The sequence below is a fragment of the Ideonella azotifigens genome (assembly GCF_021043325.1).
Taxonomy (GTDB): Bacteria; Pseudomonadota; Gammaproteobacteria; order Burkholderiales; family Burkholderiaceae_C; genus Ideonella; species Ideonella azotifigens.
The window spans coordinates 1-57671 of sequence record NZ_JAJNKD010000017.1; the positions used below are offsets into that span (position 1 = coordinate 1).

The 57671-nt window shown below is 66.7% G+C and carries 46 protein-coding genes (1 of these 46 running past the window's edge); 19 read left to right on the forward strand and 27 right to left on the reverse strand.

Annotated features, from left to right (window positions below):
- From LRH25_RS25940 to LRH25_RS25950, 3 genes are all read right to left on the reverse strand, one after another.
- A partial coding sequence (locus LRH25_RS25940; RefSeq protein ID WP_231012817.1) for a hypothetical protein occupies positions 1-728 on the reverse strand: 728 nt, incomplete at its 3' end.
- A gap of 793 nt (positions 729-1521) precedes the next feature.
- A complete protein-coding gene (locus LRH25_RS25945; protein WP_141285209.1) occupies positions 1522-2541 on the reverse strand; it encodes a hypothetical protein in 1020 nt (339 codons plus the stop codon).
- Positions 2542-2875: 334 nt separating this feature from the next.
- Complete coding sequence (locus LRH25_RS25950; RefSeq protein ID WP_141285207.1) at positions 2876-3184, reverse strand: DUF6471 domain-containing protein; 309 nt, start codon at positions 3182-3184, stop codon at positions 2876-2878.
- Between the two features lie 360 nt (positions 3185-3544).
- Here LRH25_RS25950 and LRH25_RS25955 point away from each other — a divergent pair, with 360 nt between their 5' ends.
- Genes LRH25_RS25955 through LRH25_RS25965 form a run of 3 tightly spaced genes read left to right on the forward strand, consistent with a single transcriptional unit; the run spans position 3545 to position 8977 of the window.
- The gene (locus LRH25_RS25955; protein ID WP_231012849.1) at positions 3545-6403 is read left to right on the forward strand and encodes a TnsB C-terminal domain-containing protein; all 2859 of its coding nucleotides are present in this window, start codon (positions 3545-3547) and stop codon (positions 6401-6403) included.
- 11 nt (positions 6404-6414) lie between these two features.
- Positions 6415-7536, forward strand: a complete 1122-nt coding sequence (locus LRH25_RS25960; protein WP_141285203.1) for an ATP-binding protein — start codon at positions 6415-6417, stop codon at positions 7534-7536.
- The gene (locus LRH25_RS25965) at positions 7529-8977 is read left to right on the forward strand and encodes a TniQ family protein (protein ID WP_170200734.1); all 1449 of its coding nucleotides are present in this window, start codon (positions 7529-7531) and stop codon (positions 8975-8977) included. Before LRH25_RS25960 ends, LRH25_RS25965 begins: the two co-directional genes overlap by 8 nt.
- 524 nt (positions 8978-9501) lie before the next feature.
- On the opposite strand, the gene LRH25_RS25970 is transcribed toward LRH25_RS25965, so the two are convergent.
- Both LRH25_RS25970 and LRH25_RS25975 read right to left on the reverse strand, forming a co-directional pair.
- Positions 9502-10533, reverse strand: coding sequence for a DEAD/DEAH box helicase family protein (locus tag LRH25_RS25970; RefSeq protein WP_141285199.1), 1032 nt, complete (start codon positions 10531-10533; stop codon positions 9502-9504).
- On the reverse strand, positions 10518-12065 hold the full coding sequence (locus LRH25_RS25975; protein WP_231012818.1) for an ATP-dependent nuclease: 1548 nt from the start codon (positions 12063-12065) through the stop codon (positions 10518-10520). The genes LRH25_RS25970 and LRH25_RS25975 overlap by 16 nt, the downstream gene beginning before the upstream one ends.
- Positions 12066-12364: 299 nt before the next feature.
- Here LRH25_RS25975 and LRH25_RS25980 point away from each other — a divergent pair, with 299 nt between their 5' ends.
- The 7 genes from LRH25_RS25980 to LRH25_RS26010 all read left to right on the forward strand — a co-directional run bounded on the left by LRH25_RS25980 (position 12365) and on the right by LRH25_RS26010 (position 23680).
- A complete protein-coding gene (locus LRH25_RS25980) occupies positions 12365-13237 on the forward strand; it encodes a WYL domain-containing protein (protein ID WP_141285195.1) in 873 nt (290 codons plus the stop codon).
- Complete coding sequence (locus LRH25_RS25985; RefSeq protein WP_141285193.1) at positions 13219-14709, forward strand: Wadjet anti-phage system protein JetA family protein; 1491 nt, start codon at positions 13219-13221, stop codon at positions 14707-14709. The genes LRH25_RS25980 and LRH25_RS25985 overlap by 19 nt, the downstream gene beginning before the upstream one ends.
- Positions 14706-15383: a DUF4194 domain-containing protein gene (locus tag LRH25_RS25990; protein WP_141285192.1), complete on the forward strand. Its 678-nt coding sequence runs from the start codon at positions 14706-14708 to the stop codon at positions 15381-15383. The genes LRH25_RS25985 and LRH25_RS25990 overlap by 4 nt, the downstream gene beginning before the upstream one ends.
- Entirely contained in the window at positions 15376-18840 is a 3465-nt protein-coding gene (locus LRH25_RS25995; protein WP_170200732.1) for an SbcC/MukB-like Walker B domain-containing protein, read from the forward strand. The genes LRH25_RS25990 and LRH25_RS25995 overlap by 8 nt, the downstream gene beginning before the upstream one ends.
- Entirely contained in the window at positions 18837-20000 is a 1164-nt protein-coding gene (locus LRH25_RS26000) for a Wadjet anti-phage system protein JetD domain-containing protein (protein WP_141285190.1), read from the forward strand. Before LRH25_RS25995 ends, LRH25_RS26000 begins: the two co-directional genes overlap by 4 nt.
- 517 nt (positions 20001-20517) lie before the next feature.
- Positions 20518-21510, forward strand: coding sequence for an MBL fold metallo-hydrolase (locus LRH25_RS26005; protein ID WP_141285189.1), 993 nt, complete (start codon positions 20518-20520; stop codon positions 21508-21510).
- A 157-nt stretch (positions 21511-21667) separates the two neighbouring features.
- Positions 21668-23680 carry a serine hydrolase domain-containing protein gene (locus tag LRH25_RS26010; protein WP_231012819.1) on the forward strand — a complete coding sequence of 671 codons (2013 nt, stop codon included), beginning with the start codon at positions 21668-21670 and terminating at the stop codon, positions 23678-23680.
- A gap of 113 nt (positions 23681-23793) precedes the next feature.
- Here LRH25_RS26010 and LRH25_RS26015 read toward each other — a convergent pair whose 3' ends face one another.
- Positions 23794-25029 (reverse strand): hypothetical protein, encoded by a 1236-nt coding sequence (locus LRH25_RS26015; RefSeq protein ID WP_141289895.1) that lies wholly within the window; start codon positions 25027-25029, stop codon positions 23794-23796.
- A 212-nt stretch (positions 25030-25241) separates the two neighbouring features.
- On the opposite strand from LRH25_RS26015, the gene LRH25_RS26020 reads away from it, so the two are divergent.
- Complete coding sequence (locus LRH25_RS26020; protein ID WP_141289894.1) at positions 25242-26240, forward strand: hypothetical protein; 999 nt, start codon at positions 25242-25244, stop codon at positions 26238-26240.
- Between the two features lie 69 nt (positions 26241-26309).
- Here LRH25_RS26020 and LRH25_RS26025 read toward each other — a convergent pair whose 3' ends face one another.
- The 6 genes from LRH25_RS26025 to LRH25_RS26050 all read right to left on the reverse strand — a co-directional run bounded on the left by LRH25_RS26025 (position 26310) and on the right by LRH25_RS26050 (position 35645).
- Positions 26310-27284, reverse strand: coding sequence for an ABC transporter substrate-binding protein (locus tag LRH25_RS26025; RefSeq protein WP_231012820.1), 975 nt, complete (start codon positions 27282-27284; stop codon positions 26310-26312).
- Positions 27281-29305, reverse strand: coding sequence for a diguanylate cyclase domain-containing protein (locus LRH25_RS26030; RefSeq protein ID WP_141289738.1), 2025 nt, complete (start codon positions 29303-29305; stop codon positions 27281-27283). The genes LRH25_RS26025 and LRH25_RS26030 overlap by 4 nt, the downstream gene beginning before the upstream one ends.
- Before the next feature lie 25 nt (positions 29306-29330).
- Positions 29331-30350 (reverse strand): ABC transporter substrate-binding protein, encoded by a 1020-nt coding sequence (locus LRH25_RS26035; protein WP_141289737.1) that lies wholly within the window; start codon positions 30348-30350, stop codon positions 29331-29333.
- Between the two features lie 157 nt (positions 30351-30507).
- On the reverse strand, positions 30508-30753 hold the full coding sequence (locus LRH25_RS26040; protein WP_141289736.1) for a hypothetical protein: 246 nt from the start codon (positions 30751-30753) through the stop codon (positions 30508-30510).
- A gap of 45 nt (positions 30754-30798) precedes the next feature.
- Entirely contained in the window at positions 30799-34332 is a 3534-nt protein-coding gene (locus tag LRH25_RS26045; protein WP_231012821.1) for an AAA family ATPase, read from the reverse strand.
- Positions 34329-35645: a DNA repair exonuclease gene (locus LRH25_RS26050; protein WP_231012822.1), complete on the reverse strand. Its 1317-nt coding sequence runs from the start codon at positions 35643-35645 to the stop codon at positions 34329-34331. Before LRH25_RS26050 ends, LRH25_RS26045 begins: the two co-directional genes overlap by 4 nt.
- 542 nt (positions 35646-36187) lie before the next feature.
- On the opposite strand from LRH25_RS26050, the gene LRH25_RS26055 reads away from it, so the two are divergent.
- Positions 36188-36376 (forward strand): hypothetical protein, encoded by a 189-nt coding sequence (locus LRH25_RS26055; RefSeq protein ID WP_141290087.1) that lies wholly within the window; start codon positions 36188-36190, stop codon positions 36374-36376.
- 5 nt (positions 36377-36381) lie between these two features.
- On the opposite strand, the gene LRH25_RS26060 is transcribed toward LRH25_RS26055, so the two are convergent.
- The 4 genes from LRH25_RS26060 to LRH25_RS26075 all read right to left on the reverse strand — a co-directional run bounded on the left by LRH25_RS26060 (position 36382) and on the right by LRH25_RS26075 (position 40711).
- Positions 36382-37395: an alpha/beta hydrolase family protein gene (locus tag LRH25_RS26060; RefSeq protein ID WP_141290088.1), complete on the reverse strand. Its 1014-nt coding sequence runs from the start codon at positions 37393-37395 to the stop codon at positions 36382-36384.
- 131 nt (positions 37396-37526) lie between these two features.
- A complete protein-coding gene (locus LRH25_RS26065; protein WP_141290089.1) occupies positions 37527-38534 on the reverse strand; it encodes an aliphatic sulfonate ABC transporter substrate-binding protein in 1008 nt (335 codons plus the stop codon).
- Positions 38535-38604: 70 nt separating this feature from the next.
- Entirely contained in the window at positions 38605-39933 is a 1329-nt protein-coding gene (locus tag LRH25_RS26070; protein ID WP_231012823.1) for a sensor histidine kinase, read from the reverse strand.
- Positions 39934-39985: 52 nt separating this feature from the next.
- Positions 39986-40711, reverse strand: coding sequence for a response regulator transcription factor (locus LRH25_RS26075; protein ID WP_231012824.1), 726 nt, complete (start codon positions 40709-40711; stop codon positions 39986-39988).
- 134 nt (positions 40712-40845) lie between these two features.
- Here LRH25_RS26075 and LRH25_RS26080 point away from each other — a divergent pair, with 134 nt between their 5' ends.
- From LRH25_RS26080 to LRH25_RS26095, 4 genes are read left to right on the forward strand one after another with little or no spacing between them, the layout of a single operon-like run.
- Entirely contained in the window at positions 40846-41775 is a 930-nt protein-coding gene (locus tag LRH25_RS26080) for a sterol desaturase family protein (RefSeq protein ID WP_231012825.1), read from the forward strand.
- Positions 41768-42775: a hypothetical protein gene (locus tag LRH25_RS26085; protein WP_231012826.1), complete on the forward strand. Its 1008-nt coding sequence runs from the start codon at positions 41768-41770 to the stop codon at positions 42773-42775. Before LRH25_RS26080 ends, LRH25_RS26085 begins: the two co-directional genes overlap by 8 nt.
- A gap of 43 nt (positions 42776-42818) precedes the next feature.
- Complete coding sequence (locus LRH25_RS26090; RefSeq protein ID WP_231012827.1) at positions 42819-44519, forward strand: ExeA family protein; 1701 nt, start codon at positions 42819-42821, stop codon at positions 44517-44519.
- 10 nt (positions 44520-44529) lie between these two features.
- Complete coding sequence (locus LRH25_RS26095; protein WP_231012828.1) at positions 44530-45270, forward strand: general secretion pathway protein GspB; 741 nt, start codon at positions 44530-44532, stop codon at positions 45268-45270.
- Positions 45271-45294: 24 nt separating this feature from the next.
- On the opposite strand, the gene LRH25_RS26100 is transcribed toward LRH25_RS26095, so the two are convergent.
- The 11 genes from LRH25_RS26100 to LRH25_RS26150 form a co-directional block, all read right to left on the reverse strand.
- Positions 45295-46125 (reverse strand): shikimate dehydrogenase family protein, encoded by an 831-nt coding sequence (locus LRH25_RS26100; RefSeq protein ID WP_231012829.1) that lies wholly within the window; start codon positions 46123-46125, stop codon positions 45295-45297.
- Between the two features lie 14 nt (positions 46126-46139).
- A complete protein-coding gene (locus LRH25_RS26105) occupies positions 46140-47264 on the reverse strand; it encodes a porin (RefSeq protein WP_141287799.1) in 1125 nt (374 codons plus the stop codon).
- 125 nt (positions 47265-47389) lie between these two features.
- On the reverse strand, positions 47390-48397 hold the full coding sequence (locus LRH25_RS26110; RefSeq protein ID WP_141287800.1) for a TRAP transporter substrate-binding protein: 1008 nt from the start codon (positions 48395-48397) through the stop codon (positions 47390-47392).
- A gap of 55 nt (positions 48398-48452) precedes the next feature.
- Entirely contained in the window at positions 48453-49733 is a 1281-nt protein-coding gene (locus tag LRH25_RS26115) for a TRAP transporter large permease subunit (RefSeq protein WP_141287801.1), read from the reverse strand.
- Positions 49734-49751: 18 nt separating this feature from the next.
- Positions 49752-50336, reverse strand: coding sequence for a TRAP transporter small permease (locus LRH25_RS26120; RefSeq protein WP_141287802.1), 585 nt, complete (start codon positions 50334-50336; stop codon positions 49752-49754).
- A 185-nt stretch (positions 50337-50521) separates the two neighbouring features.
- Positions 50522-51871 carry a HipA domain-containing protein gene (locus tag LRH25_RS26125; RefSeq protein WP_170200867.1) on the reverse strand — a complete coding sequence of 450 codons (1350 nt, stop codon included), beginning with the start codon at positions 51869-51871 and terminating at the stop codon, positions 50522-50524.
- Position 51872: 1 nt separating this feature from the next.
- Complete coding sequence (locus LRH25_RS26130; RefSeq protein WP_141287804.1) at positions 51873-52160, reverse strand: helix-turn-helix domain-containing protein; 288 nt, start codon at positions 52158-52160, stop codon at positions 51873-51875.
- A gap of 178 nt (positions 52161-52338) precedes the next feature.
- Positions 52339-53109, reverse strand: coding sequence for a TetR/AcrR family transcriptional regulator (locus tag LRH25_RS26135; RefSeq protein ID WP_141287805.1), 771 nt, complete (start codon positions 53107-53109; stop codon positions 52339-52341).
- A 19-nt stretch (positions 53110-53128) separates the two neighbouring features.
- On the reverse strand, positions 53129-54256 hold the full coding sequence (locus LRH25_RS26140; RefSeq protein ID WP_141287806.1) for a glycosyl transferase family 90: 1128 nt from the start codon (positions 54254-54256) through the stop codon (positions 53129-53131).
- Positions 54257-54384: 128 nt separating this feature from the next.
- A complete protein-coding gene (locus LRH25_RS26145; RefSeq protein WP_231012830.1) occupies positions 54385-55671 on the reverse strand; it encodes an MSMEG_0569 family flavin-dependent oxidoreductase in 1287 nt (428 codons plus the stop codon).
- Between the two features lie 191 nt (positions 55672-55862).
- Positions 55863-56156 (reverse strand): MSMEG_0570 family nitrogen starvation response protein, encoded by a 294-nt coding sequence (locus LRH25_RS26150; protein ID WP_141289358.1) that lies wholly within the window; start codon positions 56154-56156, stop codon positions 55863-55865.
- Between the two features lie 228 nt (positions 56157-56384).
- Here LRH25_RS26150 and LRH25_RS26155 point away from each other — a divergent pair, with 228 nt between their 5' ends.
- The 3 genes from LRH25_RS26155 to LRH25_RS26165 form a co-directional block, all read left to right on the forward strand.
- On the forward strand, positions 56385-56699 hold the full coding sequence (locus tag LRH25_RS26155; RefSeq protein ID WP_141289359.1) for a hypothetical protein: 315 nt from the start codon (positions 56385-56387) through the stop codon (positions 56697-56699).
- Between the two features lie 162 nt (positions 56700-56861).
- Positions 56862-57050 (forward strand): hypothetical protein, encoded by a 189-nt coding sequence (locus LRH25_RS26160; RefSeq protein WP_141289360.1) that lies wholly within the window; start codon positions 56862-56864, stop codon positions 57048-57050.
- Positions 57051-57220: 170 nt separating this feature from the next.
- A protein-coding gene (locus LRH25_RS26165; RefSeq protein ID WP_141289361.1) for a hypothetical protein crosses the window boundary here: on the forward strand, positions 57221-57671 show its beginning. The gene runs 584 nt beyond the window's last position; 451 of the gene's 1035 nt are visible here — the first part of the coding sequence; the start codon lies at positions 57221-57223; the stop codon falls past the right edge of the window.

Genomic DNA, 57671 nt, shown 5'->3' on the forward strand with positions numbered 1-57671 from the left:
AGGCCCGCGTCAAGGTCGACGTCGTAGCTGCTTGAACCGATCAACGGGTAGATCGGGTCTCCCACTCCGAACAGGCTCGCCTTCTTGCCAGGGCACGAGGCGGGCTTGTCGTGCCAGACGTCCCGTTCTGAAATGCACACCCCTTGCCAAAGAATCTTTCCAGCAGGACATGCGCAAACCCGTTGACCAATTCCAGAACTCATTTCCATTCCAGAAGCCCAGGGGCAGACCCAATATCTAACCACATCAACCGGAAACGAATTCGTACACGTCCTTTTCAACCCAAAATGCTGAATATCATAGGAGTACATCTGACTTGTGTCCGCTTGATTCCCCCCCCAACCTCCGGCTAAAGTACCCGGAGTATCCACCATGAGAGCGCTACAGGCCGCCGGATTGGCCAATGCATCCGCATCAATGTATGCTTGTATAGTAACCTCTGGCGTGTCCCCGCCCTGAAACCATGGCCATGTCATGCCCCAGCCAGCGGTAAATCCATCGTATGCAGAAAACATGTAAACGTTGTAGCCTGATTTGCTGACAAATCCAGTAACCTCACTCGACTGGGCATAGAGACAAGCACGGGGGCCATTCGCGGACCGGCAATCAGTGGGAGCAATCGCATGTGCAATACCCACAGCCCAAAACGCTATAAAAATTACTGCTCGCACCATCAAATAGGGTATACCGCAAGGACTACCTTGCCAGCCCAGAGTCATGGGGGTCATCAAGTTCCTCCGCGAGTGATTGTTGGGGCAGTTCATTGCAGGCCTGAGACGCACCGAGGTGCGCGTACCGGTTCAGTGCACCTGAAGTAGATCTCTGTGCGCCGGCTGCCGGCGTTGTCGAAGTCGTAGGGCTCGCTGTTGCCATCCGAGCGGCCCACATCGGCGGGTCGGTGTGCGTCGTCGTAGGTATTAAGCACCCTCACGCCCTCAGGCTGCGTGGCTTGCTTGAGCAAGCCAGTAGCGTAGTGGTCGTACTGAATCATCAACCCGTTGCCGCTGCCTGTCGGGGCCCGGGCGAGCTTGCTCAGCCAGCCTCGCGCGCGGAACGGCCGGCTCCTGGTTCTCTCGCTGGGTGGTACGGCGGGGAAAAGGCGGCCGAACTCTTGCGTTTCAGTAGATTCACAAGGTGACCAAACTTCTGGAAATCTCATTCATGGCTCTTCCCAGAGCCATGGCAGCTTGCACCAAGCGGCTCACAGACCAACCACGCAAATGAAGCTCGCATGCTTGGTCATCGAAGCATCGCTTCGATCTAGTGGATCGCTCAGTCTCCTCCCTGCGAAGACTCTTTTTTGTTTGATTGCTGAATACCTCAGCCTGCAAGCACTTTACAGCAGGGTCACTTGGCGAGTTTCCTTAAGTTTGAGGACGTTCTCATCGGGTTGCGGGTTTGCGACATTGAAGCGCTGGTTCAACGCTGCACCGGTACTGATGGCCGGGCACGCAGCGGCCCTCAACCCACGGCAGGTTGCCGTGAGTACTCACCTCAGCACATGGCGGCGCCGGGATGAACTCAAACCAACCGCGTATTGATAGCTTCGCGCACCGCGTCAGTCGACAAGATCGACGCCAAGACAGCTTGCATCGAGGCCAACTTTCGCGCTGGGCGCGCGTCAAGGAGGCTTGCTGTCCTGATGACTCTGAAGCTCTGGGGGGCTGCGCCTATTTCGAGCATGCCAACGCTCACCCGGGAAGCTGCCTCGGCCTCTGCCTCCCTGCCACTTGCCTCGGGCCGGAACAGCCACACAAAGTCAAAGTACTCGCAGGCTCGCGCCAAGCGCCCGACGGCATGGTCGGAGGGGCCGCCACCGAGCTCCAAAAACCCGTGTAGCTGCAGCGGGCTGTCCAATGCCTCCTGAACAACGACGACGCGGTCCGCGAGCTCGACACGTTCATTGCGGGTCTCAACGGTAATGGAAGCACCGTCGAACTCGCAACACAGGCGAGGCCAGCGCGAGTCTCCAAGGAGAATTGGCAGCACGCTAGCGAAGGCGCCGGGACCAAGCACGTGTTTGGGCGCAACCTCTTCGACCCCAGGCTGCACGGGCGTGACTTCAGGCGTCAATGACGCGTGCGCGGGTCGAGCCCCCGATGCGGACCGACTTTCACGGCAATCCGCCCAGATCTTTCGCAATTCCAAGCGGGAGATTTCACCGCGAACCAATTTGCGGAAGACGCCCAGAACCTCCTCGGCAGAGCCAAAGCGGCGGATCTTGCAGGCCAATTCGATCGATTCGGGGCTGACCCTGTCCTGCAGCTGGACGATGTCAGGACAAGGGTAGCCTGCCCTGACCAAGTCAAAGTGGATGGCGTCCAAGCTACGCACCGCGGTCATGTAACGCCAGAGGCTCGCATCCCCCAAGCCAAGCCGGCGCCCTTGTGCCGCCAGCCATGCAGTGAAACTGGGCGCTGACGCGCGCCATGTTTCGTCCAGCGAGGCAAAAATCAACCAAAGCCCGATGGAAAACCAGGACGCGTTGGCGGAGATGCGTTCCTCAGATGCCAGTTTTCTTAAGTCGGCGCGAAAGTGCATTGGGTACAAGCGGACCATCCGAGATGGCTAGAGTACTCCAATTCTGCCCCTGATGCGCTAGAGCAACAAGATGCACATGTGCACAAATTGCGCTTGCCAATGATTCGACTGGGTCGCTAGAGTCACTCTAGCCAATCCAGCGACTCTCACTCTTTCTCAGCAGCGCCTGGGCCCCTCAGTGCGAAGCAGCGTCGTCGTTGCCGAACAACTGGCCCAGGCCCTGCCACTCCACGCTCGCAGTCCGCGTGGCCATGACATCTCATCACTCGCCCTGCCAGAACCCACGTGCTGACACGAGGGCTTCGCCAGGCTGAGGAGGCCCCTTCATGAGCAGTTACCGATCGCGCTCGCGAAAAGCGGTTGACGCGTCCAATTTCATCTCCACACCCATCGCGGCAATCGCGCGCAAGAAGAACGCAAACGAGAACCGGCCTCGGTTCACTTTGTTGGTCAACACCCGGACCGACTCCACCGGCGAGCCGTCGGCCTGCGCCTCCATGGCCTGCACCAGGCGCTGGAAGCTGTACCCACGCCGGACCATCTCGGCTCTGAGGATGCGCTTGGCTTCTTCCGCGAGTTCATCCTCTGCGCGGCCAGTGGTCGCCCGCCCACGAGCGTCGTCTGGCGCCTCAGGCAATGCCACGCTGACTTCCCGTGAAATAATTCAACTCAAACGTCTGCATCAAATTCAATGTTTTCACACGATTGACGATGTCGATTGGCAGGCCACTAGCGGCTTGCCCCTTCTACTTTCCGGCATTGTGATCGTGCGTCCAAACCCTCAAGCCATTTTCTACCGAGGCCAACAACAGCGTCGATATTCTGCAGTTGTGCCGGTCGCATACAAAGATGTGCTGGCGGCACAGGCGAGCACCGCAGTTGGCCCCGCCGCTCACCATTGGGCGCGAATTTTGTTGCGCGACAAGCAGGCCGGTTGGCCAATCGACGCTGGGGGTTGTGCCCAAGTCCATGCGGCGCCCATTTGCCAGCCCCCACCGTGGCCATGCTCCAAGTTCGCGCCAACCACAGGCGCAAGCCGCGCAGCGAACCTGCAAATGGGGAGTTGGCGATGAGCCCCGTTCGATCCCTCTCCCCGCCGCTCCGGCCGGAGCTGAAGGTCCAGGTCGACAAGGTGATGTTCGATCAGCGCATTACGGCCCCGGGCCGCGAATACGTCGAGGAATGCATCAGCCAGGGACCGGCTCGCCAGGCGCAAGGACGGCTGGGCAACGCGATCACTCGCTTCGTGAGCCGCAAGACGGGCCTCTGTCTGCTGCTGGAAAGCCGGCGGGGTGAATTCGCGCTGGCGGTCCTGCTCGACAACGACCCAGACGTCATCGCTTTTTTCACCCAGCCTCCGACCGTTCAGCTCGACATCCTCGGAGAGGATGGGAAGCGCCGAACCACAACCCGCTACACGCCCGATTTTCTGGTGGTGCGCAAGAACGGCATCTTCGTCATGGAGACGCGCGACGAAGGGCGCCTGCTCGACGCGCTGGCCAACGACAGCAGCCAGTTTGCCCGTTCCGAGGTTGGTGAATGGCGCTTCCTTCCCGCTGAATCGCGCTTCAGCAAATTGGGCTTCGGCTACAAGCTGATCGCCAACTCATCCCTGCCGGCGAGGTTGGTGGAGAACACCCGATTCCTTGAAGACTACGCCCGTGTCCACGCGCCGGCACTCGACCCGTTGGTGTGCGCCGCACTCAAAGACGCCGTCGCAGCGCAAGGCAGCGTCGCGCTGCACGAACTGTTGGGCCGCGGCTTCAAGGCCGATGACATCTATCGGGCCATCCTCGCTCACGAGGTGCACATCGACTGGGGCGCCGATCGGCTTGCGAACAGTGCCGAGCTGGTGATCCACGCCGACGCGACCCGTCGTACCGTGCATCAGTTGCTGATGGAGGCCAGGCGCGGGCCGGCGCTTGAACTGCCCGGCACGATCTGGCTCAAGGCCGACTCCACGTTCGAGTTCGGCGGGCACAAGTTCACCGTCCTGATCCCTGGCGAAACCTTCGTCCTGGCCTGCCGAGATGGCGCCGCGCCGCAACGCTTCGACGTGTCAACCCTGCTGAAGGCGCAGGCTCAGGGTCTGCTCAAAGCCGACGGCCTTCGGCCCAAGGTCGAAGCCGACAAGATTGCCTCGCACTCGAAGGAATCCCTGGAACGAGCGGCGGCGAGGCTGAGGTCGGTGCGGTCCAACGACACCACCGAGTTTTCTGCGCGATCTCACTCTCGCTACCGGAAGCTCATCGCCAGCGCAACGTCAAATCTGGACGCGCTCCTCGCGTTGGTCGATCGCCAAAACCAGCGCGGCAACCGCACACCCCGCTTCAGCGAGGCCAACGGCGAACTCATCGAACAAGCCTACCGCGAGTTCTACAACACCCCGGACTGCCGAACGGTGATGGGCACGTATGCCAAATACCAGGAGCTCTGCGCAAACACGCTGGAATTCGGCGAGCCCGTTCGGCCAGTGGCTTACACCACCTTCTGCCGGATGGAAGATGACCTGGGCTCGACGCTCGAGCGGCGCGGTCGCCGCGCCGCCTACCAAGCGCGGCCCATTCGACCGGAGCCCGAGTTTGAATTCCCCGTCAACGGCGTGCGGCCTCACGAGGTCTGCTTCATCGATCACACCATCGCCAACCTGGCAACGGTCTCGCCAGAAGGCGTGAAACTTGGCAAGCCAACCCTCACCATCGGCGTGGACGGCCACACCGCCAAGTCACGGGCCCTCATCCTGAGCTACGACCCGCCCTCGTCTCAAACCGTGCTGATGGTGCTGCGCGACTACGTCCGCCGCCACAACCGGCTGCCAAAGTCCATCGTCGTGGACAACGGCAAAGAGTTCCATTCCGACACACTGATCAAATTCTGCGCCCTCTATGGCGTCAACATCCATTACCGCACGCCAGGTCAACCGCGCGAGCGAGGGTCGATGATCGAGCGCCTGCTCGGCGCCACCGAGACCGAGGTTCTTTCGGAAATGACGGGCAACACCCGCCTGATGATCAAGGACACGCGGCTGGTGACCAAAGCCGTGGACCCCTTCCGGCGCGCCGAATGGACGCTTGTCGCCGCCTACTACGCGATCGAGAACTACCTCTTCGACGTCCGCGCCAACCGGGTTCATCCCGCCATCGGCCGCACGCCCAACGACTATGAAGCCCAGCGACTGGCGGAGACGGGCGCGCGCGACTTCCTGGCCGTCCAGCTCGATGAAAACTTCCTCTTGATGACCAGTCCTCACGCAAAACGGCCGTACCACAAGGTGGACCCACAGCGAGGCGTCTGGGTCAATGGCCCGTGGTACCGGCATCCCGACATGCAGAAGCTCGGCAAGGGCCATCGCCTCGAAGTGCGCATCGAGCCTTGGAATGCCAGTGTGGTCTACGTGTACCTGAACCAGCGCTGGGTCACCGCCGTTGGCGTGAACAGTCGCTGGCTGACGGAGCGCACGCAGCGCGAAGTGGAAATCATGCTCCGGGAGCAACAGCGCCTGTCCAAGCTGCGAGCCCAGCAGGACAGGCTGACGGAGGACCGGCAAGCTTTCCGGGCAAATCGGTGGCGTCCCGAGCACTTCGATGCTCGCCTGAATGTGCAGCAACTGGAGATGAAGACGCTCTACGACAACCTCGGAATCTCGGAGGCGATGCGTCCTTCGACGCCAGACGATGCCAGAACACTGGAGGCCGATGGCGGCGCCACAGCGGTCATCACGGCGATGCCTGTGCCTGCCAAGGACGCCAGCGGTGGCGATGCAGCAAGCCCTGAAACAGCCAACGAGTTGGAGGCCATCGGCGATGGCCAAGCGGCCAGTGGCCGCAGCAATCTCTTCGCTGGCCTGCAGAACTTCCGATAGGAGCACCCACCGTGATCACAAAAACACAGGCGGTCAAGCAGGCCGCTTTGACCCTGTACCAACGGGACGAGGAACTGGTTGCGCTGGACCGTGCCGCGGTGCTGGGCTTGCCGGCGCAAGTGCGCCAGCGCTGGTTCTACCTGCTGCAGGTCATCCACCCCGAGCTCGAAAGGGTGACGGCCGACATGATGGAGCTGCTGCAGCCAGACAACGAGGTGAAGATCATCTCGGTAATCGGGATGACGGGCATCGGCAAGACTACGCTGGCCAACTGCGTGCTGCAGCTGCTGATGAACCGCATCCAGAGCAAGGTCGAGTCTCACCACCGGCCCTTTGTGTATGTCAACGTCGCCTCCAATGGTGAGCAATCCCTGTCGTGGAAGACTCTGTACCGGAAGATGCTGACCGAGGGCGGCGAAGTCGAGATCGACATCAAGCGCGGCTACACCGTCGAGAACGGCAAGCTCTACAGCCCGCGCAGCCGCGGGCCCGGGCTGGCTCAGCTGCGAGAGTTGGTGGAGTTGATGCTCAAGCGCCGGGAGGTCAAGGTACTGGTCCTGGACGAGGCCATGCACCTGCTGCGCTTCCAGGACTACGCCTCGGTCATGGACACGCTCAAGAGCCTGGCCGACGCGCACGACACCAAGCTGTTGTTGCTAGGCCCCTACCAACTGGCCGAACTGGTCACACAGTACGGCCAGGTCGCCAGGCGCGGCGAGATCGTTCACTACCAGCGCTACAAAACGTCCATCAAGCCCGGAAAGCGCCCTACCAAGGACGAGGCGGGCTACTTCGAGGCCCTTCGCAAGCTGCAAGCCCACTGGCCCTGCGAGCAGGTGCCAGACTTCATGGCCATCGGCCACGAGCTGATGCGCGCCACGCTGGGATCTGTCGGCCTGCTGAAGTCGACCCTGCTGACCTTCTGCGCGCTGCAGATGGCGGACGCCCAGGAAAAATTCCAACCCGGCTTCTTCGAGAAGGCCCTGAAGAGCGGCAAGGCGTTGGAGGTCATCGAGAAGGAGACCCGTGCCGGCGAGGTCAAGCTGGTCGGCGCTTGCTACGGCGACGGCGTGGCGCGCGATGCCGACGGCATCTCGTGGCTGCAGAAGCTTGTGGCGGTGCCCCATGTCTGATTTCCGAGATGGCGCCTTCATTGTTTCGCCGGAGCAGCGGCGTCACATTACGCTGCTGCATGGCCTGGCACCGCACGAACAGGGCACAGCGGACGCCGAGTCCCTCCACAGCCACCTGCTCAACATCGCCTTTGAGCACCGTTGGTCACCTCGCCACCTGGTGCACCGCGTGCTGTGCGGCGACCCACGCAGCCACGAACTCCTCACGCCGGAGCGAAACTGGCTGAGGCTTCTGAAAGGCGGCACACCTCGCCAGATGAAGTGGGGGCTGAATTGGAATGACGACGAAGGCCGGGACCTGCTGGGATCCACCACGATCGCCCTGCGGTGGGCCAACGCGCTGACCTGGGCCACGGGCATCGAGGGGCTGGACGCGTACACCTTCCGTTCCTTGAGCTTTTCGGCGGAGATTTCCCACGTGGTGACCAACGAGCAGCGCGTATGCCTGGCGTGCTTCGATCAAGATCGACGCGAAGGGCGGATGCCGCATGGTCGCCTGCTTTGGCGCCTGTCTTGCGTCACGTGCTGCCCTGTTCACAAAGTCGCCCTGGTCAAGCCGGCCTGCGGCGCGCCAGCTGACCAACGGCTCAAAACTGCTGAGCGCGTTCAGCACAGCGGTCTGTGCCAGGACTGTGGCGCGATCGGCCTGTCGTGCATGAGCCGAGAGTCCACAAGGCCCAACGCAGGGGCGCTCTGGCGGGCCGAGCAAATGGCAATCGTGGTCGCCTACCTGCCGCGGTGGGCGTATGTCATGGCCAGAGGGACACCGCGCCGCGTTGTGCACGAGTTGATCAAGCGGCATGGAGGAGTTGCCGGCTTGGCAAGGCACGCGGGCATCGACACGAAGTCGACGCTCGACTGGCAAGACTCCCGGTTCGGGCTTCTTGGCCTGGACGCGCTGCTCGCAATGGCGCAGGCGGAGGGTGTGTCGCTGCTGGGACTCTTGGCTGACCACGAAATGGATCCGCGGGCCGAGGCACTGCCCGCAGAGCGGCGGCCAGCAGCGAGCGCCATCCGCAGGGCCATGCGGCACGCCATCCGGAAGCGAAACACGTCGCCAGCGCAGCTTGCATGGCAGCTCAACATCACCGCTTCGGTGCTGCAGGAGCAAGAGGACCTGTACACCCAACTCGTAGAGGAATACCGCGCCTTTCAGTTTCACCGGGCGGAATGGGCAGACGACGATGCGACGTTCGCCGCGATCAGGCTGGCAACGAAGCTGCGCAAGCAAGGCCAACCGGTCACGTTGCGCAATGCGAGCAAGCTCGCCGGACGCATTCAGCTCGCGTCCCTCACTGGACGCGCGCTCGACGTCATCCGCCTATCGATGGACAAACCGGTCTGCGAACGTCCTCCGCGCATCGAGCTGACCGAACGACAGCATCGGTTGCTTGAACAGCGCATCGAGTACCTGCCCGTTCTGGACCACTACGATTGGTAGCGCCCGGCGAGATCACCACGACAGTCAATGCCGGTCCGCTGCGACACCCGCAGTGCAGCGGGAGCGGTCGGCCAGAGCGGTGCCGCCGAAGGTCGCAATCGCTGCAAAGCGCCGACAGGCGAAGAACATGGCTTCGTTGGAGTCCTGCCTAGCGACGCCACGCTTTTGGCTTGCAGCCTCACTTGACACCGCCGCCGCAGACTCTAGGAATCAGTGTGACAGGTGAGCTTACGGAGGCAGGGACACGTCAAGCCGATTAATCGCCAGACATCACTATCAGGTTCGGACCACGAAACTCTCTGTAGCGGCGCCATTCAGGCGTCCGACGTTGGGGCGAATCCGAACGCGAGGCGCGCCTATCGGCCGCGCATCCGGTCGGGCATAACCGGGTCCGCGCCGTCAGCGCCCACCTGGGGGCGGTCCGACTCGGTCTCGCAGGCCGGACGGGCTTTCTGTCGCGGGGGCGGGTACGGCGCTGGAGACGACGGCTCCCGCCTCAGCGACGTCCGGTGGCGGCAGCGGCCTCAGGTGCGCCTGTAGGCCTTCAGCAAAGACTCGGGGACGAAGGTGAGCTTGCCCCTCGCCCGGGAACAGGCAACGTACAGCTTGTTGCGCGTCTCTGGGTTGATTGTGCAGAAGCTGCCTGCTTGCCACGCCTTCACGTTCCCGGGACTCAGGACCACGCACACATCGCCGTAGCTGTCCATGCCCTTCGATGCGCCCCAGTTCTGCGAGAAGCAGCGGTACTTGTAATGCTCCTTGTAGAACAGCTTGACCGTCGCTGGATCTTCGATGAGAGCGGCCACTGCGGCTGGATTGTCCTCGAACCGCACCTCGCTGGCCCGCTCGTCATGCGACTCGATCTCGATGCCGATCTTCTGCGTGATGAAGTCGCAGACGCTCTTGCTGCAACGGCGGCTCCGCTTGAGACTTTCGGTGTCGACTTTCAGCCGAGCACGCTCGAACTTCTTCTTGTAGGCGCCGTAGTCGGCGTGAAGGCTTGCGTTGACGTTGCCGTCGCGACTCGTGTCGAACGTGTGCTGGTGGAAATCACCGACAAAGGTCATGTCCAGGCGCGCTGCGCTGATGGCCATCAGGAAGTTGAAGTCGTGCCCTCCGAAATCCTGGACCTCGTCCACGAGAAACACATCGAAGTACTTCTCCATCCGCGCCACCACGGCGCCGTGCAGGCCGCACTGCTCGATGAACTTGGCGAGCCGGTTGGCATAGAGCCAGCGGCCCGCCGTCATGTAGCGCCGGTCATCGGTCAGGGGGTAGTTTGGAAACCGCTCGGGCGTGCTGAAGGTGATGCCTCGCGTGCCCTTCCTAGATCGCAGGAACGGCCGGTAGCAGAAGCTATGCAGGAAGCTGAAGTAGGTGTAAATCGCGATGTTGGGCGGCACGTAGCCGAAGCGCTCGATGACCTTGGCCCGCAGGTTGTCGTGATTGGCATCGGTGTAGGTGACCAGCAGAAAGCGCCGCGCTTCGTCCAGCGAGGCGATCAGGTGGGTGGTCTTGCCCGAGCCGGCGACCGCGAAAACTACGCCCTTATCCACGCCACGGCCTGCTGGATGTAGTCCGGAACGGCCAGAAAAGCCCCCTTCTTCTCCAGCAGCTGGAATGCTGCGTCGGTTTTATTCTTCAGCATGTAGTCCTCGACACTCAACTTCTTGCGTCCCGGCGCGAACAGCTCGTCGCACACCGCCTGGTTGTCACGGCACATGCAGACCTCGAAGGTATGCCTGGCATTGTCCGCGTCGGCGAAGACCTGGATGGAGGCCGAGATATGGTCGGCGTAGTTCGCCACGCAGTTGGCGGCGTAGTCGCCGTCGTTGTCACGGATCGCCGCAACCTTGGTGCCTAGCAGCTTCGCCAGCTCCAGATAGCGCTTGAAGCTGGTGCCGTCGACCGAGATCACATGGACGCCATCGGCGTCGTGGTTGTACCCCGGCGCACTGAGCTTGTAGAGCGCTTCCATCAGGATGAACTCGGCATCGCCCTCCAACAGGATGGCTTTCTTGCACAGCGCCAGTTCCAGCACGTTGTTGTCCGGCGCCTTCATGAAGAACTCGGCCGTGCCTTGGCTAAGATTCTTGAGGCTTGCCGGCTGCGACGGTTTCTCCTCGCTCAGGATCAGCACCTTCTTCAGGTTCAGCCGCGTGGCGATGAAGCTGCTGTGGGTGGCGACGAAGAGCTGCTTCTTCACCGAGGCCCTGATGCGCTCGATCAGCTTGCGCATGTGGACGTGGCTGAGGTGGTTCTCTGGCTCCTCTAGCAGCAGCACGTCCAGCGAATGTTCCTGATTGCGCAGCGCGAACTCCGTCTTGATGAAACACTGGCGGCCCTTGCCTTTGCTGTCGACCGGGATGTCGTCCTCGGTGAGGATGATGTCGGTCTCGACACTTGCCTTGGGACTGGTACGGACATCAAACTTGTAGTCCTTCAGCGCGTCGTTCATCGCCTTGAAAGCGTCGTCCCTGAAGTTCGCCTTGGCCTTGCGGTACTCGAAGCCGTGCTGGTTGCGCTGCGCGACGTTCGCATGCGCGGCGTACATGGCGCGCGTGTACTCGCGCGTGGCGTACTCGTTATTGATCTGCGAGCTGTCGATCAGCAGGTGCCGCAGTGGCCTCCTGTGGGGAAAGACCGCCTCGTCGGTAAACGTCTGGAAGTGAATGCCGTAGTACTCGAACGGGAAGTTATCGTGCTTCTCGGCCAGGATCGCCTGGATCTCCCGCGTGTACTCGTCGGCGGGCCGGCACACCATCTTGATGCCCAGGTGGTCGGCGCCCTTGCTGTTGTTGCGGCCGTCCAGGTCATGACGCCCCGGCAAGCCATCGAAATAGACCTCGATCAGCAGCTCGGGCAGGTCTGCGACCTTGCGGCCGCCGGCCAGGAACTCGGCAATGCAGTCGGCGTTGAACAGGGCTTCGAGCCCGATGCTTTCGACCTTGCTGCGACTGGCACTGAGCACGATATCCATCGCCTGCAGCACTGAACTCTTACCAGCCTCATTGCCACCCACCAGGATGTTCAGCTCAGGGTCGAACTCCAGCTCCAGCGTCTTGAAGCGCTTGAAATTCTTGAGCACCAACCGTCTTATCGTCCCCACTACTTATTGCTCCCATTCGGAAATCGGATCTGCAATCCCGGCATTGTGTGTCAGGGTGGCGCGCGCAATCGTGCGAATGCAGACCCGCGCGAACATCTCCATCACCGGCGGGCAGCACACGCAGGAATGCTGGCGGCATCTACACGGGTCGTCGACCCGCGTCCCCTCGCCTCGTCAGCCAGTCGCATGTTCAGCACTCCCTGCGCACCGCATGGAAAACACGTGGCTAGAACGAACGGAAAATCGTATGATACGGAAAACCGTACACAAATCAGGACATGCCGCCACGCCCCAGCAATCCAGCAGAAGCCGTGAGCGACAGGCGATCAGACGTTCAGGACGAACGCCTCGAGCGGGTCGCGCGCCTGCTGATCTGGGAAGGCCGCCTGTCGCGTGCCCGCCTGATGGAGCAGTTCGGGTTGAGTGGCACCCGCGCTTCGGAGTGGCTGAAGGAGTTCCGCGAGGCGCGACCGGAGTGGGTGGAGTGGGACAGCAGGCTGCGCAGCCTTGTGACGACCCGCGCCGCCTATCGGGCCATCGAGAAGAGCGAAGCGGCTGCTGTTGAACTGATGGGTGGGGCCGAGCCTGACATCGGCGTCCTGGACGGCGACTCCGCCCTGATCCTGCCGTGGGACTTCTCGCGGGTGTCCCCCTACATCTTTTCGCGACTGCGCCTGGCGATCAAGGACGGCGTGCGCATCGGCTTCAACTACTCGTCGATGAGCCGCCCTGCGGTCCACTCACGTGTCATCGAGCCCCACTCGATCATCCGGGCCGGTCGCCGCTGGCACGTCCGCGGGTACTGCTTCGAGCGCCGGGATTTCCGGGACTTCGTGCTGGGGCGAATGAGCGATGTGCTCCTGACCGAGGAGGCCAGCAGCCACCGCAGTGCGGAGGACGCGAAGTGGAATCGCTCGGTGAAAGTGCGCCTCGTCGCGCATCCGGCCTTGTCAGCGGAACAGATGCAACTGGTCCGGCGGGAGTACTTCGCCGGGACGGCCGCGCGCAGCACGACGTGCCGAGGCCCCCTCGTCCCATACTTCATCCAGGAGCTTCGAGCCGCTACGGACGTAGAGCGGCAGTTGCCTCCTGACTATCAACTCGCACTCGACAACAGGGAGGAGTGCAAGGAATGGTTGTTCCCGACTTAGCCGAGAAACTCAGACAGGAAGTCGTCGCTGAGCGTTACGCACCGCTGTTCCGGGTGCTGCCAGAGCGGCTGTTCGCGCCGTTGGCGTCGACGAACCGCATGCGGTACTGGACCTTGCTATGCGCGCTGCACGCGCGCAGGTTCGGTCCCGAAGCCCCGCTGCCGCCCAGCAACGGCTTCACGATGACGGACATCGTGCGCGAGATTGCCCAGGAGCTCCAGGACATGGGGGTCTGGGAGGACGCTGATGACGGCTTTGGTGCGCTTGCCTCGGGTACGCCACTGAACGCGCAGGCACTGGCGATCTTTCACCGCCTGAAGGACTGCGGATGGATGCGGGTGGACAAGGTCGGCGTGCGCGACATGGTCACCATGGCACCCGCGGTCGCTCAGTTCGCGACGCGACTGATCGAGTTTGCGCATACTGGCCCAGTCTTCGTCGCGGGCAAGGTGCGAAGCATCGAAGCCAACATCAAGCTGGTGCTCGAGGAAGGCGCGGACGGCTCCACGCTGCAGGAGGCCGCCCAGCAGACCCGGGCGCTGATGGAGCATGTCAGGGTCGCCGGCACCAGCGTCCGGGACCTGATGACGGAGTTGAGCGGCCAGCAGTCCACCGGTGAGTTCGTGCGGCGCTTCTTCGAGGACTTCGTCATCAAGATGTTCATCGGCGACTACAAGGAGTTGCGAACCCGCGATCACCCGTTGTCGCGTCGGCAAGAGATTCTGGCGATGGTCGAGACCATCCAGTCCAACGAGTTCGTCCGCAACCGAGTACTCGCCTGGTACGCCAGCAAGCGTGCGCCCGGCGACGAGCTTCGGGCCAAGGCGCTGCTGCAGCGTGACATCCTCAAGATCGAGGAGCTGTCGCACATCGACGAGTACCTGGACCGCCTCGATGAAGAAGTGCGCCGCGCGACCCGCATGGCTATGGCCTTCCTGGACTACCGCCTGCGCGCCGCCCGCCCACTCGAGGAGCTTATCGACCACGCCATCAAGGCCGTTACTGAATGCGATGCGGAGTACGTTCTCGCCACTCCCTTCCCTGCCGAAGAGGCCCTGTGCGGCGAGCGCCTGATGCTGCCGAAGATGCCGGTCGAGCGCGCGCCACCCAGGGCTCTGCGCAAGCAAGTGATGTCGCCGACCCAGGAGGCGCGGGCGCGGCTGCAGCTGAAGGCGCGCAATCGTCGCCTCATGTCGCCCCCCATCCTGGCCGAGCTGATCCGCCGGCAGCTGGACGGCCGCGAGCGCATGGCCAGCACGAAGTTCGACGTTGGATCGATCGAGAACGTCAGGGCCTTTCAGTCGCTGTGCACAGTATCTGCCGCGGTGGGTTCGAACAGCGCGCAGCTCAAGGCCAACGCTCGGCTGACGGTCAACAAGTTCAGGATCTTGCGCACCGGCATCGACGACGTGCAGGGTGCGATCAGCCATGTGGCGTTCGATATCGCGACATCCAAGGAAAGTAAGAAGTGAGTTTCTGGACCCAGGCAGAGGAAGCGACCAAGGGCGTCGTTCGCGAAGAGGATTTCGAGGCGATTGCCTACCGGCTCATCTCGGAGCAGGTGCTTTACCAGGCCGACCGCAGGAGCCGCACGGCATACGGCCTCGTCCGCGAGTTCGACGCCGAGTTCAAGCGGGCCCTGGCACCGCTGGGCATCGTTCTGCGTTTCAACACCAACCTGCGCTACGTCTGCGCGATCCCCTCGCGCGTCAAGCAGCCTGCCACGGTCGAGCAGACGCTGCTGGCGTTGGTCCTGCGCAAGATCCATGACGAGGAATCACGCATCGCGAACCACAACGAAGACGGCGAAGTGGAATGCGACCTGGTCACCCTGGGGATCAAGTACCGACAGTCCACGGGTGGCCGTGAACTTCCATCTGGCACGCGACTGCTGTCGCTGATCACGAGCATGCGCCGATGGGGCATTGCCCGCTCCGAAACCGATGACCGCGCCGTCGTCGCGGCCAGCGTGGAACAGCCCTATGTGATCCTCATTCGTCCCGGCATTGTCGAGGTGCTTGGCGAAGCAGCGCTTGAGCGCCTGGCTGCGTGGGCCTCTGCGAAGAGCACTGATCCGCTGACAGAGGCGCATGCCGCGACAGGCGGAGCGGACACCGAAGAGGATGGGGAGGACTTCGATGTTTAAGCTGATCCAGGTCAAGGTCGTCAACTTCTACCTCTACGAGGCGCGTCAGGTCGAGGTCGGCACGATCACCGGCATCTTTGGGGCCAACGGTAGCGGCAAGTCATCCCTGCTCGACGCCGTGCAGACCGTCATGTTCGGCGGCAACTTCAACCGAGGCAGCGGCGCCGTCTACAACGCCCAGGCCGACGAAGGCAACAGCAACACGCGCACCTTGCGAAGCTACTGCCTCGGCGAACTGGACAAGTCCGGCCACGGCCGCGCCCGCGACGAGGCCACGACCTACATCACCCTCACCTTCCTTGACGACGAAACCCGGGACATGGTTTCCGCGGGCATGTGCATCGCTGCTAGCGTGACCCGGCCGGACCATGAGATCCTGGGGCGCTACCTCGTCCCGTTAGACCTCACGCTCGACGATCACCTGGAGATGGTCGACGGCGAACCCTACCCGCGCGACTGGCCGACATTCCGCCAGCAACTGGTGCGACGCCCTCTGCTCTCGGCTGCGCCGGACGATGAGATCCTCTTCACGGACGCTGGCAAGTTCCTCAACGCCATCTTGTTCCGGCTGCGCGGCAAGCGCAGCCTGCCGCGAGCGGATGCGTTCCGGCAGGCGTTCCGGTTCGCCTTGCGCATGAAGTTCGACCATTCGGTCGACGACATCATTCGGCGCCAGGTGCTGGAATCCCGGCCGACGAAGACCAAGGCCTTCCTGGACATGTTGCGCGGCTTCAAGGACCTTGCAGCCAAGGTGGCGGCCATCGAGCACAAGCTGGCCGAAGCCCGGAAGCTGGAAGAACATTTCGAGCGCGCCGCCTCGGAAGAACGCAAGTCCGTCACCTGGAAGGCCGTAGCGCTGCAGGCTGGCCACGAGCTCGCCAACGTCGCGGTGACCCGTGCCGAGGAGGATGAAGGCAAGGCGGCGGTGGCGCTCGACAGCGCCGAGACCGCCAAGTCAGCGGCGATTCGGCGGCGCGACGAGCTTCAGCTGCTGGCAGCATCTGCGGCGACCCACCGTGACCAGCACCAGGCGCACGGCCAGAGCGTCCACCTCAACGAGTCGATCTCGTCAGCCAGCGCCCGCGCGGCCCAGCAGCGGGGCGAGATCCGTGCGACCCTCGAAGGCCTGAAACGCGCGCTTGGCACGCCTGTCATGGGCAAGGCCGTCCCCGACTGTGACGAGAAGCTCAGCATCGCGCGCCAATTGATCCAGGGATTCCTCGACCGTGGCAGTCTCGAGGATGGCGAAGCACTGACCGTGGTGGTCAGGCAGGCCTGCCGGGCCGCTAAGGTGCTGAGCAACGAGATGCTCAAGGAGCTGATGGACGTCGCGGCGCAGATCCGGACGCTGGAGGGTGAGCAGAAGGAGGCGGAGGAGAACCAGCGCCGTATCGCTACCGGCAAGCCGCCGCTGGACTCGCACGTGTCGTCCTTGCAGCGTCGCCTGTCCGAAGTGGGTATCCAGTCCACGCCGATCTGCGATCTTCTCAAAGTGACCGACGCACACTGGCAACCCATCATCGAAGCCCAGTTGGGCCGCGTCAATGTCCAGGCACTGCTCGTCGAGCGGCGCGACGAGCGCGAAGCGTTCAACCTCTACCGTTCCACGCAGATCTACGGGGTCAAGATCGTCCGTTCCAGCACTATCCGCGACCTGGGACCGTTGACACCGGGCTGGGTGGCTGAGCTGGTGACCGGCTCGGATCCGCGCGCGATCTCGTTTGCCCACAAACACCTTCGCTTCATGCGCGCGGACACTGTGGACGATTGCATGCGGCACAGCTTTGCGCTGACCACCGACGGAATGCGCATCGCCGATGGCGACCTCGATCGCATCCAGCCGGTCTCGCCGATCATGCTGAAGATTGGCCCGGACATGAGCAAGATGCGTGAGGCCGTCACCAAGCGCCTGGACGAACTAGCCCGCGACCTTGCCACGCGCAAGCAGGAGGAGAAACAACTCAAGGCGGACATGGGGCTGCTGAGCCTTTACGTTGGCGACGAGAACGAGAACGCCGCTGCGCTGCAGCGCTCCGCGTCAAGCCTGGCTGCAGAGCAGACCAGCCTTGCCGACTTCGAGCAGCGTCTCGCCGCGCTCGACACCACCGAGTACCTGCGCCTCAGGGAGGCCGCCGATTCGGCGCTTGCAGCTGTGAACCTTGCCAACGAGGAGGTTGCCGCTGCGAGCACCCACGTCGGCGGCGCCAAGACCTTCCACGACCAAAAGCAGGAGGCGACCCAACGCCGTCGCGAAGAACAGGAGCAGGCGGGCCATCGCGCCGATGCGGCCCGAACACTGCCTGGCTACGACAGCGATTTCGCATCTGTGCACTGGGATCGCCTCTTGGAGAGGTTCGGCGAGGACTTTGGCGCCATCCAGAACGCTGCCGCAAGCAGTGAGCAGAATGCCCAGAGAAACTTCAACGAAGCCCGCAACAAGGGCCTGCTGGGTTTCGGGGCGTTCACGCTCGAATTCAATGAACAGCATGTCCAGGCGCAGTCCCAGGATTGGCGCGCCGCCGCCGAATACATCAGCCGACACGTAATCGCGCTCAACGAGACGGGCCTGGCAGATCGAAAGCAGGAGATGGCCCAGGCGATGGAGGCGGCCAAGAGCACCTTCCGCAGCAACGTTGCGCTCGACCTCCACGAGCACATCACCTGGCTGGAGACCACCATGACCCGCATGAACACGGCGCTGGCGGCAGCGCCGGCCTTCACCAATGGCGAGCGCTACCGGTTCAAGAAGGAGACGCGGCCGGCCTTCGAGAACCTGCTGAAGTTCATCAAGGACGTGGCGGTCCATGGGCCGGTCGACGACCTGCTGGGCGGTGCTGGAGAGATGCCACCGGCCTTCGACGAGCTCCTGAAGGACAAGGCGGAAGCCTCGCGCGCCGTGAAGTCGCCGCTGGACGACTACCGCGAGTTCTTCGACTTCGATATCGAGGTGCTTCGTGAGTCGCCCGGCAATCCGACGCCGATTCGTGTTGGCCTGCTGAGCCAGCGAGTGCATACCGGTTCGGGCGGGGAACACCGCGCGCCGCTGTATGTCATCGCCGGTGCCGCCGTCGCTTCGGCCTACCAGCTGCAGGCCGGAGACGACAGCGGCCTGCGCCTCATCCTGCTGGATGAGGCGTTCATGAAGATGGACACGCGCAACATCACTGCCACCATGCGCTACTTCGAAGAGCTGCGGCTGCAGGTTCTGATGGCCAGCACCGGCGAGGCTCTGGGCACCCTCACGGCCTTCCTCACCGACTATTACGACATCATGCGCGACTCGGATTCGAACATCGTCGTGCTCGAAGGCCACCAGATCAGCCAGGAGGTCCGGGACCTCTTCCGTTCGGACCTGCCCGAATTCAACCCGAACCTGGTCGATGAGGAGCTTGCGACCATGTACGCAAGCAAGCCCCAAGCGGGCACCCATGGCCCGGCACCTGCCGCAGCGTCATGAAGGAACTGGCCAGGGACGCCCTCAAGCAGCTCCTCCGCCAGGCGGACCGGAAGGTGGCCGGTGTCGCGAAGAAGATGCCGAGCCTGACGGCACGCCATCTGAAAGAGTACCAGGCGTTGCGGTCCCTGCCCGAGAAGGAGGAGTTCGACGCATCCCTGAAGCATGCGCAGGCCATCGGGGCGATCCACCTTTACTGGCCGCCAGGCAACCGAGACGGCTTCATCGAGCGTGTCGAGCTTGTCGACATCTCCAAGCTCGCCGGCCTGCTGGGCACCGAGACCGCGTCGGCCGTGGTCGGCGGCGCCGCCGAGCGACTCCAGGCCTGGCATGCCGAGTTCCCTGTGCTGGGCGAGGTCGTCGAGCGATGGGCCTCGCTGAAGACCGTGCGGGGCAGCGGGCCACAGAACTACGCAGACTGGACCGACGCCTGCAAGGCCATCGGGTGGTGCCGTGCGGTCGTCGGTGCTGGAAGCCTTGAGACCGCACTACGAGATGCCAGCGCGCGCATCTTCAGGAACAGCAAGCGCCTGGAAAAACTCGTGCCGGAAATGGATGTGCTGCTGACCGGCAGCATCGACGGAGAGTCGCGCGAGTCCACCGAGGTCCTGCAGGAGCTGGGTCTCTACAAGGAACCACAGCCGGTACGACTCGCCGGCAAGGTCGTGGTCCAGCGCTCACGCGTGACTGCGGTCCTCGACATGCCCTACAGCGCGCTCCCGGCCGAGGCGATCCTGAGTCTCGCTTCCGTACCGGCCAAGGTGATCACGATCGAGAACCTCACGACGTTCTCCGCACTGGCCCGAGCATCGAGCGACGCCGAAGACCTGTTGATCTACACCGGCGGCATGCCTTCTCCCAGTTGGAGTGCCATGTACGACCGCCTGCTGGCCTCACTTCCCGCCGACGTGCAGATCTTTCACTGGGGCGATGTCGATGAAGGGGGCTTCCGGATCGCAGCTTTCATTGCCCAGCTTGCGCGTGCCCGGCACCGGCCTCTCAGGCCCTGGAAGATGAAGCCTTCGGAGGTTCCCGGGTCCCAGCGTCGCGATGCGTCAGGGAAGGTCATTGACCGAATGGGACGCTACGCCCAGGCCGCAGGTTGGCATGACGTCGCGGCCGAGATTCTCGAGCATCGCTTCGTCGCAGAGCAGGAAGGATAGCGAAGAACGCCAGCCCCTACGCGAACCGACGGGGCTGGGTTCAGGCATAACGTGGCGAATTTTGCGTTTAGGCATAACGAGGCGAACCAGCCAAGTTATGCCTTACTTCACAAAAACAACCCCCATCCTCGCTGAACAAGCCTGTGGACAAGCGCTTGGCGGCCGTCGCAAGTGCTTGATGCACAAGGCGAACTGTCACATTGCTGTAAAAAAGAGCACGCTTTCCGGCCTGTTCCTCGGGTCAGTCCCCAGTGACGTTGGACAAGCCTGTGGATAAGCCGGTGACGGCCGCGCCAAGCCCTTGTCGCGCCTGGGTTGGCACTGGATTGCGGTAAAAAGCGGCAACCTGAATCTGCCTTTTTTGTCCTTGACTTTTGGGAATTCCGAGCTGCTTGAATCCCCACGCCGCAGCGGGTCAACCCATCTGGGCTAGCGTGCCCCCCGACCTGATGCCAGTGTCGGCAAGCACTGCGGCCTGGCAAGCTCAGCGAACCACAACTCACAAGGGGCATCCCACATGCAATTTCAAGCACGCCAAGCGCGCGCCGGCCGCGCCATCCTGCGCGCCGCCATCTCCACCATCGTCGCTGCCGCCGGCAGCGTCGCGCTGCTGCCGGCCGCGCACGCGGCAGCGCCACAGGTCAAGACCAGCGCCCCTGGCTATTACCGCGTCATGCTGGGCGACTTCGAGATCACCGCGCTGTCCGACGGCACGGTGAACCTGCCGGTGGACAAGCTGCTGCATGAACCCGCGCCCAAGACCACCAAGGCCCTGGCGCGCAACTTCCAGCAGGCGCCGGTGGAAACCTCGATCAACGCCTACCTGATCAACACCGGCAGCAAGCTGGTGCTGGTCGACACCGGTGCGGCCGGGCTGTTTGGCCCGACGACGGGCAAGCTGCTGGCCAACCTGAAGGCGGCCGGCTACTCGCCCGAACAGGTCGACGACATCTTCATCACCCACATGCACCCGGACCACATTGGCGGGCTGGGCGGCAATGGCGAGCGCACCTTCCCGAATGCCACCGTGCATGCTGACCAGCGTGACGCCGACTTCTGGCTCAGCCAGGCCAACCTGGACAAGGCAACGGCGGAGAACAAGGGCTCGTTCCAGGGCCCGATCAACGCCATTGGCCCGTACCAGAAGGCCGGCAAGTTCGCGCCTTTCAGCGGCGACACCACGTTCATGCCCGGCGTCAGCGGCCACGCCGCCTACGGCCACACGCCCGGCCACACCACCTACAAGATCGAGAGCAATGGCCAGACCCTGGTGCTGTGGGGCGACTTGATGCACGTGGCCGCGGTGCAGTTCGACGATCCTTCGGTGACCATCGAGTTCGACTCGGACTCGAAGTCCGCCGCGGTGCAGCGCAAGGCGGCCTATGCCGAGGCGGCGAAGACCGGCGAGCTGGTTGGCGCGGCCCACCTGTCCTTTCCCGGCCTGGGCCACCTGCGCGCCGAAGGCAAGGGCTACCGCTTCGTGCCGCTGAGCTACAGCCTGATGCGCTGAACTTGCGCCGAAGCGTTTGATCCAGGCGGCCCGCGAGGCCGCCTTTTTCATGGTGGCGCGTGTCCCCCCAATCTGCGGCTCGCCGCTGGCGCGGCGCGCTGGCATCATGGCCCGCCGCTGCGGGTCATCCGGCCCGGCGACACCACAGGAGGATGGCATGAGACAAGCACGCACACGCATGCTCGGCGAGCTGACCACGGCAGCCGCGCTGCTGCTGGGCACGGTCGGGGCTGGGCTGCCACAGGCCGCACTGGCGCAGGCCGCGGCGGCGGCCGCACCGCTGGCCGCCGACACGCCCAGCACGACCACGGCCGGCAACCGTTTCCTGGCGCCGCAGGGCTGGAAGCTGAGCCAGCGCGGCTCGGCCACCTTGCTGGAAGCGCCGGAGGGCGGCTCGCTTGTGGTGCTGATGGACGTGGCCGATGCAGCCGATGCCGACGCAGCAGTCGCCGCGGCCTGGGCCGCCTACAAGGGCAGCGCGCCATGGCCGCTGCGCCTGGCCTCGCCGGTGGCCGCCAAGGACGGCTGGAGCGAGCGCCGCAACCTGGTGTACCAGACCAGCCCGAACGAGGAGCGTGGGGTCAGCGCGCTGGTGCAGCGCGCCAACGGCGCGTGGACCGTGGTGATCGCGGACATTGCCAACGCCGTTGGCGAAAAACGCGGCGCGCAGCTCAGCCAGATCTTCGGCAAGCTGCTGCCCAAGGGCTATGAGCGCGAGAGCTTCGCCGGCAAGAAGGCAGCGCCGCTGACGCCCGAGCGCATGGCCATGCTGAGCCAGTTCGTGCAGCAGGCGATGGCAGAGACCCGGGTGCCTGGCGTGGCCTTCGGCCTGGTGCAGGACGGCAAGCTGGTGTTTGCCGGCGGGCTGGGCGTGCGCGCGCTGGGCCAGCCGGAGAAGGTGGACGCCGACACGCGTTTCCAGATCGCCTCCAACACCAAGGCGATGACCACGCTGATGCTCGCCAAGCTGGTCGACCAGAAGAAGATGGGCTGGGACACGCCGGCCACGCAGTTGCTGCCTTCGTTCAAGCTTGGCAGCCCCGAGACCACGCGGCAGGTGCTGGTCAAGCACCTGATCTGCGCCTGCACCGGCATGCCGCGGCAGGACCTGGAATGGCTGCTGGAGTTCAAGGACCTGACGCCCGAAGGCGCCATGAAGCTGCTGGGCACCATGCAGCCGACCAGCGGCTTTGGCGAGCTGTTCCAGTATTCGAACCCGATGGCGGCTGCGGCCGGCTACATCGGCGGCCACGTGGCCTACCCGGCGCTGCCCATCGGCCAGGCCTATGACCAGGCCATGCAGGCCCTGGTCTTCGACCCGCTGGGCATGCGCCGCACCACGCTGGACTATGCGGCGGCGCAGGTGGGCAACACCGCGATGCCGCATGCGCCCGACGAGGACGGCAGGATGGTTGCCGCCGAGCGCCGCATGAACCTGTCCATCGTGCCGATGCGGCCGGCCGGTGCCGGCTGGAGCACGGTCAACGACGTGTTGAAGTACGTCTCGATGGAACTGGCGGAGGGCAAGCTGCCGGACGGCAAGACCTACGTCTCGCGCGAGGCGCTGCTGGCCCGGCGTGCACCGCAGGTCACCGTCAGCACCGACCTCACCTATGGCATGGGGCTGGAGGTCAATACCGTCTACGGTACGCCGGTGGTGCACCACGGCGGCGACATGATCGGCTACCACAGCGACATGATGTGGCTGCCCGAGCATGGCGTGGGCGCGGTGGTGTTGACCAATGGCGACCTGGGCTGGGTGATCCGCAGCCAGTTCCGCCGCAAGCTGCTGGAGGTGCTGTTCGATGGCAAGCCGGAGGCTGACGCGGCAGTCGCGACGCAGGCCAAGGCCTACTACGACGACCTGGCGGTGGAGCGCAAGTTGCTGACGGTGCCGGCCGACCCGGCGGTGGCTGCGAAGCTGGCCAAGCGATATGTCAACGCCGCCGTTGGCGCGATCGAGGTCAGCCGCATCGGCAATCGCCTGCACTTCGACTTCGGCGAATTCGACAGCGACATGGCCACGCGCCAGAACCCGGATGGCACGACCACCCTGTCCACCCTGGTGCCGGGCTTCAGCGGCGTGGAATTCGTCGTTGGCCAGAAGGGGGACAAGCGCACGCTGACGCTGCGCGATGCGCAGCACGAGTACGTCTTGATGGCGCAGTGATGGGGCACCCGGCTCGGTGAGTACACCGAGCCACCCGCCGGGCGGGTTCGCGGGTGCGCCGGCAACGCCAGCGGATCAGCGCAAGGTCAGGCCACGGTCCCGCACGTGCCAGATCAGACGGGCAAGGTGAACGCCAGGCCGATCTGCGAGCCGTAGATCGGGTAGCGCACCTTGCAGCGGTAGCCGCGAAGCCGCTCGGCGTCCCAACCCTGGGTCTCGCAGACGTGGCGGATCAACTCGGAATATTGCGGGAACTCAGGCATGCGGAACGCGGCAGGGCCGCGGCCGAGAAACTGCACGCTTTCCAGCATGTCCAGCCGATCACCGACGCGCGCCGGGTCGTCAGGATGGGCAATGCCCCGCACCACCGTGTCGTAGAGCCGCACCTCGGGCACCACGCCAGGCCAGACATCCTCGTGCAGCAGCGCATCGACGATGTAGGCCTCCGATGGCGGCTCGGCCTGTCCGCCGAGGCCCGAAGTAGGGCCGCCGCTGCCGCGGCGTGCACGGTGCAGGTTGCGATAGAGCATCGCGAAGACAAGGTCGCCGCCGTGGCCATCTGCCCGCCCCAACGGCAGGCCGGAAACCGCGGTCTCGACGATGTGGCCGTGGCTGGCCACTTCGATCTCGTCAGTCGAGATGGTCGAATACTGCGGCAGCAGCATGTCGGCCATGTTGTGAACCGCCTGGCCGCCAATGCCCGAAGCGGTGAAGTGCGCGCCATCGGCCGCCATCGAAGAACTGCAGACCCGCAGCACGCCTGAAGGCCGGGTGCGCCGGCAGCCCAGCAACGCGTCAATGCCGATGCAGTCGTGGTAGGTCGGGTTGGTGGCGGACGGGTACAGGATGCCGGTGTTCAGCACCAGTTGCGCCTGCACGCCACGCAGGGCGCTGACGGACTTGAAGGCCGCCGTCTTGTGGCGCAGCTCGAAGGTCGCGCGGGACTCCTGCGCCCAGTCGCTGAGCACGGCCTCCAGCGTCGCGCGGTCACCCATGTCCACGTCGATGAAACGCTCGAAGCCGCTGATCGCTTCATCGACCCGCGCAATGGCGTCGCTGGTCGCGCCGTGCTGCGCGGCACCCTTGAGCATCTGCCGCAGCGCTTCCTGACCGGGGATGGCAAACAGCGTGGCCAGCGGGTCGCTGCTGCGTGTGGACGTCATCAAGCGGCTGACGGCCGACTGGCTGAGCTTCAGCACCGCTTGCAGGCCCTTCTGGTCGCGGGCACCGGCACGCGCCAGCTGGCCCAGCAACGCATCGATGGAATGCTGCAAGGCCAGACCGGTGGCCTCGGCGCGTTGACGCAGCGCCACGTCGGCCAAACGGCTCCGGGGGATGTCCGAGTTCATGTCACCAGCATACCGCGACCAGACGGAAAAATATTCTGAGAATTTCTTTCAGAATTGTTGCCTTGATTCCGACACATCGATATGCTGCATTCACTTCTCGTTCATGTTCGGCCGGCACAGCACGCCAACCCGAGCCAGGCGGAAGTGCCAACCTCACCCGCCTGGCCACCACCCGGTAGCTGTTCCCGACCGTATGCATGGAGTTTGCTGAGATGACCGTTTCCCGTTCGACCTCTTTGGCCCTGGCCGCCGCTGCCGCCCTGATCGGCGGCCAGGCCGTGGCAGCGCGCCCCTTGCCCGCCGCCATGCAGTCGCCGGCCCAGCGCATGGCAGCCATCCAGCAACAAGCAAGCCAGCAGCATGCCGCGGCCCAGGCCGCCGGCACCGCCGACAACACCGCACCGGTGCTGACCCGCTTCTCGCTGGTGGGCGACGTGAACGCGCAGTCCGTCAATCCCAAGGAAGACCTGGACGTGACGATGTCCGACGAGATGTCGGGCCTGACGACCTACATCATCAACCTGAAGGGCCCGTCGGGCCAGATGGTGCAGCGCGTGGAAACCATGTACGGCCAGATGAAGGTCGATGGCCGCATTTCCATCGGCGCGCAGTTGCTGGGTACGCCTTCGTTCAGCCGCTTCTCCGAGCCCGGCACCTGGCAGGTCGATTCGGTCTTCCTGTCCGACGGCAACTTCAACATGAAGATGTACTGGCCCGAGGACATCGCACCGCTGGGCGGCCGCACCAGCTTCGCGGTGAAGAACACCAAGGGCTACGACATCACGCCGCCCACGCTGACCAGCGGCAGCGTGGAGACGCCCAAGCTCTCGCTGTCCACGCCGCCCGCCGGTACCCCGACCGGTACGCTGCCCTATGCCAGCGTGAAGCTGGGCACCGCCGACACCGGCAACGGTGCGGTCGCCGGCGTGCTGGAAGCCATCGTCGAGTTCTGCCTGGCCAACCAGTTCGCCGACTGCGTGGACACCATCGAGCTGCATGGCCACGTGGGCCAGGTCGGCCAGGACAGCGCCACCTTCCGCGCGCTGGCCCAGCTGCGTTCGGACCAGACCCCTGGCGTCTACCAGATCCTCAATGTCTTCGTGATCGACAGCGCGCAGAACAACGTGCTGCTGCAGAGCGACAAGCTCGGCGGCGGCGATGACCTGAGCAAGTACTTCCCCGGCGGCATCACGCTCAAGGTCTCGAAGTAAGACCTGCCCGGGAGCGCCGCGGCGGCAGCAACCCCGGGGCCAACAGGTGGCCGCGGGCTGGCCCCAGGCTCAGTTGACCAGTGTCACTGCCGCAGGCGACAGCGTGCGCAGCAGCTCGGGCGCGATCAGCCGCGGGGCCAGCGCCGGGTCGCCGGGCGGCGGTGCCGGCCGGCCCTTCAGCAGACCGGCTGCCATGCCCCAGCGGATCTGGGCGCTGATGGTCGCGGCCAGCGCCTGGTCCAGCCGCACCCGGTAGTCCTGCTCGCGGTAGTAGGCATCGGCCTGGGCCGCGTCGATGTCCAGCATGCGCTGCATGGCGCGCCTGGCTTCGTCGGGATGCCGGGCCATGAACCGCTCGGCGCGCAGCAGCGCATGCAGCACGCGCCGCATGTCCGGCCCGCGCCGCTCCATCAGGCCCTGCGGCGCGACGATGTTGAAGTATTGGGTGTAGACCCGCGGGCTGGGCAGCACCAGCGCGTCGCTGCCCAGTTGCTTGAGCGTCAAAGAGGCCAGCGGCTCCCAGATCGCCACCGCGTCCAGCTCGTGCACCGACAGCGCCTGCGGCAGCTGCGTGGGGTCGAAGTTCTGCACCTTGACGCCTGCCGGGTCGATGCCGTTGAACAGCAGCAGGCTGTCGACGAAATAGTGGGCCGAGCTGCCGGTCACCGTGCCCACACGCTTGCCAGCCAGGTCCCGCACAGCCCGGATGCCGGCGCTGCGCCGCGCGATCAGCTTGATCTGGTGCGACGAGGCGCTGATGGTCGCCAGGATGCTGAGGTCGTAGCGCTCGCTCAAGGCAACGATCAGCTCCGATGCGGTGGCCAGGTCGGCCCGCCCGCTGCGCACGGCCTCTGCGCACTCGCGCCCGCTGTTGCACGGCAGCAGCTTGAGCTGCAGCCCCTCGGCCTCGAAATAACCTTCGTCCTGCGCCACCTGGACCGGCAGTGTGACCGAGCCGCGCGACATGGCCAGCACCAGTGGCGCCGCCACGGCCGAGCCGGCCAACAGCCATGCGGCCAGCATGCCCACCAGTGCCCGCTTCATGACGCGTCCTCTGCAGAGGACGCCGCCAGCGCCAGCATGCGAAAGCCATTGCGCCCGCCGCGCTTGGCTGCATACAGCGCCTCGTCGGCCCGGGCCAGCAAGGCCGCAGCCTCCACCGGCAAGGCCTCGGGCGCGAGGTAGGCAATGCCGATGCTGGTCGAGACCTGCAGCAGCTCGCCCTCGACCTGCATCGGCCGGTTCACCGCCTGCACGATTTTGCGGGCAATTGCCTGCGGCTCGGCCTCGTTGTGCAGGCCTTCGAGCAGCACCACGAACTCATCGCCGGCCAGGCGGGCCACGCTGTCGGTCTTGCGCACGCAGGCCGAGACGGTGCTGGCGAACTGCACCAGCACCGCATCACCGGCCGCGTGGCCGCGCGAGTCGTTGATGGACTTGAAGTGGTCCACGTCCAGGAACAGCAGCGCCAGGGCCGCGCGGCTGCGCTGGCGCCGGGCCAGCGCCTCGGGCAGGCGCTCGTTGAACTGCAGCCGGTTCGGCAGGCCGGTCAGCACGTCGACCCGGGCCAGCGCCTGCAACTGCTGTTTCGCGGCCAGGCGGTCGGAGATGTCGCGCAGGAAGGCATTCGCGACATGGCCCTCGGGCTCGCGCACCGCGCCAACCGAGAGCTCGACCGGGATCTCGTGGCCGTCCCGGTGCAGCGCGGTGATCTCGATGCGCTGGTTGACCACCGGCCCTTCGCCGGTTTCGCGGAAACGCTCGAAGCCGGCCAGGTGGGCGGCGCGATGGCGCTCGGGAATCAGCAGCTCGTGCATGGTCCGGCCCAGCACCTCGGCCTCGCGCCAGCCGAAAGTGGCTTCGGCCTGGCGGTTCCAGCGGGTGATGCGGCCGTGGATGTCCAGGCTGACGAATGCGTCCGGCGCGTGGCGCAGGATGTTGCGCACCCGCTCCTCGCTGATGGCTTGCGCTGCGGCCACCTGCTTGCGCTCGGTGACGTCGGTGGTCATCGCGTAAAAACCGCGCACCTGGCCGCGCTCGTCCAGGTCCGGCAGGTAGACCGACTGGAAATGGCGCGGCCCGCGCGGCGTGCCGCGCAGGCTCTCGAAGACCACGGACTCGCCGCGCAGCGCGGCCTCGGCCGGCGGCCGCATCTGCGCATATGCCGCCTTGTCGTCGGCCCAGAACTGCTGCAGCGAGCGGCCCAGCAGCCGCTCGGGCTCAACGCCGAAGACCACCCGGTGATGGGCATTGGCAAAGCGGTAGACCTGGTCGCGGTCAACGTAGGTGATCAGCACCGGCACGTTGTCGGTCACCGCACGCAGCTGGGCTTCGGACTGGCGCAGCTGCTCGCCACTGCCGGCCAGCGAGGCCGTCATGCGGTCGAAATGGCGTGCGAGGTCACCCAGTTCGTCCTTGGCCGGGTTGTTCAGCCGCGTGGCCAGATCGCCGCTGGCCACGGCCTGCGTGGCCCGCTCCAGCGCCTGCATCGGCTTGAGCACCCTCATGCGCACCACCAGCGCCGAGCCGATCACCACCAGCAGCATCAGCAGCGGCCCGCCCAGCGCGGCCAGGCGGAAACGCGAGCTGGCCTCCAGCCGCTCCTGCACCGCGTCCTGGTGCCACTGGTAGGCGTAGTCGCTCATCGCCTGGGTGTTGGTCAGCAGCCGGTCCAGCACCATTTCCTTGCGCCGCTCGGAGAAGGCGTCGGACTGGGCCGAGGCCACCTGCAGAGTGTCGAACAGTGGCGGCAGCGCATCGGCCACCGCCTTTAATTCCTGGAAGGCCGGGCCGTCGGCAAACGAGGCATGTTCATCGGCCAGCGCGGCCTGGATCGCCTGCATGCGTGCCTGCCACTGCCCGGCCGCACGCGGCTCGGCATGGCGGGCGTATTCCTGCGTCAGCACCAGCAGGCCTGTGACCTCGTGCGCCATCAGCTGCGCCTGGGCCTGGGTGCGGCTGGCACCGTCCTCGGCGCGGTCGGTCGCTGCGACGACCCACACGGTGCCCAGGCTCACGAGCACCGACAGCACGATGGCGGCCTGCAGCTGGAAGCGGATGCGCATGCGGCTGTACCTTCCTGCCCGCCGGCTACTTCAGCGAACCGGCCGCATTCGGCACGGCCTGGCGCAAGGGCCCGGCATGCACCAGGCCCAGGAAATTCGGCAGCTCGCCGCTGGCATGGCCCTCGCGCAGCGCCCAGCGGGCCTGGCCTTCCATGGTCGTGATCAGCGACTGGTCCAGCCCCAGGCGGTAGCTCAGGCCCTTGCAGGCCCATTCGGCCGACTTCGGCGCCAGCTGCAGTTGCTCGCGCAGCAGGCGCTGGGCCTCCGCGGGGTGTTGCTGGATCAGCCGTTCGGCGCGGTCGATGGCCCGCAGCAGGTGCTGCAGCATCGCGTCCCGCGGCACCAGCAGGCGGCGCTGGGCAACCAGGTTGAAGGTGCCCAGGTAACCCCCGGCGCTGGGCAGCACGCTGGCCTCGCCGCCCAGGCCGTTGAGTATCGAATGGGCAAACGGCTCCCAGATCGAGACCGCGTCGACCTTGCCGGCGCGCATCGCGGGCAGCATCTCCTCGGGCTGCAGCAGCAGCACCGTGACGCCGCGCGGGTCCACGCCGGAGGTGAGCAAGGCCAGGTCCAGCACGTACTGGCTGGAGGTGCCGGCCACCACGCCCACGCGCTTGCCGGCCAGGTCCTGCAGTGCCTTGGGCGCGGGCGCGCCGTTGCCGCCGCGTGCCACCAGCTTGACGTCGTCGGCCGTCGTGGTGATGGTGGCAATGACGGCATGGTCCTGCCGCTTGAAGGCATTGAAGACCACCGGCAGCTCGCCGGCGGTGGCCACGTCGGCCTGGCCATCGAGCATCAGCTGCATGCAGCGGTGGCCGCCAATGCAGTCAATCAGCCGCGCGTCCAACCCCTCGGCGGCGAAGTAGCCCTGGCTTTGCGCCACGTAGACAGGCAGCGACAGCGGTGTGCGCGACACCGCCAGCGTGACCGGCTCGGCCGCCCGGGCAGTCGCAGCCGCAGCAGCCGCAATGGCCGCCGCCAGCCAGGCGAACCCGACCCGGCGCCAGAACCTGGCAACCCACCCTGACGACACTTCACAGCCCATGCATGCCTTCCCGCGTGACGAGCCAGCGCTGGCGCGAAATTGGTGCCCGGAAACCCCGGGCGATCGCGACGCATTGTGAGGTTCAGCCGGCCATTCGAAGGCAGGCAAAACCACTGCTTACACGGCTGAATTCAGGGCTTCAAAACCGCCGTCCCTTTCAGTCCGGCAACGAAAAGGCCATGCCGATCTGCGAGCCGTATATCGGGTAGCGCACCTTGCAGCGGTAGCCGCGCAGCCGCTCGGCGTCCCAGCCCACGGCCTCGCAGGCCTGGCGGATCAGCTCGCCCACGGCCCGCTGCAAGTCCAGGCCCACGTTCTCCGCCAGCAGCCGCAGTTCGGCTTCGGACTGGCGGGCCTCAAGCAGGGCTGCGGCAGCCAGCACCTTGGAGTGCCAGCCGTGCACGAGACCGGAACGAGGATGGAAACGGTCCCGGCGAGCGCCGCAGCTTCAGCCTTGCGCGAACGCCGGCAGCAGCTGGTGGACCTTGAAGCTGCCGGCCGGCAAGGCCTGGGCGGCAATCTCCAGCAGGTGGCGGTGGTGGGTGAAGACCAGCACCTGGCCACCGGCGGCGAAACGCGCCAGTGCCTGCAGCATGCAGGCGGCACGCTGGTCGTCTGCCGTCATCAGCACGTCGTCCAGCACCAGCGGCATCTGGCGCTCGGGCGTGCGCTGGAGTTCCAGTGCGGCCAGGCGCAGCGCGAGGTAGAGCTGGTCGGCGGTGCCTTCGCTCAAGCCGGTCACGGCGATCGGCTGGCCGCCTTCGGGCTGCAGGCGCAGCGCGGGCGGCTCGGCTTCGGCGTCGACCTGCAGCCGCGTGAAGCGGCCGCCGGTCATCAGCCGCAGATAGTCGCCCGCCAGCTTGACGACCGGGCCCTGGGCCTTCTCGCGGTGGCGCCGCAAGGCATCGGCCAGCAGCGCCTCGGCCAGCTTCAGCTGCGCCCACGGCCGCACACCGGCACGGTAGCGGGCCAGCGCTGCTTCCATCTCCTCGCGGGCCCGGGCGGCTTCGTCCGAGGTGTCGACCGCGGCCAGCGCGGTGCGGGCGGCGTGTTCGGTGTTGATGGCCGTGGCCTCGGCGGCTTCCTGCCGTTCGATGGTCGCAGCCAGTTCCTCGCGTTCCACGTCCAGCGCCACCGCGTCGCCATCGGCCAGCGCCAGGCGCAGCGTGGCCGCGTCGCGCTGGCTGGCACGGGCGAGCTGGGCTTGCAGGCTCATCAGGCGAGCCTCGGCTTCGCGGCGCTGCATGGCGCGCGCTTCAGCGTCCGGCAGCTCGGCTTCGGTGGCCACGCCGGCCTGGGCCAGCAGCTGAGCCAGCTGCGACAACGCGGCTTCCAGCGCCTGCTCGGCGCGCGCCTTGCGGCGGCTTTCGGTTTCCTTCTGCTGCAGCAGCGTGGCCTGGCTGCGCGCGGCACTGCGTGCTTCGTCCAACCGGCGATTCAGGCCGTCCCACCAGCTGTCGAGTGCATCACCGCGGGTGTCGCTGGCCGGTTCTTCCAACGCTTCGCCCAGCGCCGTCAACTGCGCCCGCACGGCAGCCTCGGTGGCCTCGCCCTGGCGCAGCTGGGCCTGGTGATCCTGGTGGCGCTGGTATTGCAGCGCCCAGTCGCGCAGCTCGGCCAGGCGGGCGTGCACCGCGGCAGGCGGCGCGCCATCCGGCAGGTGCAGCCTACGGGTCGCGGCGTCCAGCACGAGCTGCGCGCGGGCTTGGCGCTCGGCCCAGCCGGCTTCGGCCGCCTGGGCGCGCTGCAACTCGGCCTGCAGCGCGGTGACCGCCTGCTGGCGATGCTCGGCTGCCGTCTGGCGCACCTGCAGCGCCTGCTGGCAAGCGCCAGCCTGGGCGAGCAGCGCGGGCAAAGCGGTGGCTGGCGCATGGTCCGGTTCGATGGCGGCCAGGGCTTGCGCCAACGCGGCGCTGGCCAGTTCGACCTGCTGCGCAAACGCACTGGCCTGCTGCTGCGCGGCCAGCCAGCGCTCGTGTGCGTCCAGCGCGGCGCCGCGCTGGCCCAGCCACTCGCGCAGCGCGGCCGGTGCCAGGCCTGGCAGCGCCAGCGCGGCCAGGCGCTCGGCCCAGCGGCTGCTGCACCGGGCCTGGCGTTCGCCAAGCTCGCCCGCCAGGCGCGCCTGCTGCGCCAGCGCTTCGCCCATCTCGGCAATGCGCGATTCGCACTCTGCCGCCTCGGCGGCGCGCTGGGCGCCGGCGCGCAGCAGGTCGGCCTGGCGGTCGGCGTCGGCCTGGCTGCGCTCGAACTGCGCGGGCAGGCCGGCGGGGTCCGCGGGCCGGGTTTCCGCGACGTCAATGAAGGCATTGCGCACCGCCAGCCAATCGGCCTCGCGGGCCGCGCGGGCCTGGCGCAGCGTCTCCGCAGTGACGAGCTCGCCGGCCGCGGCCAGGCCGCGCAGGCGGCGCTGCTGCACGGCCAGGTCGGCCTGCACGCGCTCCTGCGTGGCCTTGTTCACCGCGAGCTGGTCGCGCAACGCCTGGCTTTCGGCTTCGGCCGCGTCGACCTCGGTGCCAGGCAGCGGGCGGCTGGCGAGCAGCGACGCGGCATCGGGCAAGTCCAGTTCGGCCAATGCGCGCTGCAGCGCCCGCTGCGCCGCCTCGGCCGCCTGCGTCAGCGCCATGGCACGGTTGTCGGTGTCGCCCAGCGCCAGCGCGCGCTGCAGCGCGGCAGCCAGGGCCTGTCGAGGGGCGGCGGCGGGCAGGGGATCGTCGGCCTGCTGCAGCAGCGCCAGGCGCTCTGCAGCCTGGTCGCGTTGGCGGCGCAGCTGCTGCAGCTCGACGGCCGCCGCCTGTGCGTCGTCCAGCGCCTGTTGCCAGAAGGCCTGGTCGGCGGCCGAAGGCAGGCGGGAGAAGAAGGCGTCCAGCGCACCGTCGAAGGGCTGCGGCGCGAGCAGGCGGCTGGCCTGCAGCGCCAGCTGCGCGGCTTCACCTTCGGCCACCGCGGCCAGTTGCACCCGCTGGGCACGTTCGCGGCGCACTGCCCCCCAGTCGGCATCCAGCCGGTCCACGCTGGCGGCCTGCGCCAGCAGCGCAGGCGCCAGCGCCAGTGCGTCCAGCGCCTGCTGGTGCGCGGCCAGTGTTTCCTCGGCTTCATCCAGCGCGGCGCTGGCCTGCGCCTGCTGCTGCGCAGCGGCCAGGCGCTGTTCGCGGGCGGTCTCGGGCAGCGCTCGGTGTTCAGCGACCACATCCCATGTGGCCTGGGCCGCGTCCAGTTCGCGTAGCAGCGGTGCCACCGCGCGCAGCTCGGCCAACTCGGCCTGGCGGTGGCGCGCTTGCGCGAGTTGCTGCCGCACCTGGGCCAGTTGCTGGCCGGCCTCGTCATGGGCGCGCTTCAAGGCCTTCCATTGATCGGGTTTGGTCAACGCATCCTTGTAGCGACGCCGCGCATCGTCGAGCTGGCGCGTGGCCTCGTTGAGCTGGGCCGTCTGGCTGCGAGGGCTGAAAAACTGCTTGGCATCGGCCTGCAAGGTGGCCAGCAGCGCCTGGATGCCGGCCGTGCCGGTGCTGGCTTCGAACAAGGCCGCGCCGAGTTCGCCCTTGCCCTGGATCAGCTGTTCGCCTCCCTTGCGCAAGCGGGCCGAGTCCAGCCCGTGCATGGTCTCGAAAACCTCCCGCGAGACGCTGCCGGTCAGCGCCTGCTGCAGCGCTGCCGAGAGCGGCGCCACTGGCAGCGCTGCGCCCGTGGCGGGGTCGGCCGGCGTCAGCGTGTCCTTCAGGCCTTTGCGGCGGGCCAGCGTGTGCACCTGCCCGGCCGAGTCCTCGAAAGCGCCGGCCAGTTGCATGTCTCGGTGGGCATGCACGAAGTCATCGGTGCTCAGCCTTGGAATGCCGTAGCGCAGGTCGCCCATCGCGCGCAGCGCGGACGACTTGCCGGCCTCGTTGGGCCCGTACAGCAAATGCAGCGAAGCCGGGCCGGAGAAGTCCAGCGTGGTGGCGGTGAACGGGCCGAAGGCGTTCAGGAACAGCGTGCGCAGCTTCATGGCCGGGCCTCCGCGGCACCGAGGCGGGCCAGCAAAGTGGCCTCGGCGTCGCGCAGCAAGGCTTGCAGGCTGGCAGCGTCCAGCAGACGCGGCACGTCGTCCGGCGCGGCACCTTGCGCCTCTTCGACAGCCAGCGCGGCCGTCAGCTCGGCAGGCAGCTTGTCCAGCACGTCGGCCAGCGTGGCCTGGCACAGCGCGGCCAGCGCCTGGCCGTCGGCTGCCAGCGTGTCCACGCCGCGCACCAGCTCGGCCAATGCGTCGCCACCTTCGGCCAGGCGCTGGCGGTCCAGCGGCGAGCGCAGCTGCAGCTGCACTTTCTCGATCCACAGCTCGGCGCCCATCACGTCCTGCGCCGCGGCCTGCACCAGCGCGGCCAGCGCGCCGGGTTGCCGTGCTTCGTGCGCCTGCAGCACGGTTTCGCCCTGCAGGCTGACACGCAGCGCATGCAAGGCGTCGCTGGCCAGATCGGCATCGGCCGCAACCGCGGCTTGCAGCGCGCGCACCACCCGGCCGGGCACTTCGTCCACGGTGCTCGCACCCGACAGGTCCACCATCACGCGGTGCCAGCGCACAACATCCAGCGGCACGAAGCGCGCGCTGAGCTGGCCGCCCTGCACTTCGACCAGCTCGCAGCCTTTGGGTCCCGTCTCGCGGGCATGCCGGCCCTGCAGGTTGCCGGGAAAGACCACGCGCGGATGGTCCTCGTTGACGACCTGGCGCGCGTGCACATGGCCCAACGCCCAGTAGTCGTAGCCCTTGGTCTTCAGCGTGGCCAACGTGGTCGGGGCGTAGGTGTCGTGCCCCTCGGCACCGACCAGGCTGGTGTGCAGCAGGCCGATGTTGAAGAAGCCCGGCACGGCGGCCGGGTAGCCCGGCACCAGGTCTTCCGGCACCTCGCGGTTGGGGAAACTGTGGCCGTGCAGGGCCACCTGCAGATCGTCGCTGTCGATGCGCAGCGTCTCGGCGCTGCGGCTGGAGAAGACCTTGACGTTGTCCGGCCACGGCACTTCGCGGCTGATCACGCCACGCGCGTCGTGGTTGCCAAGCACGATGAAGACGCGGATGCCGGCGCGCTGCAGCCGCACCATCTGCTCGCGCACGAACAAGCCTGTGTGGAAGTCCTGCCAGTCGCGGTCGTACAGGTCACCGGCGATCAGCACGAAGGCGACCTGCTCGTCCAGCGCCAGGTCCACCAGCCGCACCAGCGCGCGCCGCGTAGCGCCGCGCAGGCGGTCCAGCGGCGCGCCGTCAAAACGGCCCAGGCCGCGCAAGGGGCTGTCAATGTGAAGGTCGGCGGCGTGAAGAAAACGCATGCGGGCGTGAGAACTCAAGGCAATGATGAGAGGCCCCGCGACAGCGCGCGGGGCCTACACGCTAGCAGACGCCGGTGCAGCGCCGCGGCGCCGGCGGCGCTGCCGAGTTCGGATCAACCGATGCGGGATCCGGCCAGCCTGAATATCCCGGGAAATGCCCGGCAGCTTTGGCGAAACCCCGTCAAGCACAAAAGTATCAAAGATATTCCGCCGCCGAGTATGAATCAAAATGTGCCGCAACCGGCTTTCGTGACCAAGTGATGACAGCAAAACCTTCAGCGAGGGTTTGCACTGCGGGCAGTTACCCGAGTACTGGGCAGGTGTTGCGAAGAATCTTCACATCCCCCAAAAGAGCGATGCCGGAGCCCGGCCAAAGATGGTCAGATCGGTATTCTCCCCAGGGGAAAACTGTTACCAAAATGCTGCAAAGCGTGGCGTGTGGGCGAATTCCTACACGCGGCATGGGGATGATCTGATGCGCGGCCAGCGAGGTTTTTCTTAAAGTGACACCATCAACTCGAACATACCTCCGGAGACGCCTCATGGACCGCTCGGAACGCCAAATGAGAATTTCTGCCCCCACCAGCATGATCAGCCGTTGGCTGTCCGCCCGCAGCGCGCCCTTCATGGCGCCGGACAACAGTGAACTCGACCTGGGTTACGAATCGGCCCTGCCGTGGTTTGCCAGCCAGCTCGAAGAAGCGGCGCCGGAACCCTCCGCCGAAGCCTGAGCGCATCAGCGCAATTCGAAACGCGCCAGCAAGGACTTGTAGCGCTCGTGCCAGCTGGCCAGCGCCACTGGCTGCAGCCCGAAGACCTGCTGCACAAAATCCAGCGCCAGTTCCTGCGTGGCCTGTTTGACCTGCTGGTTCAACGCTTCGCCGCCCGCGACGATGCGGTCCGTGAAGATGCCGTGCGAGCCCTGCTCGAACACCGCCAGCGCCTTGTGCTCGCTGCCCATGGCTTCAAACACCGCAATGCGGTCGCTGGGCGGACTGTGATAGCCAGGCACCTTGATTTCGTCTTCTGCGGTGGTGATGTGCAGCGCCGGCACATCCATCTTGCCGACGATGCCCACGGGGCTGCCCTCGCCATAAAACGGCGGTGAAGACAGCAGCAGCGCGGCCTTGAACCGTGCGTCCCGCAACGGCAGTTGTTTGCCATCGCGCCAGATCTGCGCGCCGGCCGCCAGCATGGCGGTGTTGGCACCATACGAATGGCCGGCGACGACCACCTTGTTCGCATCCAGCCGGCCGGCCCATTCCGGCGCGGCCAAGGCTTGGTCCAGCGCGAAATGCAGGTCCTGCACCCGCGCCATGGCTTCCCGCTCCATCGCCGCGCTCTGCATGCGGAAGGCCAGCAGCATCAGGTTGCCGGTCCAGATGCTGCCGTCGCTGCCCACATGCTGCACATGCAGGCTGGCCACGCCATGCGCAGCCAGGTAACGGCCCAGGTAGCTGTAGCCCTGACGCGTGCCGCCCAGGCCGTGCGAGAAGACCAGCAGCGGCACCGGCGCTGCGCCAGCCTCGGCCTTGGGCAGGTACAGCCGCGCCGGCACTGCGCGGTCGCGCGTGGCGTCGAACCAGTCCAGGTCGCGGGTTTCGTAGTCACCAGTGGGTGCGATCTGGACCGGCAACGCGGCCACTGGCGGCACCGCCATTGGCTGCGCGGTTTCGGCCCACGCAGGCTCGCCAGCCGCGGCCAGTGCCAGGCACATGCCCATCCAGACTTTCGCCAGACCACGCTTCATCGCACCCACCTTCCGCTTCGACCCCCGGCGGCATCTGCCACCGACCGCGCGATTGCAGCAGATTCAGGGCCGACCCGAAACCCGGTGTGGGAAAGGGCCGTGGCAGCGAAAGGACTCAGCCGCTCAGCCTCCTAGGCCTTCGGCCAGCGCCAAACAGCCGCGGCCACGTCGATCTTCTTCGGGATCAGCTTGTGCTCGAAGAACAGGTCGGCCACCTTCTGCTGGGTGGCGACGGTGGCCGGGTCCATGGGCTGCACGCCGTAGCGGCTACGCTGCTGCCAGACCAGCACCACCTCCACCGGCAGGCCCACCAGCGGAGCCAGCTGCTCGGCCACCAGCGCCGGGTTGGCAGTGGCCCAGGCGCCCAGCGCCGCCAGTTCGTCCAGCAGCAGCCCGGTCTCGTTCGGATACTGGCTGACGAAGCGGCGCGAGGCTTCATAAAAGGCGTTGGGCCGCAGCAGCTGGCCATAGTCGGCCAGCACGCGCACCTTCAGCGTGGCCTGCACGGCCGCCAGGTACGGGTCCCAGATCGCCCAGGCATCGACCCGGCCGGACTCGAACGCAGCCCGTGCGTCGGCCGGCGCCAGGTAGACCGGCTGGATCTCGGTGAATTCCAAGCCGGCCTTGCGCAGTGCGGCCAGCAGCAGGTAGTGGGAACTGGAGCCCTTCTGCACCGCCACGCGCTTGCCCTTGAGCTCGGCCACGCCGCGCAGCGTCGAGGCGGGCAGCACGACGATGGATTCGGTGCTGGGCCCGCCTGGCTCAGCACCGATGTAGACCAGGTCCTTTTCGGCTGCCTGCGCGAAGATCGGCGGCGGCGCGCCGGTGTAGCCCACGTCCACGCTGCCAGCGTTCAGCGCCTCCAGCAACTGCGGCCCGGCTGGGAACTCGTGCCAGCTGATGGTCCAGCCCAACGGACCGAAGCGCTTTTCCAGTCGGCCCTGGGCCTTCAGCAGGCCGAGCAGGCCACCGCCCTTCTGGAAGCCGACGCGCAGCAGCTTCGTGTCGTCGGCCAGCACGGGCCAGGCGCTGGCGGCCAGTGCGCCAAGGGCTGCGGCTTGCAGCACCCGTCGCCGGCCAAAGGCTTGCGGGGAAGACGCTTCGGAAGGTTGCGGCAGCGGGTATGGGCGAGCAGACATCGGTGGCAGAACTTCCTGGTGAAAAACGCTTCACCGTACCGCAGCACCCGCCCCCGCAGAAGCGACCGATTCAGATGAGTTCATGAGGCCCGCGCGCCAGCGGCAGGCACAAGCGCACCACGTGGCGCCTCGGCGCGTCATGCGCAAACTCGATGCGCCCGCCCAGCCTGGCCACGCCGTCGCGCACCACGGCCAGGCCCAAGCCGCTGCCGGGCCGGCCGCGGCTGACATCGCCGCGGTAGAAGGCCTGCAGCACGGCCTCGCGGTCCTGCACGGCAATGCCGGGACCGGCGTCCTGCACTTCGATCACCACCTCCTGCTGCCGCAGCTCGGCACGCAGCACCCAGGGCGGGCGACCATGCTGACGCGCGTTGTCCAGCAGGTTGGCCACCAGCCGCTCCAGCAGCCAGGGGTGGGCCGCCGGCAGCAGCAGCTGCCCGGGCAGCTCGGTGCGCAACAAGGGCTGGCCGTCGGGCGGTGCCGCAGTGTCTTCCGCCAAGGCCGCGTCCAGCGCCTGGCGCGCCAAGCGCTGCAGCAGTTCGACCAGCTCGACCGGCTGGTCCAGCGCCAAGTCGGCCGCTTGAGCATGGTCGAGGAAGCCTTGCAGCAGGCGGTCCATGGCCGCGACATTGCGCTCGATGCTGCTGCGCCGCTCGGCCACGCCGGGCCCGTCCGGCAGCAGCGCAGCGGCCAGCCGGATGCGGGTCAGCGGGCTGCGCAGGTCGTGCGAGATGCCGGCCAGCATCAGCGCCCGTTCGCGCTCGTGCAGGCTCAGCCTGGCCTGGGTCTGCTGCCAGGCCGCGCCAATGGCGGCGATCTCGCTGCTGCCGGTGCCGGCCGCACTGCGCTCGGGCGCCGCAGCCTGCATGTCGCCGGGGCGGTGCGCGGCCATGCGCTGGCGCAGCACTTCCAGCGGCCGGGCCAGCCGCCAGGCCTGCCAGGCACTGACGGCCAGCACCAGCAGCAGGCCCAGCGCCAGGGCCAGCGCCACCCGCAGCGGCAGGTAGGGTTCGACCAGCGGCTCGCGAATGCCCAGCCAGCGGGTGCCGGCGGGGCCGCGCACCTTCAGCCACAGCGTTTGCGGCTCGCCGCGCACCATGGCCAGCTGCGTGACCGTCACGCCCTTGCCCTGCAGCCGCTCGCGCAGCTCGGCCATGCGCGGTGCCCGGCCGGGCAGCAGGTCGGCGTGAGCGGGCAGCGCCGCACTCTGCAGGACTTGCGGCAGGCTCTGGCTTGCCGCCGCGGGCGCGCTGCCTGCTGCCTGCTGCAGCGCTGGCGCCCAGCGCTCGGCAATCAGACGCGCCAGCGTCAGGTTGCGATCGAGGTAGAACAGCACGCCCAGCAGCAGCACCACACCCGCCACGCTGAAGACTTGCGCGGCCAGGACCTGGGCGAACATGCTGCGCGAGGCCCATCGCCCGCGCCAGCCCGGCCGCGGCTGCGGCTGCGGCTCAGCCACCGGGCTTGCGCGGCACGAAGACATAGCCTTCGCCGCGCACCGTGTCTATCCATTCGGTACCAGGGCTGGCCTCGCGCAGCTTGCGCCGCAGCCTGGCCACCTGCACGTCCACCGTGCGGTCCTGCGGCCGGTAGCTGCCGGCCTGCACCTCGTCGCTGAGCTGGTCGCGGTTGCGCGGCTGGCCGGGGCTGCGCGCCAGCGCCAGCAGCAGCTTGAACTCAACGCTGGTCAGCGGCAGCACCTGTTCCTGGTCCGCGGCCGTGAGCCTCACCTCGCGCTGCATCAGGTCGATCAGCAGGCCAGGAAAGCGCAGCACCGGCGTGTCCCGCGGGCCGCCCCGGCTGCGGCGCAACAGCGCCCGCACGCGGGCCACCAGTTCACGCGGCTCGAAAGGCTTGGCCAGGTAGTCGTCGGCACCGATCTCCAGGCCCAGCACACGGTCGATCGGCGTGCCGCGCGCGGTCAGCATCAGCAGGCCCAGCGCCGGCCAGCGGCCACGCCACTGGCGGCACAGCTCGTAGCCGTTGGCATCCGGCAGCATCACGTCCAGCAGCACCAGCTCGGGGTGCAGGCGCTCGATGGCGCGCAGGCCGTCGCCACCCGTCAGCACGCTGTGCACCTGCCAACCCTCGCGGCCCAGCAGCTCGCCGACCATGCCGGCCAGTTCGGCATCGTCGTCGACGATCAGGACCAGGGCCTGAGTGCTGGAGGGATTCATGGCGCGACGGGTTGAGCAGAGCTGGCAACCAGTGTAGGGGCCGGGCACGGCGGGCCGGCGAATGTTGCAGCGCTGTCATGAGTCGTCGCGTGGCGTGGCGCAGGCGCGGGCCGCGGCGGCATTCAATGCAGGCCATGAACCCGCTGTCATCGCAACTGCACCTGCCACCCTGGCTGATCGGGCTGCTGACCGGCGGCGTGCTGGGCGCCGCGCTGCTCGAAGGCTTGATCCTGCAATGGCGCGGCCAGCCCTACGACTGGCGCGCCTTCGGCACGACGCTGGGCGACATGGTCGGCCGGCGGCTCGTGGACCTGCTGGGCACCGCCCTCACCGCACCACTGCTGCTGTGGACCCATGCCCACCGGCTGGACACGCTGACGCTGGCCACGCCCTGGCAGTTCGCCGCGCTGTTCCTCGGCCAGGAGCTCGCCTACTACGGCTACCACCGCGCGGCCCACCGCGTGAACTGGTTCTGGGCCACGCACCAGGTGCACCACTCGCCCAACCAGCTGACGCTGGCCACCGCGCTGCGCCTGGGCTGGACCGGCAAGCTGACAGGCACCGTGCTGTTCTTCCTGCCGCTGGTGTGGCTGGGCTTTTCGCCGGTGGCCGTGCTGGCCACGGTCACGCTGAACCTGCTCTACCAGTTCTGGCTGCATGCCACCTGGATCCCCAAGCTGGGCCCGCTGGAGTGGATCTTCAACACGCCCTCGCATCACCGGGTGCACCACGGCTGCAACCCTGAATACCTGGACTGCAACTACGGCGGCGTGCTGATCGTGTTCGACCGATTGTTCGGCAGCTTTGTCGCCGAGCGGGACGAGCTGCCGCCGCGCTACGGCCTGGTGCACCCGGTCACCACCTACAACCCGCTGCGCATTGCGCTGCAAGGCTGGCTGGCGATCGCCCGCGCATTGCGCGCCACCCCCGACTGGCGCGCCAGGCTGCGAGTGGTCTTCGGGCCACCCGCACCGGCCTTGCCGGCCAGCAAGCCCGCGCGCAACCCCGAATGCCTTTGTCCAACCCTTGCCAAATCCCTGTCCCATGGAGTCTCCGATGCCTGAAACGCCCCACCGTCTTCCCGTTCTGAAACTGAGCCTGGCCGTGGGCCTGGCGCTGAGCCTCGCCGCCTGCGGCGGTGGGGGCGGTGACAGCTCATCCGACAGCAGCGGCCCCGATGCCGCCACCGCACAAAGCACCAGTGCCGACGCCAGCACGCTGACCGAAGACGCCGCCGCCACGGCCGACCTGGCCGTGAACGCCGCGCTGGCGGTCGACACCAGCCAGCTCAGCGCCGCCTCGGCCCGCAGCGGCACGCTCTCGGCCAAGCCAACGGACCTCACCGGCAGCCATGCCTGTGCAGGCGGCGGCAGCGTGCAGCTCACGCTCAGCGGCGCCAGCAACGTGCTGCTGCTCAATGGCCAGCTGGACACCGGCGAGGTCTACGCCATGAACTTCAGCCAGTGCAGCGGCAGCGCAGGCGCGGCCGCACTCACCGGCAGCGCCACGCTGACGGTCAACCAGGCCAGCGCCAGCAGCCTCGCCCTCACGCTGTCCACCGGCACCGACGGCCTGGTCGCGGCGCTGCCCGCCGGCACGCTCACGCTCACCGGCAGCGAAACCATCGCCCGCAGCCAGAGCGGCGACCCGGCGGGCACCTGGCAGACCAGCAGCAGCTGGCAGGCCGCCAGCCTCGCGCTCCGCAGCCAGCGCAACGGCCGCGATGTGAGCTACACCCTGGCCAACGCCCAGGGCCAGCGCGACGCCACCTGGCTCGCCGGCACGCTGAGCACCAGCAGCAGCACCAGCGTGGCCGACCTCTCGGCCACCGGCCTGCTGCATGCCTTCTCGCTGCATCTGGCCACGCAGGGCGCCGTGAGCTACGACGCCAGCGGCAACCCGGTCAGCGGCACGCTCACGGTGGACCTGAGTGACAGGAACCGGCTGGAGGTCAGCGTGGGTGGCGGCAGCGTCACCGTGGGCGTGGACCTGGGGGCGGACGGCAGCGTGGACCGCAGCCACACGTGGACCCGCGGCGAGTGGCTGGCCAGCGCCGGCAGTTGAGCCGATCCCGGGCGGGGCGCCGGGGCAGTTATCCTGCCGCCCCATGTACGCGCCCTTCTTCGGCTTGAAACAAGCGCCGTTCTCGATCGCACCGGACCCGCATTACCTCTTCATGAGCGAGCGCCACCGCGAGGCGCTGGCCCATTTGCTGTACGGACTGGGCGGCGGTGGCGGCTTCGTGCTGCTGACCGGCGAGATCGGCGCCGGCAAGACAACGGTCTGCCGCTGCTTCCTGGAGCAGATCCCGCCCAGCTGCAACGTCGCCTACATCTTCAACCCCAAGCTCACGGTCACCGAGCTGCTGCAGGCCATCTGCGACGAGTTCCATGTGCCGGTGCCGCCCGGCGCGAAGACGGTGAAGGACTATGTCGACCCGCTGAACGCCTTCCTGCTGGCCCAGCACGCGGCCGGCCGGAACAACGTGCTGATCATCGACGAGGCACAGAACCTCTCGGCCGACGTGCTGGAGCAGCTGCGCCTCTTGACCAACCTGGAGACCAGCGAGCGCAAGCTGCTGCAGGTGGTGCTGATCGGCCAGCCCGAGCTGCGCGGCATCCTGGCCCGGCCAGAGCTGGAACAGCTGGCGCAACGTGTCATTGCCCGGTTCCACCTCGGCGCCCTATCCGAGGCCGAGACGGCGCAGTACATCCGCCACCGGCTGACGGTGGCCGGCCTCACCGGCGCGCTGCCATTCGACCGCAGCGCGCTGCGGCTGATCCACCAGCTCACGCGCGGCGTGCCGCGCCGCATCAACCTGCTGTGCGACCGCGCGCTGCTGGGCGGCTATGCCGGCGGCCAGGCGCAGATCACGCCCACCATCGTGCGTCAGGCCGCGGCCGAAGTGTTCGACGCGCAGCTCGCGCCGCCACCCACCAGGCGCGGCCCGTCGCCGCTGGGCATGGGACTGGCAGTGCTGGCGGCGGCCGTGGCCGGTGCCGGGCTGACCTGGTGGCTGCAGCAGCAAGGCACGCGCAGCGGCACGGCGCTGGCGGTCAGCAGCGCCCGGCCGGCCAGCGGCGTCGCGCCTTCCGCATCTGCCACACGCGCCGCTTCGGGTGCACTCGTCGCGGCCAGCGCCGCTTCGCAGGCTGCATCGGCCGCCAGCAGTCCAACGGCAGCCACGCCCCTGCACCTTGCCGACTGGACGCCGCAGGACGGCGCGGCCTGGCAGGCGCTGGCCCAGCGCTGGGGCCTGCCGCTGGCCAGCCAGGCAGAGCCCTGCAGCGTCGCCGCGCAGCAAGGCCTGCAGTGCTATCGCAGCGCCAGCGGCAGCCTGTCGCTGATCCGGCTGATCGACCGGCCGGTGCTGCTGACGCTGCAGCGCAATGGCCAGCCGCCCGCGCTCGCAGCGCTGGTCGGGCTGGACGGCCAGCAGGCCACGCTGTGGGTGGACGGCGCGCCGCGCCGCATCGCGCTGGCCGAGCTGGCCGGCGCCTGGCGCGGCGAGTTCACCACCTTCTGGCGCGTGCCGCCGGGCTATGCCAACCGGGCCGACAACATCGGCCCGCTGCGCGACTGGCTGGCCACCCAGCTGTCGCTGGTGCCCGGCCTGGCCGCCAGCGCGGCGGCGCCTGCCAGCAGCGCCAGTGCGCCGCCACCCAGCTGGGCCGATATGACGCGCCAGGTCCAGGCCTTCCAGGCCAGCCAGGGCCTGCAGCCGGACGGCCGTGTCGGCCCCATCACCCTGATGCAGATCAACCGGGCGTCCGGCGTGGCCGAGCCGCGCCTGGACGCTGCACGCTAGAAGCACCGCCATGTCCTACATCCTCGATGCCCTGCGCCGGGCCGAAGCCGACCGCGAACGCGAGCGCGGCCAGGTGCCGGGCCTGCACACCCAGCCGCTGCCCGGCAGCGAGCCGGTGCCCGCCATGAGTTCACGGCGCTGGCTGCCCTGGGCCGGCGGCGGCCTGCTGCTGCTGGCCGGCGTGGGCGCCGGCAGCTGGTGGACCCAGCGCGAACCGGCCGCACCGGTGTCGGCGCCAGCACCGGCACCGCAAGTCGCCGCGCCGGTCGAAGCGCCAGTGATTTCGGCCGCGCCCGTTCCGGTGCCGGCGCCCACCGCCCCACCGGCTGCACAGCCGGTCGTCAGCGTGCCGGCGCCCGCCGCGTCGTCGATCTACCTGCCCACGCCTGCACCCGCCCCGGTCGTGACCCCCGTACCCGTCAAGCCGCGCACCGCCACGGTTCCCGAAGCCCCCCAGGCGCCCTCACCTGCCCTGACCGCGGCCCCGCCAGCCCCAGCGCCACAACCGGCCGCAGCCGACACGCGCGTCCCGCTGGTCTCCGAACTGCCAGAGAGCCTGCGCCGCGAGCTGCCCAAGCTGGCCATCAGCGGCTCGGTCTACTCCGACGACCCGGCCAGCCGCTTCCTGATCGTCAACGGCGAGGTGCTGCACGAAGGCGCCAAGCTGGGCGCGGAGCTGGTGCTGGAACAGATCCGCCCGCACGAGCTGGTGCTGCGCTTCAAGGGCCAGCGCTACCGCCAGCCGGTGTGAACAGCGGAGGGGGCGGGAGCGCCATCACGCCAGTGTCGCCAAGGAACGCAACACCTCAGGCGTCGTGGTCGGGAAGCCGAAGAATTCCAGGTAGGCCGGGATCTGCTCGAACAGCATGTCGGTGCCGACCTGGATTCGGCAGCCGCGGGCCTGGGCGGCGCGCAGGAAGCCGGTCATGGTCTGCTTCATCACCACCTCGCCAACGAAGGCCGAGGGCGCGATGCGCGACACGTCCATCGGCAGCGGGTCGCCATCGTCCATGCCCATGGGCGTGGCGTTGACGACGACGTCGTGGTCCGCCGGGTCGTTCGATCCGGTGTGCACCGCCAGCCGAAGGTAGTGCTGGCGCAGCCGGACGGCCAGCGCCTCCGCGGCTTCGGCCCTGGCGTCGAACAGCGAGATCGCGCCCACGCCGGCCTCGGCCAGCGAGGCCGCAATGGCCGAACCCACCCCACCGCAACCCACCACCAGCGCCCGTGCGCCGGCCAGCACGCAACCCTTGCGCAAAGCGCCGCGCACAAAGCCCTCGCCGTCGAACAGGTCGCCGAGCAGGCTGCCATCGGGCCGGCGCAGGATCGCGTTGCAGGCGCCAGCGATCTGCACCGCCGGCGTCGCTTCGTCCAGCAGGGCCACGGTGCTGACCTTGTGCGGCATCGTGACCAGCGCGCCGCGGATGTTGGTCAGCCGAAACAGCGATCTCAATACCGCTGGGTACTCGGGCGCCTGCACGCCCATCGGCACCACCACGGCGTCAATGCCGGCGTGCGCGAAATACGGGTTGTAGATCATCGGCGCCTTGAAGCTGTGCGTCGGGTAGCCGAGATGGGCCACCAGCGTGGTGGTGCCGCTGATCATCGCCGCGCCCTCGCTCAGAACGCCATGCGCAGGCCGGCCTGCAGCACCTGCTTCTGGCTGATGTATGCCTTCAGCTCGCCGGTGGCGATGGAGCCGCCGGCGTACAGGAAGGTGTTCTTGGACAGGCCGTAGCGCGCGGTCAGCGCCAGCTTGCCCAGGTCTGCATTCGCGCCACCGCTGGCCGCCTCGTACTTCATGCGCGTGAAGTTCAGGCCGAAGACCAGTGCGGTGCTGGCCGGCACCTCGGCGCCGATGGTCCAGCCGTCAATCTCGTGCGCGGTGAAGCTGCTGTCGCCGGTCACCAGCAGGTTGGTGACGCCAGAGGCTGCGCCATTGACGCTGCCGGTGGCCAGGTCGGTGTTGCGCTGCAGGCCACCCTCCAGCTTCATGAAGCCGAAGTTGTAGTTGGCGGTGAAGCTGAGCGACTTGTTGGTGTTCTCGCCGGTCGTGCGCGACTTGTTCCACTCGTAGGTCAGGCCGGTGTAGAAGGGGCCGCTGCTGTAGACGGCACGCAGGCCGTGGAAGCGGTCCGCCGTGCCTTCGCCCGGCGCGATCTGGCCGGCCGCGGTGAAGCCGGCCCAGTTCGGCGTCTGGTACTGCACGACGTTGTCGGCCCGCGGTGCGTTGAACCACATTGGCAGCGCCTTGCCCATGTTGGTCACCGCCGTGGTCGGGTTGTTGACCAGCGCGTTGGCAAACGGGTTGCCCTGGCCGACCACCGAGTCGCTGAGGATGTACTGGCGGCCCAGGCGCAGCTCGCCGGCATTGGCCGCGCTCAGTGCAATGAAGGCCTGGCGGCCAAACGCCCGGCCGCCCTGGCCCAGGGTGCCGGTGTCGGCGTTCAGGCCGGATTCCAGCAGCACCGAAGCCTTCAGCCCGCCGCCCAGGTCTTCGGCCACGCGGATGCCCCAGCGCGAGCCGTTCAGGCCGTTGACGACACCGTCATTGATCACGTTCTGCACACCGCCACCAGCATGGCTGCCGGGCGAGTAACGCGACATGTTGACGTCCAGCAGGCCGAACAGCGTGACGCTGGACGTGGCCGGCGTGGCCTGGGCAGCGGCCAGGCCGTGCGACAGCAGCAGCACGGTGGCCGCGGCGGTGGTGTTCAGGTGGTGCAGGCGTGGGCGGGTGTTCATGGGATGTCGCTCCTCGGAAGGGATGTCTTTGTGGGCTCTGTCAAAAAAACAGGCATGAGTTCGCCTGCCGCGCCGCCTCGAAGCGGCGCGCGAACAAGGAAGGGGAACGGCGTTGTGCCCGGCGTCTACTTGCGCAGCTTGGCCAGCTCGGCGTGCAGCGCAGTGACCGTCTCAACGCCGGCGATGGCCGCGTGCTTGTCGATCACCGGCTTCAGCTTCTCGCGGATCTTGGCCAGCTCGGCCGGGCTGAATTCGCTGACCTGCATGCCGGCCTTCTTCAGTGCGTCCAGCGCCTGGCCGGTCTGCTCGCTGGCGACCTGGCGCTGGTATTTCGCGGCCTCGGCTGCAGCGTCGCTGAAGAGCTTCTTCTCGTCATTGCTAAGCGCACCCCACAGCTTCTGGCTGACCAGCACCGCCTGGTGGTTGTACTGGTGGTTGCTCAGCGTGAGGTACTTCTGCACTTCGTAGAACTTGTTGATGTTGATCACCGACAGCGGGTTCTCCTGGCCGTCGATGGCTTTCTGCTCCATCGCCGCGTAGACCTCGGGGAAGGCCATCGGCGTGGGGTTGGCGCCCAGCGCGGAGACCCAGTCGACATTGATCGCATTCGGAATCACGCGCAGCTTCAGGCCGGCAATGTCCTCGGCCTTGGTCAGCGGCCGTTTGCTGTTGGTGAGCTGGCGGAAACCGAGGTCGAAATAGGTCAGGCCGTGCAGGTTCTTGGCGTCCAGCTTGGCCAGCATCATCTGGCCGAACGGGCCGTCCACCACCGCGTCAGCCTCCTGCGCGCTGCCGAACATGAACGGGAAGTCGAACACCGCGAACTCCTTGACCTGAGAGGCCAGGATGCCGGCGTTCAGCGTCACCATCTCCAGCGTGCCACCCTGCAGCGCCGAGACGTTCTGTGCGTCCCCGCCCAGCACACCGCCCGGGAACAGCTTGACCTGCAGCTTGCCGCCGCTCTTGGCCGCCAGCAGCTCGGCGAACTTCTCCATGCCCATCACCAGCGGATGGCCCTTGGGGTTCTGCGTGGCGAACTTGATCGTGCGTTCCTTGATGTCCTGCGCAGTGGCGGCACCGAAGGCGGCCAGGCTTAGCGCGGCCAGCGTGGCCTTCAGGAAGAGTCGCTTCATGTTGTCGTGTCTCCGTTGTTTTCGGGTCTGAATCTCGGGGAAGGAAGCCAGGTGTTCAGCTGTGGAACCAGCGCGCCGGGCCGGTGACCAGCCAGGGGAAGAACACCATCAGGAACATCACGATGAACTGCGCGGTCATGAAGGGCAGCACGCCGCGCGTGACCTCGTCCATCTTCATGCGGCCCACGCCGGCCACCACGTTGAGCACGGTGCCCACCGGCGGCGTGATCAGGCCGATGGCGTTGTTGATGATGAACAGCACGCCGAAGTAGACCGGGTCGATGCCGGCGGCCCTGACCACCGGCATCAGCACCGGCGTCATGATCAGGATGGTGGGCGTCATGTCCATCGCCGTGCCCACGGCCATCACCAGCACCATCATCGCGATCAGCAGCAGGGTCTGGTTGCCCATGAAAGGCTCCAGCAGCGAGATCATCTTGGCGGGGATGTCGGCCACGGTGATCAGCCAGGCCGAGACCATGGCCGCGGCGACCAGGAACATGATGACGGCGGTCGTCTTCGCTGCCGTGACGAACACGTCCTTCAGCTGGCGCCAGTGCAGCTCGCGGTAGACCAGCGTGGAGACCAGCAGCGCATAGACCGCCGCCACCACCGCCGCTTCGGTCGGCGTGAACACGCCCATCTTCAGCCCGACGACGACGATCACCGGCAGGCCCAGCGCCCAGGTCGATTCCTTCAGCGCATGCAGCCGCTCGGCCAGCGAAGCCTTGGGCGGCGGCACGATGTTCTCGCGCTTGGCGACCCACCACCACGCGATGGCAATGCTCAGCCCCATCAGCAGCCCAGGCACGATGCCGGCAAGGAACAGCTTGCTGATCGAGACATTGGCCGCCACGCCGAAGATCACGAAGCCGATGGACGGCGGGATCACCGGCGCGATGATGCCGGCCGAGGCGATCAGGCCGCCAGCACGCGCCTTGTCATGGCCGGCGCGCACCATCATCGGCAGCAGCAGCGAAGCCAGCGCCGCGGTGTCGGCCACCGCCGAGCCAGACAGCGCCGCCAGCATGCAGGCCGCGACGATGGCCACGAAGCCCAACCCGCCGCGGCGGTGGCCCACCAGCGACAGCGCCAGCTTGACGATGCGGCGCGACAGGCCGCCGACGTTCATGACCTCGCCGGCCAGCATGAAAAACGGCACCGCCAGCAGCGGAAAACTGTCAGCCCCGTTGATCACGTTCTGCGCCAGGATCTGCGCGTCGAACATGTCCAGGTGCCACATCAGCGCCACGCCCGAGAGCAGCAGCGAATAGGCGATGGGCACGCCCAGCGCCATCACGGCAAGCAGCGAACCGAGGAAGATGAAGACGGTCATGGCACGGCTCCCTCGGGTTCAGCGCGGGAAGGTCATCGAGTTCGGGCCCTGCCCGATGGGCGGCGCCTTGTCGTGGCCCAGCGCTTCCATCGCCGCCAGGTCCTCGGACTCCTGCACCATCACCAGCTCATCGTCGGCCAGTTGGCCGCTGAGGGTGCGCACCAGGTCGCGCAGCAGCAGCACCGCGGAAGACACCGCGAACAGCACGCCCGAGCCGTAGAAGATCGCCACCGAGGCACCGGTCACCGGCGCCTCCACGTCCCAGTTGATGCGCGCCTGCGCAAGGCTGCCGGAGAACAGCAGCCAGGTGGCATACAGCATCAGCAGCTGGCCCAGCGCCAGGCAGACCTTCTTGCCGGCAGGCCCCAGGCGCGAGACCAGCATGTCCGAGCCCAGGTGGCCGTGGTCGCGCAGCGCAACGATGGCGCCCAGGAAGGTCATCCACACGAACAGCCAGCGGCTGAGTTCCTCACTGACGGCAATGCCAGAGTTCATGCCGTAGCGCAGCAGCACATTGCCGAACACCAGCAGCACCATCAGCGCCAGCATCAGCGCAATCGTGTACTCCAGCAGGCGGCAGTAGCCGTCGATCAGTTTCTTCACCGTGTCTCCTTGGGGCCTCGAAACGCCCACCCTGGCCAGCCGCGCCTGTCCCGGCGCGATCTGCACGACACGTAATGTACGAACTGGTTCGTTTTATAAATTCGGGGTTTACCCCTGCGCGCGACACACTCCCGGCGAGTGTTGGCGTCAATGCCACCCCCTCCCCGCAGTGCGCCAGTCCTGCGTCAGGCCGGTGGTTGCGTCTTCAGCCTGCTCAGCATGTCCTTGAGCGTGATGTGTTCGATGACTCGCAAAAGACGACCCTCCAGCGCGTAGTGGGCTGCCCGCGCTGGCGGGCACTCCGAGGCGAAGTCCTCGTGCTCCTTCTTGATGACAGCAAACTCGCGCTCGACTCTGGTCGCAACATCATTGACGATGTCTTGGGCAACCTTCGTCGGAAGTCCGAGGATTTGGCCCGCCTCGACAACGGAGGCAAGGGTGACTTCACGAAACGTCAGGGCGCCAGGCAGAGCGTAGGTCATCTTGACGTCGCTCCAGCGACCAGCCTCATCGGCGAGGGCCCTGGTGTGGTACGCGCCAGTGCACAGCAAGTCATAGTGCGGCGCCATCCTGACACCTTCGTGGTCGACAAAGAAGCTGAGGTTCTTCAAGTGGGAGTCGTCATTGGCGACCACGATGTTGAACACCAGCCACCTGAACAACGCCAGCGCGGTGGCAAGCTTGTTGGTGCACTTGGCAATGATGGCAACGAGCGCATCGAGGTTGGCTCCGGCGTGCTTGAAGAGGCGGTCCTTGTTCAGCAGCTGGCAGGCGTCAATCACATGCAGCCGATGCACCACTGGTGGCATCCCTGCGGCTCGCCTGGCGTTGCCCACCCTCTCCGTTCGTCTGTCGAAGCGCTGGATGAAGTACACCGGTTGCGGCACATACCTCAGCGCCACATGGGGAATTGACAACCTGGCGGCGCGGGCCATCCGCATGGTGGTGAATTCATTGAAGGCGGATGCAGGATATGTCTGCGCCTGTGGGTGGTCCGGCTTCAGGATGTAGGTGGACGGTGTCGCGCCTACGGGCTCGAAGACCTTGTCGCCCAACATGGAGACCAGCAGCTTGTGCTGGGCCCCGGCCACCGACATTCGCTTTGGCGCGCCCTTTGTCAGCGTCACCCTGGGTAAATTGGCGATGCGGCCGCTGAGCTCCTCGTCAGTCAGTTCGATGTATTCGGCAGTGTCCAGCAGGTCCTGGCCGGGCGGCAACAGGGTCAGTGAGCCAGTCGACTCCGCACCCAGGTACTCCAGCAACGCAAAAGCGTCTTGCGAGTCCCGGATGTTGGCCTCTTTCGCGATGTCGACGCGCAGCTGCTCTTCGGGCAGGAGGTTATCGAAGTACCACTGGACTGGGCGCATAGACCCACCATCGAGATGTTCGAGCCGCGCACGCGGCAGGGCCGGCGAAATGTCGAAGCTGCGTTCAAGGCTGACCCACTGCGGGTCGTAGGTGAAGCGCCAGATGCCATCACCTTCTCCGAGTACTCCGACCTGGTTTTTGGCGATGAAGACGTTCAACGTGCGCATGTCAGACGCTCTCATCGTCCGGCAGGTTCTGCTTGTCTGCGCGAGCCCTTTCAAGGCGCTTCAATGGCTCCATGGCTGCCTCAGGGACGTCGACAGAGAGCTCGATGCCCACGAGGCTCAGGAAGGCCATCATCGTGCTCAGCTTCGCCTGGCCTTTCTCTACACTGGTGGCGGTTTGTTTGCTGACGCCAACGGTCTGCGCCAATACGTCCAGTGTCACATGACTGTTGCGGCGCACCGCTCGGAGAGCCAAGCCAAGTTGTTCTGGCGACTTGATGACGACTTTCACTGTCAAAACTCCTAATTTCTTAGGAACTCTACCAGCCAATCATCGTTAGAGCTACTGTTTCGCCTAAGAACTTAGGAATTTCCGGATTAACCCAACTCGATTACGGATTTCTCCTAAGAATTTAGGCGAATCTTAGCGAGCCCACCCCGCGAAGCGCCTGAAAGCCCGCAGCCCTGAGCTACTTCAGCACGTAGCGCACCACCATCTCGGTGACATTGCGACGGCGCGTAGCCAGGTTGTCGGCGGCCTGCATGTCGCGCTTGAAGATCAGCCCGAAGGTGTGCTGGTTCGAGACGTTGAAGAAGCTCAATGCAGAGATCGAGGCATGGATGTCGATCGCATCCAGCCCGGCGCGGAACACGCCTTCGGCCACACCGCGCTCGTAGAGCTGGCGGATCGCGTCGATGGCCGGCACGTTGAGCTGCTGGATCTTGCTGCTCTGGGCAATGAACTGCCCGCGGTTCATGTTCTCGGACATCACCAGCCGGATGTACTGCGGGTGGCCCTGGTGATGGTCAAACGTGAACTCCACCAGCCGGCGCAGCGCCAGCTCCGGCGGCAGATCTTCCAGTTGCTGCTGCGCCTCGATGGCGCGCATCCGGCGGTAGGCCTCCTCCAGCACGGCCAAGTACAGCCCGTCCTTGCTGCCGAAGTAGTAGTAGATCATCCGCTTGCTGGTGTGAGTGGCGTCGGCGATCTCGTCGATGCGCGCCCCCGCCCAACCCTTCTCGGCGAATTCGCGGTAGGCCACCTCCAGGATGCCGGCCATCGTGCGCTCGGGATCGTTGGTGCGCGTGGGCGCGGGCTTGGGGTTGGGCTTTGCCGCGGTCCTGGCGGAGGGGGTCACAGTGGCCCTGCCTTGCGCCTTGGCCTGGCCCGTCGCGGCGATCTTCTTGCGCGCTGCGGGTGCGGGCGCCGTGCTCGCAGCCCCATGTACCTTCTGGTTCATTCAACGAGTATAGGGGCGGTCAGCCGCGCGAAAAGGACCAGGTGGTCGGCAGCGGTGGCACGAACCTCACACGGGTTGCGTAGGCCTGCAGCGTGAGCCAGTCGGCCGCATCACGCCAGTCCGTCCGGAGCTGGGGCGCGAGCAATTCGTGGGCTGCGGCGATGATCGATTCGCAGCGCGCCTCATCGGCCAACAGCGCTTCGACCGTCGTCTCGATGGCTTGGCGATTGGCTTGCACCGGCACGTAGTGCACGCCCGCCACAAGCCCGGCGTCGAGCGCGGTTTCCCATTCGCTTTCCACCAGCAGGACCACCGAATTCGAGAGCAGGCTCCAGTACTTGTTGGAGCCGATGTCATTGCCATCGACGACCAGCAGGAACTTGGACTGGCGCGCGGCCTCCTTGGACTGCCACTCGCCAACCAGCCCCCGCAAGAGATCCTGCAAGGGTGCGCTGGCCGCCATTCGCAGCCGCTGCAGGTCGGTCAGCGTCAGCTTCACGTCGGCCAAGGGACTCTTGCGCAGTTCGTCTGCCGCCCGCCAGCGCGTGACCCGGCGGGCCCGAGCGAAGTCCTGCGCATGGGCCTTCTCGCGGAACACGGCGTCGACCCACCAGATCTCCCGGTCCCAATCGCTGAGCGTGCCGGTCAGGCTGCCGCGCCAGGCCAGCCGGTTGCGCTTGGCCCGGAAAGGCATCGGGTCGGGCTGGTCGGGCAGGTTCGGTCCTCCGGGGCCCATGTAGTAGCGAGGCAGCGGCATGAGCACCACCTGCCCTCGCTGCACGGCGCGCCGGCAATACTGGATCACCGGGATGCCGCCCAGGCCTGGCAGCCTGTGGCGGTAGTCCCACCCCTGCGCGTCGCTCCAGTTGGTCAGGAACTTGCCCTGAAGGCCCCACGACCAGACCAGGTTCGCGAACTTCGTCTGCCGGACGCCCAGCAGCGGCCGCCCGGCACGGCGACCACTGTGCTGGAAGCACTGACGCTCGTCGGACCAGGTGCAGATCTGATCAAAGCCGTTGAGGGCATCGTAGGCCCTGGCATGACCGTCATACAGCGCCATGTCGCGCAGCGCGCTGCAGACCTGCGGCACACCTTCGTGCCAGTCCACGGTACCGCCGGCTGGCCAACCCGCCCAGCGATGCGCCATTTGCCTTTCCAACCAATCGTTCAAGCAGTTCCCCGTCAGGCTCGTCGCGAGCGCATGACTGTATGCGGTCAGCCGACGAACCTTGGCTCAGGAAGTGACCCGTCCAAAGCCGCAGGTCAGTGGCCGGCTCAGGCGGGACAGGCTTCGGTCGCGGCGGTGGCCACCCCGGCGCTGGGGCCTGCGCGGCGATCCAGGATGCGTTCAGCAATGAAGGCGGCGTCCCGGTCCACCCCGGAGAAGCGCCCCGAACCCCAGGTGTGCAGCCATGGCAGGCCGAGGAAATAAAGCCCCGGCACGCCGGTCACGCCGCGCTCGTGCACCGGGTGGCCACGGCCGTCGAACACCGGGGCTGCCAGCCAGCGGAAGTCCGGCGCGAAGCCGATGCACCAGATGACGGAGGTGATGCCGGACGCACTGAGCGACAGCGTCTCGCGCTCGCCTTCCGGCGCCCACAGCGGCGTGTAGACGCTGGGCGGCGGCGCGTCCAGGCCGAGCTTGGCAATGTGCGCGTCGATGCTGGCGTTGATGCCGTTGTAGGTGCGGTCGGCGCTGTCGAGCGCGGCGGCAAGCGTCGGCGCGAAGCGCAGGGTGTCCCCATCCAGCGCTTGCAGCGGACCGTAGAGCTGCATGCCTTCGAGGGCGAAGCGGCGCAGGTCGATGTCGCGCCCGCCGTCGCGGCCGGCCACGTAGTGGTTGGTGTTGTCGCGCACACCTTCGCGCAGCGGGTGGGCGGTGACCGGCATGTCGTAATAACCCATGTCGGCCAGCCAGTCGACCACGTCGCGCCCGCGGTAGAAGCGCGCGCAGCGCGGCGCCTCGCCCACCGCCAGCACGACCTCGCGGCCGGCCAGGTGCAGGTCCTCGGCGATCTGCGCGCCGCTTTGCCCAGCGCCCACCACCAGCACCTTGCCAGCCGGCAGCTGATCGGGGTTGCGGTAGTCGGCCGAATGCAGCTGCGTGACGGACGCCGGCAGCCGCTCGGCCAGCCGCGGCACGATGGGTTGGTGATAGCCGCCGGAAGCCACCACGACCTGGTCAGCCGTGTACTCGCCGTCACTGCTGCGGACCTGGAAGCCGCCGCCCGGCAGCGGCCGAACCGACTCGACAGCCACGCCCTCGCGCAGCGGCGGCTTCAGCTTGGCCAGGAACCCGTCCAGGTACTCAACGATCTCGCCCTTCTTCATGAAGCCATTCGGCGCCGGCCCGGCATACGCATGGCCCGGCAATGCGCACTGCCAATTCGGCGGCACCAGCGTGAAACTGTCCCAGCGCTGCGTTTGCCAGGTGTGCATGGCCTTGTGCTTCTCCAGCACCAGATGGTCCACGCCGGCAGCCTGCAGGTGATGGCTCAGCGACAGGCCGGCCTGCCCTCCGCCGACGATGAGCACGGAATGATGAGGGAGAGATACAGACATGGCGTGGCGCCTTTCCAATGTGTTGGCGGAGAGATTTCACATTCCGTGGCACCACACACCGTTCGGGCTGAGCCTGTCGAAGCCGGCGCACAGCGCGACGCGGGCACTTCGACAGGCTCAGTGCGAACGGGGGAGGTCATCGCGGAAGTTGGAGGTCGGGTCAGATTCGATTAAACAGGTATTTCTTTTTCTCAATCGGCCGGACCGAAAGCAAGCAGGCGAACACAGGATTCCGGCGTTTGCGCAAAGGACGCGGCGCGGCGCTCGGTGTCGCTCAGCTGATCGCTGGCACGCGAACAGGTGAAGCCGAACTTGGCTTGCACGCGTTCGTTGGCAATGGCCGTGGCTTCGCGCAGGCGGCGCAGGAATTCGGGCAGCGGGTAGTCCTGCTGCAGCGTGAAGAAGTCCTGGATCACCAGCGAGGGCGAGTAGCAGGTGGTTTCGCTGGCGTCGGGCCAGCGGACGGTGTAGTGCATGGCGGGCATGACGGCTCCAGTGGGTTCAGGTTCAGGAAGACAGGTCGCATGACAGCGCGGTGCGCTCGGCTTGTTCGGCACGGCTCACGCCGGTGCGCAAGGCGTGCCGTTCCAACACGCGCTGGTACCAGCCCTCGTGCAACGCGGCACTGCGGGCCCAGCTGCATTGCCAAGACAATGCACCGCCTCACTCGCCAGCGTTCAGGGCCATCCCCTGTCGTTGGCGGCACCGACCTCATGACAGATCCAGACCCCCACACGACATCACTCGCGCAGAAGTTGCATGCGAAGCGCTTCGCCGTCTTGTCGGTCCTGTGCCCGATACCACTGGCGGTGACGTGTGTCGCCCTCGCCGAAATTGAGCCCGGAAGCCATTGGGCGTTGCCGGTGGCGGCGGTGGCATTACCGCCCTTTGCGAGCGCGTTGCTCGGTCTTGTGTCGCACCTGCGCCAGGAACGCGCGCTGAAGTGGGTGGGGCTGGGCCTGCTGCTGTCATTGGCACCACTGAGCTGGGCCGTGTACCTGCTGACGCACATTCAGGTCGGCTTCTGATTCCGGACCTCTCGCGACCGCCAGCCAAGCATGAAGTCGCCAGCCAAAGCACAATGTGGCCCGCCCCGCCCCACCCGGTTGATCGCCGGAACCGGGGCATTCCCTTCGCCCTCACAGGCTTCGGCTGTCCCATGCGCAAGCTCCTTCCTTCCCTTCGAGCGGGTGCGACGGGCGCTGGGCTCGCGCGCGGAAGACCTGCAGGCGGCTCATGCCGCCGATGTGAACGAGCGCAGCATCCTGCTGACCTCGGGCGACAAGCGCTTCGCCATCCGCGTCGAGACCAATGTGTCGGTCACCGAGATCCAGGTCGGCACCGAGCCGGCGGTGCGGCAACCCGGCGGCTGCGCGTAGGCACGGGGCCGTCAGGCGACAGCGTCTACGCGTACCGGGGCCGTTTTCACGGCCAGTGGCGGGCACACGACGGCCATCGGAAACTCAGCAGTCTGTGGGATGGACAGGCCAGGCGGGCGCCCTATGATCGGCCGCGACACCTTCACTACCCCTCTCGGAGACGCCCCGCAATGAACCGCCCCCTCTTGTGCTCGATCGGCCTTGGCCTGCTTCTCGCCCTGCCGCTGGCCGGTGCCGGCGCGCTCGCGCAGGTGCTGTACACCGCCACGCCGATCCAGCAAGAGAAGGAGGCGCGCATCGAGGCCTCGCAGCTGAACAATCAAGGCCAGGTCGCCGGCTACCTGAGGGGCAAGGACGGCCAGCCGCGGGCTTTCGTCACCGGGGAAAACGGCCTCGGCATGACCGTGTTCGACATCTCCGAAGACACCAGCTCCCTCACCGTCTACGGGCTCAACGATGCCGGCCAGATCGTCGGGCAGATGGCCGCCGGGGGTTTCCTGGGCCAGCCCGGTGGCGGCGCGCTGCAACCCCTCAGCGAGCTGTTCAACGGCAAGTCCATCGGGGCCGCGTTCAGCATCAACAACCTCGGGCAGATCGTGGCCTACAACGGCGGGGCCACCG

Coding starts and splice junctions, on each gene's coding strand:
- LRH25_RS25945 (WP_141285209.1), bottom strand. CDS start 2,541: ATGCACTTTCGCGCCGACTTAAGAAAACTGGCATCTGAGGAACGCATC.
- LRH25_RS25955 (WP_231012849.1), top strand. CDS start 3,545: ATGCTCCAAGTTCGCGCCAACCACAGGCGCAAGCCGCGCAGCGAACCT.
- LRH25_RS25965 (WP_170200734.1), top strand. CDS start 7,529: ATGTCTGATTTCCGAGATGGCGCCTTCATTGTTTCGCCGGAGCAGCGG.
- LRH25_RS25980 (WP_141285195.1), top strand. CDS start 12,365: ATGCCGCCACGCCCCAGCAATCCAGCAGAAGCCGTGAGCGACAGGCGA.
- LRH25_RS25985 (WP_141285193.1), top strand. CDS start 13,219: ATGGTTGTTCCCGACTTAGCCGAGAAACTCAGACAGGAAGTCGTCGCT.
- LRH25_RS25995 (WP_170200732.1), top strand. CDS start 15,376: ATGTTTAAGCTGATCCAGGTCAAGGTCGTCAACTTCTACCTCTACGAG.
- LRH25_RS26000 (WP_141285190.1), top strand. CDS start 18,837: ATGAAGGAACTGGCCAGGGACGCCCTCAAGCAGCTCCTCCGCCAGGCG.
- LRH25_RS26005 (WP_141285189.1), top strand. CDS start 20,518: ATGCAATTTCAAGCACGCCAAGCGCGCGCCGGCCGCGCCATCCTGCGC.
- LRH25_RS26010 (WP_231012819.1), top strand. CDS start 21,668: ATGAGACAAGCACGCACACGCATGCTCGGCGAGCTGACCACGGCAGCC.
- LRH25_RS26015 (WP_141289895.1), bottom strand. CDS start 25,029: ATGAACTCGGACATCCCCCGGAGCCGTTTGGCCGACGTGGCGCTGCGT.
- LRH25_RS26020 (WP_141289894.1), top strand. CDS start 25,242: ATGACCGTTTCCCGTTCGACCTCTTTGGCCCTGGCCGCCGCTGCCGCC.
- LRH25_RS26025 (WP_231012820.1), bottom strand. CDS start 27,284: ATGAAGCGGGCACTGGTGGGCATGCTGGCCGCATGGCTGTTGGCCGGC.
- LRH25_RS26030 (WP_141289738.1), bottom strand. CDS start 29,305: ATGCGCATCCGCTTCCAGCTGCAGGCCGCCATCGTGCTGTCGGTGCTC.
- LRH25_RS26035 (WP_141289737.1), bottom strand. CDS start 30,350: ATGGGCTGTGAAGTGTCGTCAGGGTGGGTTGCCAGGTTCTGGCGCCGG.
- LRH25_RS26045 (WP_231012821.1), bottom strand. CDS start 34,332: ATGAAGCTGCGCACGCTGTTCCTGAACGCCTTCGGCCCGTTCACCGCC.
- LRH25_RS26050 (WP_231012822.1), bottom strand. CDS start 35,645: ATGCGTTTTCTTCACGCCGCCGACCTTCACATTGACAGCCCCTTGCGC.
- LRH25_RS26055 (WP_141290087.1), top strand. CDS start 36,188: ATGGACCGCTCGGAACGCCAAATGAGAATTTCTGCCCCCACCAGCATG.
- LRH25_RS26060 (WP_141290088.1), bottom strand. CDS start 37,395: ATGAAGCGTGGTCTGGCGAAAGTCTGGATGGGCATGTGCCTGGCACTG.
- LRH25_RS26065 (WP_141290089.1), bottom strand. CDS start 38,534: ATGTCTGCTCGCCCATACCCGCTGCCGCAACCTTCCGAAGCGTCTTCC.
- LRH25_RS26070 (WP_231012823.1), bottom strand. CDS start 39,933: ATGTTCGCCCAGGTCCTGGCCGCGCAAGTCTTCAGCGTGGCGGGTGTG.
- LRH25_RS26075 (WP_231012824.1), bottom strand. CDS start 40,711: ATGAATCCCTCCAGCACTCAGGCCCTGGTCCTGATCGTCGACGACGAT.
- LRH25_RS26080 (WP_231012825.1), top strand. CDS start 40,846: ATGAACCCGCTGTCATCGCAACTGCACCTGCCACCCTGGCTGATCGGG.
- LRH25_RS26085 (WP_231012826.1), top strand. CDS start 41,768: ATGCCTGAAACGCCCCACCGTCTTCCCGTTCTGAAACTGAGCCTGGCC.
- LRH25_RS26090 (WP_231012827.1), top strand. CDS start 42,819: ATGTACGCGCCCTTCTTCGGCTTGAAACAAGCGCCGTTCTCGATCGCA.
- LRH25_RS26095 (WP_231012828.1), top strand. CDS start 44,530: ATGTCCTACATCCTCGATGCCCTGCGCCGGGCCGAAGCCGACCGCGAA.
- LRH25_RS26100 (WP_231012829.1), bottom strand. CDS start 46,125: ATGATCAGCGGCACCACCACGCTGGTGGCCCATCTCGGCTACCCGACG.
- LRH25_RS26105 (WP_141287799.1), bottom strand. CDS start 47,264: ATGAACACCCGCCCACGCCTGCACCACCTGAACACCACCGCCGCGGCC.
- LRH25_RS26110 (WP_141287800.1), bottom strand. CDS start 48,397: ATGAAGCGACTCTTCCTGAAGGCCACGCTGGCCGCGCTAAGCCTGGCC.
- LRH25_RS26115 (WP_141287801.1), bottom strand. CDS start 49,733: ATGACCGTCTTCATCTTCCTCGGTTCGCTGCTTGCCGTGATGGCGCTG.
- LRH25_RS26125 (WP_170200867.1), bottom strand. CDS start 51,871: ATGCGCACGTTGAACGTCTTCATCGCCAAAAACCAGGTCGGAGTACTC.
- LRH25_RS26135 (WP_141287805.1), bottom strand. CDS start 53,109: ATGAACCAGAAGGTACATGGGGCTGCGAGCACGGCGCCCGCACCCGCA.
- LRH25_RS26140 (WP_141287806.1), bottom strand. CDS start 54,256: ATGGCGCATCGCTGGGCGGGTTGGCCAGCCGGCGGTACCGTGGACTGG.
- LRH25_RS26145 (WP_231012830.1), bottom strand. CDS start 55,671: ATGTCTGTATCTCTCCCTCATCATTCCGTGCTCATCGTCGGCGGAGGG.
- LRH25_RS26150 (WP_141289358.1), bottom strand. CDS start 56,156: ATGCCCGCCATGCACTACACCGTCCGCTGGCCCGACGCCAGCGAAACC.
- LRH25_RS26155 (WP_141289359.1), top strand. CDS start 56,385: ATGACAGATCCAGACCCCCACACGACATCACTCGCGCAGAAGTTGCAT.